Here is a 49,066-nt window from a genome sequence, read left to right as displayed (position 1 = left end):
GGAGAATGTCCAACCCGACCAAATCAACTTTAGCCTCATGGCACCGGGGACCATCTTTACTATGGCTGGGGAGCAGTACCGTTATCTGGAGAATCAAGGTGGTGGGAACCATTTGATTATTCGGAATCATGCGATTGTAAATGTTTCTTGGAATAATCAGAATACTCGTCTCAATCAGTGGTATGATACTCTTGACCCAGAAGTTCAAGCCATGGTACAGCCTGTGTCAGACAGCTTTGTGACAGGAGCAGTGCCAGATGCAGATGTTACATGGTCAGATCCTGCGCGTTGGGTGCCTAATAATCTAGATAACTTCCCAGAAATTGCTGCAGATGTGACTACAGTTGTTTCAACAGGTACGCCCCGTGCTTTTGCGCTTTCTTTAGCAGATGTAGCACGCCTATCAGGCCCTGGGACCGCTTTTACTGGACGTTTAGAGCGTCTAGCAGCTGATAATGCTTGGTGGTGGATTCGCACCCCTGGAGCTTCAGGTTATGCATGGCTTATAAATACACATGGCAGATTACTTGCGACGGAAGAAGTGGGACTTTCTCGCCTTAGTGGTGGTATTCGCCCTCCCCTGATTGTTCATTAGACAGTATAAGTTTTCTAAGTCAAAAATAAAGTCCCTTAGCCAAGTTATTCCTCTGTATCAAGGCTGAGTGATTTTTTGTTTTTCCCAATGCAAAGAGAAATATAGAAAATCGCTGCAGTCTCATTTTTCTCTATTTATGGTATAGGTCCAAATCCCTCAAAAAATCAGCCGTTTTTTTCTAAAAAATCCAGAATACAAGCGCATTCATCACTTATAACTAGAAAAACAGTTCACAAAATGCTATACTAAGACGGTAATAGAAAATATTCGGAGGAATTTGAAATGGGAATCGTTTCAGCAGAAAAATTCGTACAAGCCGCTCGTGACAATGGTTACGCGATTGGTGGTTTCAACACAAACAATCTTGAATGGACTCAAGCTATCTTGCGTGCAGCAGAAGCTAAAAAGACTCCAGTACTTATCCAAACTTCAATGGGTGCTGCAAAGTATATGGGAGGCTACAAACTCTGTAAGCTCCTCATTGAAACACTTGTGGAGTCAATGGGTATCACTGTACCAGTAGCTATTCACCTTGACCACGGTCACTTTGAAGATGCTTTGGAATGTATCGAAGTTGGTTACTCTTCATTGATGTTTGACGGTTCACACCTTCCAATTGAAGAAAACCTTAAACTCGCTGAAGAAGTTATCACAAAAGCACATGCTAAAGGCATCTCTGTTGAGTGTGAAGTTGGCTCTATCGGTGGTGAGGAAGATGGTATCATCGGTGAAGGTGAACTTGCTCCTATCGAAGATGCAGTAGCAATGGCTAAACTTGGCGTTGACTTCCTTGCAGCTGGTATCGGTAACATCCACGGCCCTTACCCAGAAAACTGGAAAGGTCTCCACATCGATCACTTGACTAAATTGAACGAAGCCCTTGTTGAAGCTATGGGTAAAAATGTTCCTATCGTATTGCACGGTGGTTCAGGTATCCCTGACGATCAAATCCGCGAAGCAATCGCTAACGGTGTAGCTAAAATCAACGTAAACACAGAGTGCCAACTTGCATTTGCAAAAGCAACTCGTGAATTTGCCGCTGAATTTGAAGCTAACGAAGCTGAATACATGAAGAAAAAACTCTTCGATCCACGTAAATTCTTGAAACCAGGTGTTGATGCAATCACTGCAGCAGTAGAAGAACGCATCGATGTTTTCGGTTCAGCAAACAAGGCTTAATTAGCTTTGTAAATATTATTAATTCAACGTTTGTCAGCAATGACAAGCGTTTTTATTTTTGTCACGTACATTTTTATCCATCAAAAAAGAAAAAGTCAATAGAACTCAAAATATCTAAAGAAAATGTTAAACTTAAGGAAGGAGCAAAAAGTTTCTTGATTGATATCTTAGAGAACACAGCAGGTGCGAGAAAAGAGAAGACACTTGAAATCAAACAAAATTAAGACAAATTTAAAAATCTATCTTAAATTTACTTTATTTTAAAGGAGAAAATATGGTAGGAATAACGAAATTTTCAACAAAGAAGAAAGGCTTGGGACTAACTCAAAAGCGGAATAGTGAAGAATTTTCAGAATTCTCAAATGTTCAAACAACCGACAGTGTCAAGAAAATAATAAGCCGTGATAAGCTCCAAAAGGTTCGTACAACGATTCACGGCGCTTCACTTACAGCTGCTGGGGTAGGTGCTTTGCCTCTGCCTATTGCAGATGCCTTAATCTTGGTTCCTATTCAGTTAAGAATGTTGCGAAAGATTTATAAAATATATGGTGAGAAATTTAATGATAAATTTGTGGTTAATTTTATAAGAGTAACCCTTATTCCGTATATTGGGAGATCGCTGTCTCGTTTAATCCCAGGAGTTGGAAATGTCATCAATGCTTCGATTGCTGCTGCGATTACAGAAGCTATAGGTTGGAGTGCGGCAGTATCACTAGAAAAAGGAATAGATATCACAAAGGACACTGAAAAATTTGAAGGTCTCGTGATGGTCATGCTAAAAAATATTACGAAGCGCACGAAATAAAATAAGTCATGTTAAAACTAAAAAATGTTTAAAGCAATGTTTGCCAGCGATGGCAGACATTTTTGTGTTAGAAAATAGGTCTTTAAAAACCTGTTTTTTAGAGAGTGAAAGTAACAAATTTGACATCTAATATCAATAAAAAATCAGAAAGCGCATACATATCGCTTGACAGTTTTTTTTGAATATTATATACTGAGTTTATCAATTAAGTCGTGACTATTAAATTAGGCGAAATCAAAAGTAAGCTTTTCATAGGGAAGTTCTTCTTTTGATTTCGTCTTTTTTTCTGTCAAAAATTTTTGGGTCTAAAAAAATGAAAATTAACAAAATACTTAACAATAATACGGTCTTAGTTATAGACGACCAAGGTCAAGAAAAAATTGCTATGGGGAAAGGAATTGCTTTTGGTAGAAAAGTTGGTGAGCTGTGTGAAAAAAGTCAGATTGAAAGGCTTTACACCTTAGAGAATAAAGGATCTGACCAACTGTTAGAAAGTATTCCTCAAGAAATCCTTTATGCAGCAGATTATATCGTTAGGATGGTGAAAGAAAAGCTTGAGACGGAAATCTCAGATGCACTTTTTGTCGCTATTGCAGACCATTTAAACGGGGCTGTGATTCGTTCTAAAGAAGGTGTATCCATGAAAAATTTCTTGCTATGGGATGTGAAAAATATCTTCAGGGAAGAATTTGAGATTTGTCGAGAGGCGATGACTAAAGTTTCCGAGGAGATGCACATTGATTTTACTGAAGATGAAGTAGGATTTATTGTTTTACATATTGTGAGTGCAAGTCTGTCTAACGAAAACTCTGCAGCAGAAGTTTTGCTTAAACTTATGGAAGAAATTTTAACGGTTATCAAGTACAGCTTGAAGACCAGCTTTGATGACGATGACATTTATTTTCAACGTTTCAAAACACACTTGAAGTTTTTCACAGAACGAATTTTAACGCACAAAAAGTTAGAAGGCGATTTGCATAATGGTCATGACAGCGAGATGTTTGAGATGATGAAAAACAAATATCCAGAAAGTTTTGAAACAGTCGAGAAAGTAAAGGATTTCATCAAAAAACAATACAATTACGAAATTTCACCAGATGAGCAATTTTACCTGATGGTTCATTTGAGCCGTATTATGAAAAAGAGTGAAGTAAATAAACGAGAAAAGGGAGTTTTATGAAGATTGTTGTTACCAAAGATTATGAGTCATTGAGTGAGATTGCTGCAGCTATGGTACTTGAAAAAATGATGTTGCCACAGCGTGTCAATTTATCTTTGACTGCAGGAGTAACCCCTTTAGGGATGTATAAAATTTTGATTGAACGCCGTAAAGCTTTGCGCATGGATCAATCAAACATTCATTATTACAATTTCGATGAGGTTCCTCTGCCTAAAGCTGAGTCTAACTTTACTATGGGGGATCTTAACCAAGCATTTTATAATCATACGGACATTGACAGAGCGAATATTCATCCACTGCCAGTGGATGGCATTCAAGATTATGAACGTGAATTGATGATGAATGGGGGCATTGATTTGATGGTGCTGGGTGTGGGTACCGATGGTCATTTTTGTGCCAACATGCCAGGCTTTACCAGCTTTGATAAAGGAATTTTTGAAATTCCTATCGCACCTGGGCATAAGTTGTATGAGCAACTTTTGACTTTGACACCGGAACTTCCAGGAGAAAAGATTGTTACATTTGGTCCACGTGCAGTATTGAAGAGCAAACAGTTGGTCGTCTTTGCATCAGGTGCAGGTAAGGCCGAAATCATGCAAAAAGTAATTTCTGGTCCAATCACCGAGGACATTCCTGCGAGCATCTTGCGTACACACCCAAATGTAACCTTTATTTTGGATGAGGCAGCAGCAGCTTTGATAGATGATGTCAATATTATTTAATAAACGCTATAAAAATATAACAAATAGGAGAAGATGATGGGTAAGTATGAAAAGCTTGCAAATGAAATTGTGAAGCAAGTTGGGGGCAAGGAAAATGTAGCCTCACTGACGAATTGTATCACGCGTTTGCGCTTTAAACTGAAAGATGAGAGCAAAGCGAATACAGATGTATTAAAAGAAACTGACGGCATTGTAACGGTTATTCAAGCAGGGGGGCAGTATCAAGTGGTTATCGGGAATCATGTCCCTGATGTACGTAGCGATGTAGATGCTGTACTTGGTGTGCTTGAAGAAACAGAAGAAGCACCAACAGGCAGTCTCTTTAACCGCTTTGTTGAGATGGTTTCAGGTATTTTTCAACCGATATTGCCAGCGCTTGCTGGTGCCGGTATGATTAAAGGTTTGGCAGCTATTTTCTCATTTGCTTTAGGGGCAAACTTCCAAGCTTCACCGACTTATGCCGTTTTGAATGCAATGGGTGATGGTTTGTTCATGTTCCTACCAATTTTTATTGGCTACACCGCCATGAAAAAATTTAGAGGCTCACCTTTCTTGGGGATGATGATTGCGACTGCTATTGTTTATCCTGGATTTTTAGACGGCAGTATTACGGCTAAGTTTGCAGAAGCAGGCGGCTTGAATTTCTTTGGAATTCCATTTTCTGTTCCAACAGCAGGCTATGCTTCATCTGTTATGCCGATTATTGCTATTGCTGCTTTCGCTGCCTTTTTGGAAAGACAGCTTAAGAAAATCATTCCTGATATGGTAAAACTCTTCTTGGTGCCATTTTTCACCGCTCTCATCGTTATCCCAATCGGCTTCTTGGTGGTTGGACCAGTGATGAATATTGCGGCGGACTTGCTGGGAGATGGCTTTATCGCACTTCAAGGCTTCAGTCCTTTGCTCTTTGGCTTACTCCTTGGCTTTTCTTGGCAGATTTTGGTTATGTTTGGCCTACATTGGGCGTTGATTCCATTTGCAATTATGGCGACAGCTCAAGGTGAACCTACAGCAATTTTGGCTGCTGCGGGTACAGCTTCATTTGCACAAACGGGAGCTGTTGGTGCGGTGATGTTGAAAACAAAAGATAAACGCTTGCGTGAGTTAGCTATCCCAGCCTTTATTTCAGGATGGTTTGGTGTAACGGAACCAGCTATTTATGGTATTTCCCTACCTAAAAAGCGTCCATTCTGGGTATCATGTGTCGTTGCCAGCTTGGGAGGGGGAATTAGTCTAGTATTAGGACAACAGGTTTATCAAATGGGTGGACTAGGTGTCTTTAGCTTCCCAGGTTACATTACTTATGAAGGCGATATTACTCCAGCAATTACTTTTGCATTGATTGCAGCTGCTACTGTAGTGGTGAGCTTTGTTGCCACTTGGCTTGTTGGTTTCGAAGACGGGAATGTTGAACAAGCCATGAGTCACGAAGAAGCCAAACAAGCAGCTCTTGGTAAGCAAGTGGTAAATACTCAAGACAGCTTAATTTCCGCGCCTTTGGAAGGAGAAGTAATTCCTTTAGTTGAGGCTGCAGATCCTGCCTTTTCTTCTGAAGCACTCGGAAAAGGAGCAGTGATTGATCCTTCTATAGGTGAAGTTTATGCACCATTTGATGGTGTGATTGAAACACTTTTCCCATCAAAGCATGCCATTGGTTTAAAGTCTAATCAAGGCGTAGAACTTTTAATTCATGTGGGTATTAACACGGTTGAATTAGAAGGCAAACATTTTGAAGCCTTTGTCTCCCAAGGACAAGAGGTTAAAAAGGGAGATTTGCTCCTTAAGTTTGACATAGATGCGATTAAAAATGTAGGCTATAATGTGCAGGTGCCAATAGTGGTAACCAATACTAAGAGCTATGGAAATGTACTGTCTACAGACACCAAGCGTGTAGGTAGGGAAGATGTACTGTTAACAGTTATAGCTGAGTAAGATATAAAACCGACTGCTTAGAAGTGATGAAAATTAGGAAAATTGCTGGTTCTGCTGTTAAGCAGGTTCGCATTTTTATCTATTTTCACTCACTTCATAGGAGGGTGAATTCAGTTAAAAGGAGTAGAGATGACATTTAAAGATAATTTTTTATGGGGCGGTGCGACAGCAGCCAATCAGTTAGAAGGTGCTTTTGATCTAGACGGTAAAGGGTTGAACGTAGCCGATATGAAAACAGTAGGTGGGCGTGGAAAGTCACGCGTTTTCACACCGACTTTGGATTTAGAAACCTATTATCCGTCTCACAAGGCGATTGATTTTTATCATCATTACAAAGAAGATATCGCCATGTTTGCAGAGATGGGCTTCAAAGTATTTCGTCTCAGTATCAACTGGTCCAGAATTTTCCCCCAAGGTGATGAACTGGAGCCTAATGAAGCCGGTTTAGCCTTCTATGACAAAGTGTTTGATGAATGTCTCAAATACGGGATTGAACCTCTAGTCACTTTGAGCCACTTTGAAATACCCTTAGGGCTTATGGAAAAATATAATGGTTTTCTTAGCCGTGAGACCATTGACCATTTTGTCCACTACGCAACCACTTGTTTTGAACGTTACAAAAACAAAGTCAAATATTGGATTACATTCAATGAATTAAACTTTGGAACAATGCCGCATGGTGAATTGACCGTTTTAGGCTTGCACCCTAAAGGAGCGTTTCCTTTAGATGAGATTCCCTCAAACGAACAGAATCGCTTCCAAGCATTGCATCATGCCATGGTGGCTAGCGCAAAGGCCATAATAAAAGCCAAAGAAATTAATCCAAACTTTGAAATAGGTTGTATGATGGCCCATATCACCATGTATCCTTTGACTTCAAGTCCTGAAGATGTCTTGCAGACAAAAGAATACGATTTGCTGGTTAACAAATTTGTTTCGGATGTTCAGGTGCGCGGGAAGTATCCTGCCTTGATTGAGGGCTATTTTAAAAATAAGAACATAGAACTTGATATACCTGAGGAAGACCTAGATATTTTGGCAAAAGGAACAGTTGACATGTATACCTTCAGTTACTACATGACAATATGTGTAACCCAACAACATGGGGCACCAGCTTCGATGGGCAACCTCGTTGGAGGAGCAGCCAATCCTTATCTTGAGTCAAGTGAGTACGGCTGGCAAATTGATCCGATCGGATTGGAGTATACCCTGATTGACCTTTATGATCGCTATGAGATTCCTCTCTTCATTGTTGAAAATGGTTTAGGAATGGAAGATGAAGTGGCAGCTGATGGTTCGATTAATGACGACTATCGTATCGCTTACTTTAAAGCTCATTTTGAAGCGATGAACCGTGCCATTGAAAAAGGAGTTGACCTTATAGGTTACACTTCATGGGGCTGCATTGACCTCATATCAGCAGGTACAGGAGAGATGCGTAAACGCTATGGCTTTATCTACGTTGATATGGATAATGACGGCAAAGGAACACTCAAGCGTTCTAAGAAAAAATCATTTGACTGGTATAAAGAAGTTATCGCTTCAAATGGTCAAAAGCTTTAAGTGAAGCTAGGATAAAAGTCCAAAATAAAGCAAAAACACTCGAGAAAGCATCGAATGCTCATCTTGAGTGTTTTTTCATTTTAAGAGATTAAGGTTGCTCCTAGAGTGTAATTTTTATCCCACTACCTCTGAAAAGGAATTATTCATAAACTCCTGCAAAAGCGGAAAATAACTAATCTACTGGATTGACTGCTCCCTCTAAAAAATCACAGACAAGTTTGCTGAAATTATTGGGGCGAAAATAAAAAGTCAGATGACTTCCCCAAGGAATGATAAGAAGCTGGCTGTGGGGAATATTTTTCGCAATCTCTCGTGCATGTGCGGTTTTGACCACATCAAATTGACTATTCAAGACAAGAGTAGGAGCTGTGATATTCTGGAGTTTGTGGATATTGGGGAGAGCATCATCTAAAAGAAGGTTGAAGGCTGGTGAATTTTTGTAGATAAGCTGTGAAAAAACAGGAAGTACTTTTATTGTGAGACGCACAGGGAGGTAAAGTCCTGAATAAGTGGTATTCCCTGAGTTGAGAATCAACTTATGGATACGTTGAGGATAACAGCTGGCCAGCAGCATTGCAATATTTGCACCATCACTAAAGCCGAGGAGATTGACCTGTTGAAGACTTTCGGCTTCCATAACCTCTAAAGCATCTTGCATTAGTCGGTCAAAACTGAGTTTCTTGCCATTAAAAATACTCTTACCGTGCCCACGTGTATCAATAGAAATACATCTATAATGCGTTTTTAACCTTTTAATGAGCCGTTTAAAGATACTGCTGCTTTGCGAATTACCATGCAGAAGAAGAAGGACAGGCCCCTCTCCCTCAATTTTATAGTAAATTTTCACACCATCACTTGTAGTCACATATTTTTCCATGATTTTATCCTTGATGTTAGTATAGCAGATTAAATTTAAAAAAGGACTTTGTAATGATAATGAAATAAAAGTAAAATGATTTCTCATATCGGTTGAGCAAAGAAGTATTTTTTGTTAGAATAAAGTGGAGAATTTATTTATTAAAAAAAGATGATAAAAATAGGTTTTCTATTTTTTGAGGAGAGAAAATTAACAATGGCTAGAACAAAATACAAACATATGAAGGTAAAGGAGCGTAAAGCCTTATCAAAAGTGACTCTAAGCGCAGCAGCAGTTTTAGGGATTACAGCTTTTGGTGCAAGCGCTCATGCAGATAGTTTAGTGTCTACTACAGATGTAAATTCTAATTTAGAGTTTGAAATTAAACCTTCTGACGATTTGGTGCTTGGAGAAGCAGACAGTGGTGATTTGAATCACGGCAATGGTTCTGGAGAAACAGTAGATCCAGAAACACCAGTGGACCCAGAAACTCCAGTAGATCCAACAGAACCAGTGGATCCGGAGAAACCAGTAGATCCGGAAAAGCCAGTAGACCCTGAGAAACCAGTGGATCCAGAAAAACCGGAGAAGCCAAAGCCTGAAAAACCGAAACCAGAGAAGCCAAAACCTTCTACACCAAAGCCTGAAAAACCTAAGCCTGTTCCGAGCACACCAGCGCCCGCTCCATCAGCACCTGTATACTATGCTCCTGCTTACACAGCTCAAGATGCAGTAACGACTTATAAGCAGGCAAATACAGATGGCGATATAAAGTTTAATAAAACGAATATTGCTGTACCACCTTTGACTAAGATAAATAACAAAACAGCCGAAGATTTTATTAAGAGTATTGCGCCACGTATTTCACAGCTTGCAGGGCAAAATAACCTTTATGCTTCACTCATCATTGCTCAAGCTATTTTAGAGTCTGGCTATGGACGTAGTAATGTTGCTTCAATCTATCATAACTTGTTCAACATTATCGGTGCTTTTAACGGGCAGTCGGTAACCATATCTTCAGGGACCTATCGTGCTTATAGTACTTATGATCAATCACTTGTAGATTATATTAATTTGATGCTACATGGGACAACATGGAACAGTAAAATTTATGCTGGGAGCTGGAAAACAAACAGTGATAATGTAGAAGACGCAGCCCGCTCTTTGCAAGGAATTTTCGCAACTGATCCGGAATATGCAGCGAAACTGATTCAAATTATTAAAGAATATAATTTGACACAATACGATGACATCGAGAATTTATCGGAAGACTTAAGAAATCTTGAAGCTCCTGCGAGCCCTTTACTTGAAGCTATGCCAAGTGGTCTGGAATTCCCAGAATATAATGGTGTTCAGTATTCAGGCGCGGCGAGTTACGCTTGGGGAAATTGTACACAATATGTATACAACCGTATCTTCCAACTGGGAGGTAAAATTGGGCAGTATATGGGCAATGGTGGCGATTGGGGAGCAAATGCTGTAGCTCAAGGCTACTATACAACAACTATCCCGCAGGTTGGTTATGCAGTGAGTTTCCCACCAGGAGTAGCAGGTGCTTCTGCGGAATATGGCCATGTTGCCTTTGTAGAAAAAGTAAACAAAGATGGCTCAATCCTTGTTTCAGAAATGAACGTTGAAGGCTTGAATGTGGTAAGCTATCGTACCATATCAGCTAGCGATGCTAGTCTATCCACATATATCCAACCTCAAAAATAAAACAACTGATTCGAGAGAATCAGTTTTTCTTATTGGAAAAGTAGAAATAAAAAATCAGTCCAAAGGCTGAGAGTATCTACAACGAAATATGAGATAATCTTAGTATAGAGGTTGACATGCCTCAGTTCTATAACAGGAGGAACAAAAAATGAATAAAAAAGATAGAATTATGGACTTGATGCGCCGAGGAATTATCTCGGAGGATGAGGCTTTAGAATTACTTGATAAATCCAGCCCCGTGACTGAAGAAGGGGCAGCAGAAAGTAAAGAAAAATTTAAATACACCGATAAAGATGGATTTGTTAACCATGAAGTTGACTTTATGGATTCTTTCAAAGGGATTATGGATCAAATCGTGTCCAAAGGAAAGGTCGTCTTCAAGGATGCTTCAAAAGCAATTGATGATAACATTGACTTTTCTAAAGGTTTTCCAAAAGTAAAATCTATAGTTAAGACTGTGGAAAAAGACATTGAAGGTGATTTTGACTCAATCAACTTAGCTATTAAGACAGGTAAGATTGCTGTTTATCCAGGGGAAAATGCTCATGTGAAAGCAGAGTATAAAATTTATGGAGCAGTTGCCCCAGAAAAAATTGATGAATATTTAGCAGAAAAAACTCAGCTAGAGGTAGTGGATGGAGTTTTAGAGATTACTGCATCAGACAGTTTACGTATTGCTCTTAATTTAGAACTTTATTTACCAGAAAAAACATATGAAACTTTTGATTTCAAGTTTGTACATGGCGACATTAAAGTCGAAAAGGTAGCTGCGGCTAAAGTAAAAATTGACCAAGTAAATGGAGATGTTGAACTTTCAGAAACACTGAATAAAGAGGTTGATGTTACACTTAAAAACGGTGAAATCAAGGTTCTGGATGGTTCAACAGATGTTCTCAAATTAAATTCAGCAAATGGTAATATTAGAGTGACTTCTGCCTTTGAAGATGGAAATGTGAACTTGGTAAATGGTAATATCTTGTTGACTCAGACTCAAGATAAAGCCCGCAAACTCATAGTGAAAAATGTAAATGGAGATGTTAAACTTTCCGTTCCTGAGTACCTTGGACTTGTTGGCCATGTCCGCACTGTTTTTGGTGGCTATAAAACACGTCTAAACTTGGACAACCCGTTTGAAGCAAGCCGTAATGGCGCTGCGGTTGTGCGCACTGGAGCAGAAACATTAACCTTTGAACTTGAGACAAAGTCAGGAACAATTTGGCTTAAAGATGCAGACTGAGTAAGCTTCATCTCAATTTTTTAGAAAGGAGAGAACATGACTCAGAAAAAATTAACAAAGTCATTAGACAATCGTATGCTGACGGGTACTATCGCTGGTTTAGGTGAGTATTTTGGTCTCGATCGTGATAAAATTACCCTGATGCGCATTTTATATGTGCTCTTCGCTCTAGGAAGTTTGGGAACGCTCGTCTTTGTCTACATCATAGCAAGCTGGATTATTCCCAGCTCTTATCAGTAATTTGAAAAACAGTTTCTAGAAAGGAGAAAACGTGTCTCAAAAACAATTAACAAAATCATCAAGTAACCGCATGCTAACAGGTACAATTGCAGGTATTTGCGAGTACTTTGGCTGGAGCCCTGATATCATTACCTTTGTACGTATCTTATATGTACTCTTAGCTTTTGGAAGCTGGGGAACTTTTATTCTTGTCTACTTTGTAGCCAGCTGGATTATCCCAAGTGCTGGGAGTAATACAAGAGGTCAAGATTATCGACAAGGCCGAGAAGAAAATTGGTCCAGCTACACGGAACGCTGGCAAAGTAAGTCTTCCTCTGGTCGTAAGATGAAAGAAGCAGAGCCCGTCGAAGATGATAAAAAAGACGATTGGTCAGACTTTTAAAAAAATAACAATTCCGAATATCATAAACTCCTAATAATATAAATAAAAAAATGGACGTCCATCACGTCCATTTTTTGAGTGAGATTTCTCCACTTGATAGGAGTTTATGTTGCCCATCTTCTAGCTGGACGATGAGCTTCCCATCAGGTGTTAAATCCATTGCTTTCCCTCTGTAGAGCGTTTTATTTTCTTCAAACTCTACTTTTTTTCCTAAGACGAGAGAACGAGATTTGTAAAAGCTGAAAAAGTCACGGTTAGACAGTCTGTAAAATTCGGACCATATTTCAGCGACCAGTTCAGAGCGTGTGATAGAAGGCTTTTCTGTAAATAATGAACCAGCCTTATGCGTGAGCTCTTCTGGGAATTTTTGAATATAAAAATTAATCCCGATACCTAAGGCAACCTGTAGGCTTCTATCTGCTTGAACCTGAGCTTCGGCTAAAATACCGACAATTTTTTTCCCATTCAAGTAGAGGTCATTTACCCATTTGATTTCTGGTTTTTTGCTTGTTAGGTTTTCGATGGCTGAGACAACGGCGGCCGCTGCGAGTAAAGTATAATTAGGCAAACTTTCTAGCGAGTCCATGGGTTTCAAGAGGAGGGTCATATAAATGCCACCTTCTGGACTAGCAAAATACTCCCGACCAAAGCGACCATAAATTCCTGTCTGCTTTTCAGACATATATAAAGTATTAGCCTGTCCATCACTTTTGGCATCAATCTGGGTTGAAACAGATTGCTCGAGAATTTTAACATCTTTCAGCCAAGGATTGGCTGCTAAAATAATTTTTTTATCTAAAGGATTTTTCATTTAGGCAAAGTATATCAAAAAATTCCAATTTGTGCTAAAATAAGGAAGTTACAATTTCCGATGGCGGGAGAGTAATCTCCAGGTGAGTAATCACTACCATTTAAGCCTGTAACCGAAAAATACTTAAGAAGTAGGGGAAATAAAAAATGTCAGAAAAACGTTTATTCACATCAGAGTCAGTTTCAGAGGGGCATCCAGATAAGGTGGCTGACCAAATTTCGGATGCTATTCTTGATGCTATTGTGGCACAAGATCCAGATGCACATGTGGCCTGCGAAACAGTAGTTTATACGGGCACAGTTAATGTATTTGGCGAAATATCAACCTCAGCTTATGTTGATATTGCTGGAGTGGTTCGTGAAACCATTAAAAATATAGGCTATACAGACAGTGAAAATGGCTTTGACTACAAGTCAGTAGGTGTCCATGTTTCACTTGTAGAGCAGTCACCTGATATTGCCCAAGGGGTAAATGAAGCAGAAGAAGTTCGAGGGAAAAAGGGAGAAAACATTGACCCACTTGACCTTATCGGTGCGGGTGATCAAGGGATGATGTTTGGCTATGCTACCAATGAAACGGAAGAATATATGCCACTGGCGATTTCACTCAGTCACAAATTAGTGAAAAAATTGGCAGATTTACGTAAATCTGGAGAGCTTACTTACCTGCGTCCAGATGCTAAATCACAAGTTACAGTGGAATACGATGAAACAGGGCAAGTAAAGCGTGTCGATACAGTCGTTATCTCAACCCAGCATGCAGCTGATGCGACAAATGAAGTGATTCATCAGGATGTACTTGAAAGAGTAATTAAGGAAGTTATCCCGGCAAACCTTCTTGATGAAGATACAAAATACTTTATCAATCCTACAGGTCGCTTTGTTATCGGGGGCCCACAAGGAGATTCGGGCTTAACAGGGCGTAAAATTATTGTGGACACTTATGGTGGCTATGCTCCACATGGTGGTGGTGCTTTCTCAGGTAAGGATGCAACAAAGGTTGACCGTTCAGCTTCCTATGCAGCACGTTATGTAGCTAAAAATATTGTGGCTGCTGGTTTAGCAGATAAGGCACAGGTACAACTGTCCTATGCGATTGGTGTCGCCACACCAACCTCTGTTAATATTGATACATTTGGTACAGGGAAGGTTTCAGATGATACTTTATTGGCAGCTATTCGTGAAAACTTTGATTTACGTCCAGCAGGAATCATAAAGATGCTTGACTTGCTTCGCCCGATTTATGGGCAAACTGCAGCTTATGGGCATTTTGGACGTACCGATGTCAATCTTCCATGGGAGCGCTTGGATAAGGTGGATGCCCTTAAAGAGTTACTCTAATGAGCAGAACTGTGTGTGAACACGGTTTTTTATTTTCCGCAAAAAGCACTGTTTTTACTGACATTGACATAATATTTTTAAAATCAAACTGTTAAAAATTTGAAAGCGGTAAAATACTTAATTGAAACATATCCCAAAAAATGATAAAATGTAAGGAGTGTTTCTATGGAAGCACATGTGAATTATAATCAAGCTATCTGTTCCATCGCACCGCGATAGAGCAGGTATGAATAAAAGGAGACAGATGAACGTCATATCACTCGTTCTGCTTGTCTTATTGATTGTATTGGTTATTGCCTTTATTTTTTACGCTCAAAATATTAAGAAAAACAAGCAGGATGCTGAAAGTCTTTTTATGCAAGCAGAAAGCAAGGCTAATGAGATAACGGCAACTGCACAGCGTGATGCTGCTCTTGTGAGAAAAGAAGCGGAAATCCTCAGGGATGAAGCAGAAGCTTTCAAGAAAGAAGCACGTTTTAATCTTCGTGAAGAAGAGCAAAAACAGCGCCGTGAAATCGAAGATGAATTTAAGCAAGAACGTAAGGAGTTAAGAGAAACAGAACAACGCCTAAAACAACGTGAAGAAGTTCTAGATCGTAAGGATGACAAACTTACGAATAAAGAACGTAGCTTAGACTCTAAAGAGGAAGCGCTCTCTAAAAAAACTGATACACTCAATAAGCGTGAGCAAGAGCTTTTAGAAATTGAAGAAAAGAAAGAAAAAGAATTAGAACGTATCGCTGCTTTGACTAAGGATGAGGCAAGAGAACTCATTCTTAGCGAGACACGTGATGGTCTAACTAAGGAGATGGCACAGCTTATTCGTGTGAGCGAGGAAAAAGCGCATGCTGAAGCGGATAAACGTGCGAAGAATATTGTTTCACTTGCTATCCAGCGTGTTTCTAGCGATTCGGTAGCCGAACAGACCGTGTCAGTAGTAACCTTACCTGATGATGGGATGAAAGGTCGAATTATCGGGCGTGAAGGTCGAAATATTCGGACCTTTGAAGCTTTAACGGGTATTGATGTTATTATTGACGATACGCCTGAAGCAGTTGTCTTGTCCGGCTTTGACCCGATTCGACGAGAAATTGCTCGCATGACATTGGAACAACTGGTCCAAGATGGTCGTATTCATCCTGCACGTATCGAGGAACTGGTTGAGAAAAACCGCAAGGCTCTAGACCATAAGATACGTGAGTATGGTGAGCAAGCGGCCTTTGAAGTTGGTGCGCATAACCTGCATCCAGATTTGATGAAGATTATGGGGCGATTACATTTCCGAACTTCTTATGGTCAAAATGTTCTTGACCATTCGATTGAAGTTGCTCATGTTGCAGGAAATCTTGCTGGTGAGATGGGGGAAAATGTGAGCCTTGCTAAACGTGCTGGCTTCTTACATGATATCGGTAAAGCACTGGATCATGAAGTTGAAGGAAGTCACGTTGAGATTGGGACAGAACTTGCACGTAAGTACAAGGAAAACCCGATTGTTATCAACGCAATTGCGAGTCACCATGGTGATACAGAGCCTAACAGTAACATTGCTACTTTGGTTGCTGCAGCTGATGCACTAAGCGCAGCACGTCCCGGAGCACGCCGAGAGTCGATTGAAAACTATATCAAACGTCTGCGTGACTTGGAAAACATCTCAACTAGCTTTGAAGGCGTTGAAAGTGCCTTCGCTTTACAGGCAGGACGTGAAGTTCGTGTCATGGTTAAACCAGAAAAACTTACAGATGACCAAATTGTCATTCTAGCACGGGATGTAAAAAATCGCATAGAAGACGAAATGGACTATCCGGGTAATATCAAAGTCACAGTCATTCGCGAAACACGTGCGATTGATTATGCAAAGTAGGAAAACAAAACATAAAACACACGCTATCACAAAGTCAAGAAGCTCCAACCGGGGCTTCTTTTCGCATGCCTAAAAGTCAAGCCCCCAGACAAACCACCCACCCTTTTCTCATCAAACACTCATTTCATTTGACCTTTTTTTTTTTTTTTATACTATAGACTCAGAAAGTAAACGTAACATTAGAAATACAAATGTAATGAAAATCTAAACCACAGGTTACGTCAAAGGAGGAGTTTATGACACCAGAAAAGAAAAACCAGCGGCGGCTGCGCAACCTCGCGCTCCTGTCCCTCTTATTGCTCTTGGTAGGCGGCACCTTTGCCTTCCAAGCCTTCAACCAGCGGGCCATCAATGACCGCATCCGAGAAAACATCCCCGGAGGCCGTGTCCACGACTACTACAACCGTGACACGGAAAACAAGGACGTCTTCGTGGAGAACTATGGCAATGTGCCCCTCATGGCCCGTATCCGCCTCTCCGAGTTCATGGAGAAACGCTCAGTAGGAGATACAGACTTCACCCCTATAGTGAACAATACCATCCGTGACCAAGTGGACACTTGGACGGTCATGCGTCCCTCAGAGAACAACTTGAACATCCGTGTAGATGACTCGGCAGCCTTCAACACCTACTCCAACCTGACCTTTGGTTGGAGCCGCTCCGGTCAAGATGCCCCATGGTTCATGCCTACCTTCAACCGGGACAACCAAGACCTGATGACAGCAGCGGCAGGACATGCCCGTGACTGGATCACAAGCACAGCCACAGACGGTGTCACAGACGGCGCCACGCATCCGGGAGTCGGTACAGATGCCTACTGGTCCTCTGGCGACAGCTTTGATAACAGCGGACCAGTTTGGCCGGGAGAAGAAGTCACCCATGATGCAGCTCAAAACCTGCAACAAGAGCGTGCCCCGATGACCATCAGCCAGTGGGCAGCCTTACCTAATAACCTGAAAGTCGGGAACTTCTGGGTCATCGACCACCAAACAGGCTGGGCTTACTGGGCCAATCAACTCCAAGCAGGAGAGACCACTTCTTACCTCTTGGATGCAGCACAGATGACCGCAGCAGCAAACAATATTCCGGGAGAATATTACTACGGTATCCATGTGGACGGGCAATTGATCAGTCCTGACCGTATCAATGACTTCTTAGCTGCAGATGGAAGCTTTACCCACCATGATGACTTGTCAGACTTCCTGACAGCCGTACAGAACGGTTCCATTGATAACAACTGGGGGAACCCGGGACCAGAGGAGAATGTCCAACCCGACCAAATCAACTTTAGCCTCATGGCACCGGGGACCATCTTTACTATGGCTAATGAGCGGTACCGTTATTTGGAGAATATGGGGAACAGTAACCATATGATTATCCGTGAAGATGCCATTCGTCATGCACGCTTTCATAATCAAGACACTTTCAATAACACATGGTATGGCAACCTTGATCCCGCAGTTCAAGCTATGGTTCAGCCTGTAGCAGATCACTTTGATACAGGAAGCGTTGCGCTTGAAGGCTTAACATGGTCAGACAACTCTGCTGTGAATATTCCAACTAACCTGCATGAGTTTCCAGCAGTTGATGAAGATATAACTCAGGTTGATCCGAGTGGAACGCCACGTGCATTTTCTCTGTCCATGGCAGATGTAATACGTATTTTTGCTGACAGAGGCTCCCGTACTATATCTGTGCCCAGAACAGCTTTTTGGATGCTTCGTACTCCTGCAGCACCAGGAAATGGTTGGCTTATTTCTATGGGAGGCTGGTTTACTGGGGATTTGGCTGATACATGGGGTGGTTCTGCTGGTGGCACACGCCCGGCCCTCATCGTCAGACAATAAAACTGATTAAATTCACCTAAAATTAAAAAATCACTAAACAGGACATATTTATATGCCAAGACAAGTGATTTTTTTGTTTCTCACATTTTAACATTTGTAAGGAAGAGGGACTATGGTGTAATGAGCTATGGTTTTCATAAATTCCATGTTAATTCTGCTTATGATATAATAAAAAACACAGTTTGACAATTGAAACAGCTGCTCTAAGATAGGGAGACGTAGACTTATCTGGAATTTATTTGAATTGGAAAGAGGGTTTCAAAATGAATGATTTAGAGGAAAAAAAGTTAATCAGAGAAGCAACGGTAGCGGATGCAAAGCATTTAAGAGATATTACTGCTGAGCAATTAGGTTATGAGGTTTCCGCTGAATTGCTAGCAAAACAGCTGGAAAAATTAACCGCAGATAAGGAAAACCACTTTATCAGGGTTTATGGAAGCGCAGTTCCAATGGGCTATATTCACGCTGAGTTGTACGAGAGTATTTATTCTGAACCCATGTTTAACATCTTAGGACTCGCAGTCGCTAAGGGACATGAAAATCAAGGCGTGGGCAAGGCCTTACTGTTGGAGCTGGAGAGAGAAGCTAAACGAAGAAACCTGTGGGGGATACGCTTAAATTCTTCAGATAAGCGTAGACAGGCACATGAATTTTATGCGCATCTGGGTTATCATTCAGATAAATCACAGAAAAGGTTTTTGAAGATGCTGTAGGATGTCTCGGGCCTTTTAGATACAGTGAAAAAGTTGGGCAGTGATAAAATAACTGCCAGAAGCTATTGATTTATCAATAGCTCGCAGTTTTATCGTGAGGTTAAGAGCTCTACTGAATGCTATGCAGTAAGTAAAAGTACAGCTAAACTAAAGATGAGTGCGCGAAAAGGGCGGACAAGTCGGACACCGCTCTATGAAACCAAAAAATTTTATTGCTGAGAGAAGTCGCAGACTTTGTCAATCAAGAGGAATGATCGCTGGGGATTCTTCGATAGAAAAATTTCAATCAAGAATTTAACTGCAGTTTAAAGCTGTACCTCTATACCTATAAAGCAGGAAAAGAAATGAAAAAAATATTAATCGTATTAACAAATGTAAATAAATTTCCTACAACTCATGAAGCTACAGGCTTATGGCTAGCTGAAGCAACGGAGTTTGTAAGTGAAGTACAAAAAGCAGGCTATCAAGTAGATTATGTTAGTCCACTAGGCGGATACGTGCCAATTGACCCAAGAAGTTTGAAATCCTTTTATGCGGATAGTGAAACATTTGAAGTCTACAGCTCAGTTGATTTTCAGAGGCGTGCCTTATCCCATTCACTTCATCCAGATCAGATTAAACCTGAGCAATATGCTGCGATCTATTATACTGGTGGACATGGTGTAATTTTTGACTTCCCAGATAATCAAGAACTCCAAAACATAGCAGAAAAAATTTATCAGAGCGGCGGTTATGTCACTTCAGTATGCCATGGTGTTTGCGGCTTGCTTAATTTGAAAACATCTAATGATGAATTTTTAATTGCACATAGAACACTTACAGGGTTTACGCAACTTGAAGAACTGTTGAGTGGAAAAAATAAGCGCGTACCATTTGGAACGGAGAGAGAAAGTAAAAAAAGAGGTGCTCATTTTGTTAAAAAGCGCCCATTTGCATCATTTGCAGTACAAGATGGACAGCTGATTACAGGTCAAAATCCGATGTCAGGTAGAGCGGTGGCTAAACTACTGCTGAAAAATCTAGAGTAGCTGTATTTTGATGGATGAATGTTGTATTTGACGTGTGCTGACTTTGAGTTAAACTGTAATCATAAGTTCTGCTGTGGTGTAACGAGTGAATCTAAAATTCTAACCCTATGGAGCGAGGCGACTGTGTAAGACTTACACAATCGCTTTTTTCTTTTATAATTTGAAAGTCCTATTGTGCTGTTTAAGGAATGGTGCTAGTGCTAACCCATGCAGCTTTTATAATTCAAAGTGATATGTTACAATTGAATTAATAAAAATTACATTTTGTTACACAAAGTGGATGTGGCGTCTAGACTTTGCTAGAATAGATTGTAAACAATAAGTGAGGTTAAAGAGATGCCTGAACGTGGTTTATTAATTGTCTTTTCTGGTCCTTCAGGAGTTGGAAAAGGTACTGTCCGTGCGAAAATTTTTGAAAATGAAAATAACTTTGATTACTCTGTCTCAATGACAACGCGTCCACAGCGACCTGGTGAAGTGGATGGAAAAGATTATTATTTCCGTACGCGCGAGGAGTTTGAAGAAATGATTCGTAAAGGGGAAATGCTAGAATATGCTGAATATGTAGGAAATTATTATGGCACACCCTTGACCTATGTCAATCAAACTTTAGACGAAGGCAAAGATGTTTTCCTTGAAATTGAGGTTCAAGGTGCGCTTCAAGTGAAGGAGAAGGTTCCAGATGGTGTATTTATTTTCTTGACTCCTCCAGACTTGGAAGAATTACGCGGCCGACTTGTTGGGCGTGGCACAGATAGCGCTGAAGTTATTAATAATCGGATGAAAAAAGCTAAAGAAGAAATTCGTTTAATGAGTGAGTATGATTATGCTGTAGTTAATGACAAAGTTGAACTTGCTGCTGAACGTGTCATTAAGATTATCGAGGCCGAACACTACCGTGTGGATCGTGTAATGGAGCGTTATGCGCATATGATTGATAAATTGGATGAAAACGTTTAGATAACCAATATAAGGGGTGTCAACTCACAGGAGTGCTTACTGGCATAATCTAAATAACCTATAAAAAGAGGAAAGAGGAAACTGATATGATGTTAGAACCTTCAATTGATAAATTGCTACAAAATGTAGATTCAAAATATTCACTTGTCGTTTTGGAAGCAAAACGTGCGCATGAGTTGCGTGACGGTGAACGTCCTACGATGGAATTCAAATCTGTTAAACGTACGTTACAGGCTTTGGAAGAAATTGCTGAAGGTAGAGTAACCATCCACCCTTCGCTAGATGCAAAGCGTGAAACATTGAAAGAAAAGCGTGAACTTGAACGTCTTCAACAAAAGATGGCTGAAAAGCTTATTCGCGAACAGATCGCTAAGGAAGAGGCTGAGGAAGAAGCAAAACAAAAAGGAAATCGTGCAGCCAAAGCTGCAGCTGCGGCAGCAGAATAACAGGTATAGAAAAAGCTTTCAAAGGTTTGGATTTAAAACTTTTGAAAGCTTTTTTCAACAATCTAAAGTTTACACGTGTTCTTATCTTTTTGTTATAATTTATATATTAGATTCGCGTAGAAAAGACAAAAGCAGAGGAGAAAAATGTTGAAAAAAACGGCTAAAATTATTGTAGATGTTCCTCTGATGCAGACAGATAAGCCATTTTCTTATGCAATTCCTAGAAACTTAGAAAATCTGATTGAAACAGGGATGCGTGTTCATGTTCCTTTTGGTACAGCGAACCGTTTGGTTCAAGGGATTGTTATTGATTTTTCAGAGGAAGAAGATTCAGAGCTTAAGGAAATTGCAGAGCTTTTAGATGTAGAACCGGTTTTGACAGCAGAACAACTGAGATTAGCGGATGAAATGCGACATACTGTTTTCTCATATAAAATCTCTTGTCTAAAAGCGATGCTGCCTAATCTCCTTAATTCAAGTTACGATAAAATCCTAACAGATTCAGAGGGAATTCAAAGGAAATGGAGCTTACTGAACGAAAGTCAAAAAATAGAGGCTTTGAAAGAAGTCAAGTCAGGACATTTGAAAGTAAGTTACTCTGCAAGGTCTAAAGAAAATAAAAAAATAGAAAAATACGTGAAAGCCAGTGCAAAATTGGCTGACTTTAAAATCGGTAAGGCAGCAAAAAAGCGCGCCGAATTGAAAAGCTATCTTTTGAATCAAGAAGAGATGATTCGTCAGAAAGACCTTCCTTTCTCCTCTGCTGTCATCAAGTATTTTGTGGATAATGAGCTTGTAGAGGTAACGCAAAAGGAAGTCTCTAGAACAGCAGCCATGTTTGAGGCTGTAACCCCTGATAAGTCCAAAGTTCTAAATGAAGAACAAGCGCTTGCCTTTAATGCCATCATTGAGTCTGCAGACAAACCATTTTTGCTTGAGGGTGTGACAGGCTCAGGGAAAACGGAGATTTATTTGCAGGTGATTGAGCATACACTAAGAGAGGGAAAGACAGCGATTATGCTGGTTCCGGAGATTGCGCTAACACCACAAATGTCCAACCGCTTCATTGCCCGTTTTGGGGAAAAAGTTGCCATCATGCATTCTGGCTTATCAGATGGGGAAAAATATGACGAGTGGCGCAAGATAAAGGAAGGCCATGCACAAGTTGTTGTGGGGGCACGTTCCGCAATTTTTGTTCCTTTGGAAAATATTGGAGTAATCATCATTGATGAGGAACATGAAACGAGTTATAAACAGGATTCTAACCCACGTTATCATGCAAGAGATGTTGCGCTGTTGCGTGCGAAATATCATCAAGCGCGTGTGATTCTGGGTTCTGCCACACCAAGCTTAGAAAGCCGAGCGCGTGCACAAAAAGGGGTTTATCACTTGTTAACGCTTAAACACCGTGCAAACGAACAAGCACTCTTGCCTGAGGTACAAATCGTAGATATGCGGAGCCACCTTAGCGATCAGTCAGCCAATTTTTCGGATATTCTTTTGGAAAAAATTCGGGAGAAGGTTGAGCGAAAAGAACAAGTTATTTTAATGCTCAATCGCCGAGGCTACAGTTCTTTTGTAATGTGTAGAGATTGTGGTTTTGTGGTTGGGTGCCCTAACTGTGACATTTCTTTAACTCTACATATGGATACAAAGACGTTAAATTGTCATTACTGTGGTCATCAAGAGGCGATTCCACAAGTTTGTCCCAACTGTAACGGTCGCAAAATTCGCTATTATGGTTCAGGGACTCAGAAGGTTCAGGAAGAACTAGAAAAGCTGCTTCCAGAACTACGTATTTTACGAATGGATGTGGACACAACAAAGACAAAGAATGCGCATGAAAAGATTTTAAGAAAGTTTGGAGAACATGCTGCTGATGTACTTCTAGGAACGCAGATGATTGCTAAAGGTTTGGACTTTCCTAATGTGACCTTGGTCGGAGTGATTAATGCGGATACAGGATTAAATTTGCCCGACTTTCGCGCCAGCGAACGAAGCTTTCAGCTGCTGATGCAAGTTGCGGGACGTGCAGGTCGTGCAAATAAAAAAGGAGAGGTTATCATTCAGACCTTTAATCCGGGACATTATGCGGTTAAATTAGTCGCAGCTCAGGATTACGAAGCTTTTTACCGTCAAGAAATGTATTACCGTCAACAGTTAGCTTATCCTCCCTATTATTTTACTGTACAGATTTTGGTGAGTCACAAGGATGAAGATATCGTAGCCAAAAAAGCTTATGAAATTGCAAGTTTGGTGAAAGGGAAGCTATCAGATAAGGCTAAGGTTTTAGGACCGACTCCCAAACCTATTGCGCGTACTCATAATCTGTATCATTATCAGATACTGGTGAAATATCGCTTTGAGGCTCAACTAGAAGAAGTCTTGAATCAGGTTCTTGATTTAACACAAAAACGAGAAAATAAAAATTTACGTGTTTTAATTGACAGTGAGCCTCAAAGCTTTGTGTAAAAAGGATAAATTATCTTAGCTGCACACTACAAAGTGAGGAGAAGAATCTATTTCAGTCAGTTTTCACAGCTGCCTTTCTAAATGAGGGAGGGTATCTGTTAGTGTGTTATAATAAAAACGCCTTAAAGCATGATATGGAGCATTTGTGCTTTGGGGCGTTTTTCAGATATTAATGCAAGAAAAAATTCGTTTGCTGGGTGGAGGTTGCATTTTTTCGATATGAATATTTTGATACAAAGGGGGAAATACAGGAAGGCAAAATGACAGTGATAGTATTAGCTGGAACGATTGGAGCTGGCAAAAGTTCACTTACCAAGATGCTGGCAGAAGAGTTGGGGACAGAAGCTTTTTATGAAAGTGTAGAGGACAATGAGGTTCTGCCTCTGTTCTATCGAGAGCCACAAAAGTATGCTTTTCTACTGCAAATTTATTTTTTGAACAAGAGATTTGAGTCAATAAAAAGCGCACTTCTGCATGACAATAATGTTTTGGATCGCTCTATTTATGAAGACAGTTTACTTTTTCATCTGAATGCAGATTTAGGTCGGGCTACAGCAATCGAAGTAGAGGTTTATGACTCTTTATTAAAACACATGTTAAAAGAAATCGAGAACCTAACTTTTAAGAAAGGTCCAGATCTTTTGGTTCATGTCAGTGTATCTTTTGAGAAGATGTTGGAACGGATACAAAAACGTGGGCGGGAATTTGAACAGTTAGACTATGATTCCTCACTGTATGAGTACTACAAAGAGCTGAATGTAAGATATGAAAAATGGTTTGCCTCCTTCAATAGTTGTCCTAAAATGCAAATTGATGGAGATAAATATGATTTTGTAGAAGATGAAGCTGCTAGAGCCTTTGTTATACAAGAAATTAAGAAGAAATTAGCAGAAATTGAGGATGAAAAGCACAAATGATTTTAGGCGAGGAATAGGAGCCCACTCTTTCTGTTCGATCTAGCTTGTTTATATTTTTATTCCCTATACTTTTTTGTGAATTAGGCATGTGAAAAGAAATAGAAGTTAAGAAAGTGTTATAATTAATGACAGACACTTTACTTAAAAAGTTATATGAGACGTAAAACAGGAGGATGAAAAGTACAGAAGCTCTATTTTTTCTTAGACGTCAGTTCAGGAGATTTAAAAGAAGACTGACAAGAAAGGATAGAGTTGCTGTGTAAAATGACACGATGAAAAAAACAAAAATAATTTTTATGGGAACTCCCCAGTTTTCACAAACCGTTTTGAAAGGTTTAATTGATAGCCAAAAGTATGAGATTTTAGCCGTTGTCACACAACCTGATCGTAAGGTGGGACGTAAGCAAGAATTGCGTCAAACTCCAGTGAAAGAGTTGGCGCTTCAAGCAGGCTTGAAAATTTTACAACCAGAAAAATTATCGGGCTCTCCCGAGATGGAAGAACTTATGGCCTTTGGCTCACAGGGCGCAGGGATTGTAACGGCAGCTTTTGGTCAATTTTTGCCTGGGAAATTGCTCGATGCCATGTCTTTTGCAGTCAATGTTCACGCCTCCCTGCTGCCTAAATACCGTGGTGGAGCTCCTATCCATTATGCAATTATGAACGGTGAGAAAGAAGCAGGTGTAACCATTATGGAAATGGTTAGAAAAATGGATGCAGGGGATATGGTCGCTAAAGCTTCTATTCCTATTTTAGAAGAAGATAACGTGGGCACAATGTTTGAAAAATTAGCCCTTGTAGGCCGTGACCTTCTCCTCGAAACGCTTCCCCTGTATGTTGCTGGCGAAATCAAACCGCAAGCGCAAGATGAAAGTCAAGCGACATTTTCGCCCAATATAAGTCCAGAAGAAGAAAAAATTGATTGGACAAAAAGCAACCGTCAAATCTTTAATCAAATTCGGGGGATGAATCCTTTCCCAGTAGCACACACAACATGGAACGAAGGACGTTTTAAAATTTACGATAGCCGGCCAGTCAACACGGACAAGCACGGACATCCTGGTGAAATCATTGATAAAACAAAAAAAACACTTTTGGTAGCAACAGGTTCAGGAGCTTTAGAGCTTCTTGAAGTACAGCCTGCCGGAAAACCGAAGATGGATATCGTAAGTTTTCTCAATGGTTTGGGACAGAAAGTAAGTATAGGTGATCAGTTTGGCAAATAATGCAAGACAAGTCGCACTTGATGTGCTCAATGACATTTTTGGAAATGATGCCTATGCCAATATTGCCTTAGATAGAACTTTACGTGAGGCAGATCTTTCGGACTTGGATCGTCATTTTGTAACAGCTTTGGTCTATGGTGTGGTTTCTAAAAAAGGACTGTTGGAATGGTATTTAGAGCCCTTCTTAAAAAAAGCACCAAAGCCTTGGGCTAAGATGCTTTTGATCATGACGATATACCAAATCCTTTTTATGGATAAGGTGCCGACCTCAGCAGCTGTTGATGAGGCGGTAAAAATTGCTAAACGTAAAGACGGACAGCAAGCAGGGAACTTTGTCAACGCTGTTCTGCGCCATTTTATGCGTTCAGAACGAAAAAATGAAGAACCCAAAACTTGGGAAATTAAATATTCAATGCCTAAACTTTTATTAGATAAAATGGTTAGACAGTTTGGAGGGAAACGCACAGGCCAGATTCTCGAAAGTTTAGAAAAGCCAAGCAAGGCAAGTCTCCGTATGATTGATCCAAATGTCATCCTTCCTGGTACCAGTGCTTCAAAGCTTTCTCCTGTTGGACGTGTTGCGGAGCATGGACATTTTTCACATACACCAGAATTCATGGAGGGGAAATTCACGATTCAGGATGAAACAAGTCAATTAGTAGCGCCCCAACTTGAACTAAGGGGGAGTGAGCGTGTGCTTGATGCTTGTGCTGCTCCTGGTGGAAAAACGACGCATATTGCACAATATCTGGATACGGGTCATGTTGTGGCCTGTGATTTGTATGACCATAAACTGAAACTTATCGAAGACAATGCAGAACGTCAAGGGGTTTGGGAGAAAATTACAACCGTTAAAGCAGATGCTACTCAAATCGCAGAACGTTTTGCAGATGATGCGGACTTTGACCGTATCTTGGTTGATGCACCCTGTTCTGGTATTGGCTTAATTCGCCGTAAACCTGACATTCGCTATCGTAAAGAAAGTTCGGATTTTCTTAATTTGCAGGAAATTCAATTAAAAATATTGGACAGTGCTTCGAAAAAGCTAAAGAAAAATGGTATAATGGTCTACAGTACCTGCACAATTTTTGATGAAGAGAACTTTGAGGTCGTTAAGAAATTCCTCGAAGCTCATCCAGAATTTGAACAGGTTGAGATCTCGCATGAAAAAGAAGACATCATCAAAGAAGGCTGTATTTTTATCACACCGGAGATGTACCATACAGATGGTTTCTTTATTGCGAAATTCAGAAAACTTTAATTCTTTTATAAGGAGCAAAAGTGGAATATAGTATTTTATCAGACATTGGTATGAAACGTACTGCCAATCAAGATTTTGCTGGTACTTATGTCAATCGTGCAGGTTATCGTCTGTTTCTTTTAGCAGACGGTATGGGCGGACATAAGGCAGGAAATGTCGCCAGTAAACTAACAGTTGAAGATTTAGGGAAACTGTGGGAAGAATCATTTTTTGATGATGGCACACCAGTGTCAACGCTGGAGACTTGGTTGCGCAACCAAATTCGCAATGAAAGCGAGAATATTGCAAACTTAGGAAAACTCGATGAGTATCAAGGGATGGGAACAACTCTTGAAGCTTTGGCAGTGCAAGAGGAAAAAATTATTTCAGCTCACGTTGGTGACAGCCGCACCTATTTGATTCGCGATGGCGAATTACAGAAAATAACGACAGATCACTCTTTGGTACAAGAGTTAGTAGATGCGGGTCAGATTACTGAGGAGGAGGCTGAAATGCATCCCAACAAAAATATCATTACGCGTTCTCTTGGTCAATCAGCAGAGGTTCAAGCAGATTTACAAGCTGTAGATGTTCAAGCTGGTGATTATCTTTTGATGAATTCTGACGGGCTGACAAACATGATTTCTCCAGAAGAGATTTTAGAGGTTGTTTACTCTGATGTCAGCATAGAAGAAAAGACAAGAACACTCGTTAACCTTGCAAATGAGGCAGGGGGCCACGACAATATCACAGTAATTTTGGTGAAAATTGATGCTCAACCAGCAATGGTGAATGAAGATGTGGAGGCCGGCTGATGATACAAATCGGAAAAATCTTCGCAGAACGCTATAAAATTATCAAAGAAGTTGGTCGCGGAGGAATGGCGAACGTTTATCAAGGGGAGGATATGTACCTTGATAATCGTCAAGTAGCCATTAAAGTTTTACGTTCAAACTTTGAGAATGATAACATTGCCATTGCACGTTTTCAAAGAGAAGCATTTGCAATGGCTGAGTTATCGCATCCTAATATTGTCAGTATATCTGATGTCGGAGAGTCGGAAAATCAACAATATATCGTTATGGAATATGTTGATGGCATGACACTGAAACAATACATCAATGAGCATGCACCATTATCAAATGCTGAAGCGATTAATATTACGTCAGAAATCCTTTCAGCTATGGAATGTGCGCACAATCATGGGATTATTCACCGCGATTTAAAACCACAAAATGTGTTGCTTTCACAGAGTGGTAATGTCAAAGTGACTGATTTTGGTATTGCTAAGGCTTTGACTGAAACAAGCCTAACTCAAACAAATACCATGTTTGGAAGTGTCCATTATCTATCTCCTGAGCAGGCGCGTGGGGCTAATGCTACATTACAATCAGACATCTATGCTATCGGTATCATCCTATTTGAACTTTTGACGGGACAGATTCCATTTGATGGAGATTCAGCTGTGGCTATTGCTTTGAAACATTTTCAAGAAAATGTGCCAAGTATTATCAACATCAACAAAAATGTACCGCAAGCATTAGAAAATGTGGTGATTAAAGCAACTGCTAAAGATATTCACAATCGCTATGCAAATGTTGAAGAAATGATGACTGATTTGGCTACTGCAACTAGTCTTGATCGAAAAGGAGAACCTAAACTCACTTTTGATCAAGACCTTGATGCAACAAAGGCCTTACCTAGTAAACTCATCAATCCGTATGATACGAAACCTTTAATTGATAACACTCAAGAAGAAAAAATCAATAAAGAGACTGAAAAAGAAAGAAAAACGGATCCTGAGGTACCAAAGAAGAAGAAATCACGAAAGGCTCTATTTGGCTGGCTTATCCTCGCTCTTGTACTTATCGGGGGAGGAATCGCAGCTTGGATGATCACAAGTCCGCAAAATGTATCTGTGCCTGATGTGACGAACATGACTCAAGCAGAGGCGGAAAGTAAGCTTAGAGAGAATCATCTTGAAGTTGGAAATGTCATTCAAGAGCTCAGTTCTACTGTTGAAAAAGATAAGGTTACACGTACAAATCCCACTGCTGGATCGAATGTTCGAAGAAGCAGTAGAGTAGATATTTACGTTTCTCAAGGTGCGACTGGTTTCAAGATGGACGACTATGTTGGTCAGAAATACGAGGATGTTGTTGATGATTTGGTGCTGAATAAAAATGTTAGCAAAAGTCAAATTAACATAAACTATGTCACAAGTTCGCAGCCATCGGGAACTATAGTGAAGCAAACACCGGCGAAGGGCAATTTCTTTGATCCAACAGGTGATGATCAAATTAGTTTTGACGTATCTGAGGGAGATACAGTGACAATGCCTGCAATTGATTATACCTCAGGAGGTTTAAGTTCAACCTCAGCAATCAGTTACCTTAACCAGTTGCAAAGTCTTGGTGTACCTACTTCTAACATTACTTTTGTGGATGCTAGTACAGCAAGCGCAGTTTCAAGTTCTAACTTGAATGGTTATTATGTCACACAAACAGCTCCTGCACCAGGCAGCAAGTTTAATCCTAAAAACACAAGGGTTACATTGACAATTGCTAAAGCAAGTACCAGCAACAATAACAATGATAATCAAACTTCAGAAACAACTAAAGAAACAACGGAATCTTCACCAGAACAAGAAAATGGTGGAGGCAAATCAGAAGCCTCTTCATCAGAGGACGGTAAAAATACAACCACTCAGTCGCCTTAAGATGGAAAAACGTTCAATGTTTGTAAGGCTATAGAAAAAGACAAAAGGAAAAAACGCTTAACCACAGCAATCTTAGGCATAGGTTAAGCGTTTTTTCATCTTAGAGATTTTGACATCTTCCCAAATAAAAAACTGCCCGAAGACAGTTTTAAAATCTTAACGACGAAGACCGAGTGAAGCGATGAGTTCACGGTAACGTTGAACATCTTTCTTACGAAGGTAAGCAAGAAGGTTACGACGATGACCGATTTTTTTCATCAATCCGCGATAAGTTGCGTGGTCTTTTTTGTGTGCTTTAATATGATCGTTAAGGTGGTTGATTTCCCAAGTCAAAACAGCGATTTGGACTTCTGGTGAACCAGTGTCGCCCTCAGTACGTGCATACTGCTTGATGATTTCTTGTTTCTTTTCTTTTGAAATTGCCATGAGTTTTTCTCCTTTTTATTTGTTGCTCATTCCGAGTAGAACGTAGGCAAAACGCAAAACCAAGAATGAGTTGTAAAAAACTACTCTTCTATCTTACACTATTTTTATAATTTTTACAAGTTTAGTTCGTGCAAAGACAAGACAAATGTATGGGAAAAATTAGGAAAAGCTCTCGTATCATTTTACCATAAAAAGCTGAGCACAAGTTCTGTTAAAATGGCCAACTTTCATCAAAAAGTGCGTTCGTGTACATGCCGGTATACAAAGATAGGGTTCAGTTTAAAGTATTCTCTTTTTCGACTGTTGCAGTTATTGCATCAATTACTGTAGCTACAAAACGATTTTGTTCCAAGGAAACAACACCTGCAACGGTTGTTCCTCCGGGGCTTGAGACCTTGTCGACCAACGTCCATGGTCCTTCAGCGGATTCAAGAATCATTTGAGCTGAAGCAGAAACAGTTTCCGCAACAATCTTTGTAGCTTGGTCCTTAGGGATGCCATGAAGCACTCCTGCACGGCTCAAAGCATCAACAAACATGTAAATATAAGCTGGGCTAGAACCAGCAATGGCCGTAAAGGCCGGGAAATCTTTTTCAGCGATTTCATGCACCGTACCAATCGAAGAGAAAATGTCTTGGGTTAATTGATAGATTTCTGAACTTACATATTCATTACGTACAATGGCGGTAGTTGACTTCTGAATCTGTGCATTGATATTAGGCATAACACGAATAATTGGAAAATCATACGTTTTAGACATATCTGAAAGTGCTTCTAGATCAACGCCGGCTGCGATAGAAATAAGTGTTTTATCTTTGGTAAAATGAGGGGAAATCTCTTCCATAACGTCAGGTAAAATTTGAGGTTTAACCGCCATAACGATGAGGTCAGATTGCTCTACAAGTTCACTGTGTGAGGGGCTAGCAAAGACACCTAATTTATCCGCTTGTTCTTGAGTTTTTCTCAAATCACGACCCGAAATAAGCACACGAACATTTGACTTATCAAGTCCAGCAATGATAGCAGATGCCATCTTACCGGCACCTATAAAACCAATTGTTTTCATCTTATCTCCATTTTCTTTATCGTAAAACTTCTCTTATTTTAGCATATTCAGAGGTGTAAAGACAATAATTAGAAATATTCTTAGAATATGATATAATTTATTGTGTATTAAATCAGAAATTTTACAGGTTTTGGAGGCCACATAAAATGGAAAAATTTGCAATTGTACTAGCAGCGGGCAAAGGCACGCGGATGAAATCATCTTTACCGAAAGTTCTTCACAATGTGGCTGGGAAAACAATGCTTGGTCATGTATTAAAAAATGTAAGCAAAGTTGATATGGAGAAACGTATCGTTATCGTTGGTCACGAAGCAGATAAAGTGATTGAAACTCTTCCTAAAGGCACAAGTTTTGTGAAACAAGATGAACAGTTAGGAACGGGTCATGCTGTACGTATTGCATCAGATTTACTTGAAAATGAAGAAGGAGCAACCTTGGTTATCGCGGGTGATACACCCCTCATCACAGGTGAAACTTTGGAGAAGTTGTTTGAGTATCATGTGACTCAAAAAGCAACAGCAACGATTTTAACGGCCATTGCCCCTGACCCAACAGGTTATGGGCGTATCGTCCGTAGTTCAGATGGCTCTGTTGAAAAGATTGTAGAGCAAAAAGATGCTTCGACAGTAGAACAAGCTATTCAAGAAATCAACACGGGAACCTACATTTTTGACAATAGAGCACTTTTCTCGGCTTTGAAAAATCTGACGACAGACAATGCCCAAGGTGAATACTATCTTACAGATGTCATTGAAATTTTCAAAAATCAAGGCAAGACAATTGCGGCCTATACACTAAAAGATTTTGATGAAAGTCTGGGAGTAAATGATCGTGTTGCTCTAGCCCAAGCTGAAAAAATTATGCGTCGCCGTATCAATCATCAGCACATGCTAAATGGTGTAACACTCATCGACCCAGAAACAACTTACATTGATGCGGATATCGAAATTGGTGAAGAGACCATCATTGAGCCTAATGTGCAAATCTTGGGTAATACGGTGATTGGTAAGAAGACCTTAATTACAAGTGGCAGTCGTATTGAAGACTCAGAAATTCATTCGCATTGCGAAGTGCGGTCATCATGGATAGAAAGCAGCAAGATGAATATTATGAGCAATGTTGGACCTTATGCTCATCTGCGTCCAGGTACTGTGTTGAGTGAGAATGTGCATGTGGGTAACTTTGTGGAGATCAAAGGATCAACGCTTGGCAAAGGAACAAAAGCGGGTCATCTTACGTACATTGGCAATGCAACGGTTGGGGAAAAAGTCAACTTTGGTGCAGGGACAATCACAGTAAATTATGATGGTCAAAATAAATACACTACAGAGATTGATGATTTTGCATTTATTGGTTCGAACTCAACATTGGTTGCTCCACTACGTGTTGGTAAAAACGCTTTGACTGCGGCAGGTTCAACAATTACCAAAGATGTTGCCCCTGAGAGTATTGCTCTTGGACGTTCACGTCAAGTTGAGAAGAGTGGAGCAGCACGACGCTTGCCGCATTTTCGTGGGGAGTAATTTAAGAAAAAATAAAGATAACGGAGATAAAAATGCGAGAGTTTGACGAGAAGAAGTTTGAAGAACCTACTTTGTCTCGTGAGCAAATTTTTCACGGACAAATCTTTCAAGTTGTGAAGGACTTAGTCAGTTTGCCCGATGATACGATGGGAACAAGGGAACTGGTTTTTCACAACGGTGGCGTTGCAGTCGCACCGATAATTGATGATAAATTGATATTGGTGGGACAGTACCGTAAAGCTTTTGAAAAATTTATTTTTGAAGTTCCTGCAGGAAAATTAGAAGATAATGAGTTGGATAATCCGAAAGCTGCAGCTTTACGTGAGCTAGAAGAGGAAACGGGATATACGGCAGAACAACTCGTAGAGATTAGCAGCTTTTATGGGACACCAGGATTTTCATCTGAAAAAACATATCTTTATTTTCCAAGTGGACTTACTAAGCTTGAAAATCCCCGTCCTAAAGATGAAGGGGAGTTTCTTGAAGTGGTTGAAGTCACATTAGATGAGGCAAAAATAATGATTGAAGAAGGGCAAATTTGTGATGTCAAAACAATCATGTCTGTGTGGTATTGGGAGCTTCAAAATCTGAAAACGCAAGGAGATTTAGATGCCTAAACCACTTTTGACAGATGATATCATTAAAGAGGCAGAGAGGAAAAGAAGACGTTTAGAGAGAAGTCTAAAGGAAGAATTAGAAAATGACAGAGAGCTTGCAGAAAAATATGACAAGCTTGAACGTGATTTATCTAAGAATTCTGTCTATAAAAGTCGTCGTATTGAAAATGCAAAGCAGAAAAAAAGAAGTAGCCGTGTAAATAAATGGCTTCTTATCACCTTACTTGTCGTCATTGGAATAGGTGTGCTATTTTTCTGGTACTACTTTTAAAATAAAACTTAAAACCTCACATTATATTGTGAGGTTTATTTTAAAATTTTGTACTATAATAGAAGTGTAGCTATACTTGATACTCAAGAAAATAAAAGGAGGGGTTTAGGATGAAATTAGGAATCATTTGTGCGATGGAAGAAGAACTACGTACACTTGTAGAAAGTTTGGACAAAGACAGCAAAATAACACGTCATGGCTATGTTTTTCATACAGGTTCGATTGGACGTCATGAGCTTGTTTTAATACAATCAGGCATTGGTAAGGTCATGTCAGCTATAGCAGTTACCTTACTTGTTGAGATTTTTGACGTAGATGCTATTGTCAACACTGGTTCCGCGGGGGCTGTGAATCACAGTTTGAAAATTGGTGATATTGTTGTCGCTGATAGATTGGCTTATCATGATGTAGATGTCACAGCTTTTGGCTATGCCTATGGTCAAATGGCTCAGCAACCCCTATATTTTGAAAGCAGTAAATACTTTGTATCAGAGTTAAGGAAAGTTATAGATTCTCCAATCGTGGGATTGATTACAAGTTCAGACAGCTTTATTGCTAGCGAAAGTCGTATTGCTGAAATCAAAAAACATTTTCCTGATGTTCTTGCCGTTGAAATGGAAGGGGCCTCAGTTGCGCAGGCAGCAACTGCTATGAAGAAGCCTTTCGTAATTATTCGCGCCATCTCAGATACGGCGAGTCATGATGCCAGTGTTAAATTTGATGAATTTATCATTGAAGCGGGGCGGAAGTCTGCTCAGACATTAATAAATTTTCTGAACAATCTAGAATAAGTTGCAATTAGCTGACTTTTTTGCTATAAAAAAGTTACAATAATAAAATTAATATGTAGAAATGGAGAGAAATTAAATGACACTTACGCAAGATTTTACACAAAAACTCTATGACAACTTTGCAGAAAATCCTAAATTTCGCGCTGTTGAAAATGCGATGACTAAGAACGGACTTCTAAATGCACTTGAGGTGCGCAGTTCACACGCAAATAATATTCCTGAGTTCTCAATTGACCTGACACAAGACAAGGTAACCGATCAGAAACAATCAGGTCGTTGCTGGATGTTTGCTGCCTTGAACACCTTCCGTCACAAAATGATTGGGCAGTACAAACTGGAAAATTTCGAACTGTCACAGGCCTACACTTTCTTTTGGGATAAATACGAAAAGTCAAATTGGTTTATGGAGCAAATTATCGATAATGTAGATATGGATGATCGCCGTTTGAAATTCTTGCTTCAAACACCTCAACAAGATGGGGGACAATGGGATATGGTTGTTGCTCTCTTTGAAAAATACGGTGTTGTTCCGAAAGAAATTTATCCTGAGTCAGTGGCTTCATCAAACTCACGTGCGTTGAATCAATACTTGGATAAGTTGCTGCGTCAAGATGCTCAACTATTGAGAGAAGCTTTGAAAAAAGGGCAAGATGTTCAGGCACTTAAAGAGGGAATGCTGCAAGAAATATTTAACTTTTTGGCTGCGACTCTTGGATTGCCGCCTCAAAACTTTGAGTATGCTTTCCGTGATAAAGAAAAGACATTGGAGAAATTTTCTGGCACTGCGCAAGAATTTTATGCCAAGTATGTAGACATTAAGCTTGACGATTATGTTTCTGTTATCAATGCTCCAACTGCTGATAAACCATACAATAAATCCTATACAGTGGAATTTCTGGGTAATGTGGTAGGCGCTCGGTCTGTTAGACATTTAAACCTCGACATGAAACGCTTTAAAAAATTAGCCATTGAACAAATGCAAGCAGGAGAAACGGTTTGGTTTGGCTGTGATGTAGGTCAGATGTCTAACACTAAAGATGGCTTGTTGACACTTGATGCTTATGATTTTGACACAGCACTTGACATTCAGTTTACACAGGATAAAGCTTCACGTCTAGATTATGCAGAATCTTTGATGACACATGCCATGGTCTTGACTGGAGTAGACTTGGATGAAAATGGTGAGCCTACAAAGTGGAAGGTAGAAAACTCTTGGGGCAAAGATGTGGGTAAGAAAGGTTACTTTATCGCTTCTGATGCCTGGATGGATGAGTACACTTATCAAATCGTTGTCCGTAAAGATTTACTCACTGCTGAGGAACTTGCAGCTTACAATGCAGAACCACAGGTATTGTTGCCATGGGACCCAATGGGAGCTTTGGCTTAAAAAATAAAAAATCCTGAAAATAAAAATAGAATCGTCTTAAGTGCGGTTCTATTTTTATTAATTTTGGATAAATCGGACTTTTACAGAAGAGACAGTCCCGAATAGGCAGTTTTTTGTTGCAGTGTTAGAAAGCATCAATTCTCTGTTTGAGATTATACTTTTATTTACAATTATAAATAGGCGGACTTTAAAAGAGTTTGATATTAGTAATGACTGTGTGGTACAAAGTGTGGAATAATGTCAGTATAGGATACCAAACGAGTTATAAATGCTTAATACAGAGATATTTTCCAGTGATTTCAGTTAATATCATAATAAATCTGTACGATTATGATATAATAATCAGCAAGATTATTTAGGAGTTATTAAATTTTATGGAGAAAACCATTATTCCAAAAGGCTATAAATCCATACTGGATGTCTATGATACACAGACAGCTATTGGATTTATTAAACGTTGTTTTGAAGAAGCGCTCACAGGAAGTTTAAAATTAAAAAGAGTATCTGCACCGCTTTTTGTTGATGAGCAGTCAGGATTAAATGATAATCTAAGCGGAAGCGAACGACCTGTAAAGTTTGATGTTCCAGCTCTAAATAATAATGGAGAAATTGTACACTCTTTAGCTAAATGGAAAAGAGTTGCCTTAAAACAATATGACTTTCATGTAGGAAACGGTCTTTACGCAGATATGAATGCGATTAGACGTGATGAAGAATTAGATAATCTTCACTCTATTTATGTGGATCAATGGGACTGGGAACGCGTGATTTCAAAAGAGCAACGAACCATTGACTACTTAAAGGAAACAGTTCAAGATTTAGTTAATGCTATCGCTGAAACATCGAGTCGTTTGCATACAAAATATCCTAAAGTAGAAACAGTAATAGATACAAAGATTTCTTTCATTACAAGTCAAGAATTAGCAGATCTTTATCCTGATTTAACATCAAAAGAAAGAGAAAATGCTTATGTTAAAGAACATCCGACGACCTTTATCTTACAAATTGGTGACTTATTAAATTATGGGGAACCACATGACAAGCGAGCACCAGACTATGATGATTGGACTTTAAATGGAGATTTGCTCTTCTGGCATGAGCCTTTAGGGTGTGCCATAGAATTATCGAGTATGGGAATTCGTGTGGATGACAAAGCGCTGATTACTCAATTAGAGAAAGCTAACGCGAAGAGTCGTCTAGAGTATCCTTTTCACCAGCAAGTGCTTAATAATGAGTTGCCATTAACAATTGGTGGTGGTATTGGACAAAGTCGTATGTGTATGTTACTACTTGGTAAAGCACATATTGGCGAAGTTCAAGTTTCTTTATGGGATGAAGAAACAATTGATGCTTGTAAAGATAAAATTTTCTTACTTTGAAAAACTAAGGATTAAGATATTAGGATAATGTCAATAAATTACATATTCCGTGGTGTTTAGAATGCCACGTTTTAGTATGTTTTAATAAAAATCTGATTAGCAAAAACAGACTTATTTTATGTCAAGTGTTTCTAATAAGATGAATTTTCTCTTTGCTATCTTTAGGGAGTCTTTCTGCTTGTCTATTTCTAAGATTTATGACAATTCCAAAGCCCTCAACTATTGCAAGTAGTTGAGGACTTTTTTGTTGTTCTGACTAAGTTGGGTGACGAAGAAGAGAACGAAAGTAATAGAAAATCATCGCTGCTCACAAACTTTATTGTGTATGGAAAGGGGACTATTGAAGAGAATGTTACAGATTTATATAGCCCATGGATGGCAAACATTTTTGAGTGCAAGCTAAAGACAGTACAAACCTAGATTGGCCAGATGAGAAGAAATTCAGAATATAATAAATATGGCGCTGGACCGAGAAGGCATATCATGGTAAGTTATGCAGGATTTTATGATTATTGGGTAAGCAGAGGAGAAAAGTGGTAAGAAATGTTATAATAAGGTTTGTAACATTTCTCCTGCTTGTTAAACGAGAGGACGATGTTTTATAAAAAATTAGACAATGGAAAGAATCGCTGTTTTGAAAAATTTGGGAGGGGGAAAATCTCAGAGAGTGAGGGAAAGGCAATTCAACAATTCATATCAGTCTTGGGTTTAGCTCTAACAACCTGAGTGTTAAGACGGATTTATTATAATCTTCTGTTCACCTACACTCAAAAAGTTGGCTAGATAAAACATAATCCTGCGTCACAGGTGGTTTTGCCCGAGGGGGAATGTGGCTCATTTTTGGTTACATCTATCGCCTTCCCGAATGTTACAGGAAAACAGAAATTTTAGAATTTATGTTTTTGACGGGTTTACGTATACATATGTTAAGGCATTTCCATATCTCCTTATTGGTTGAGATGAATAGACTGATTAAGGCGATTACGGAGGGTGTAGGGCATTCGGATGAAAAAATGATTGTGCAGGTATGCAGTCCCGTAACCCCAAATATGCAACATGATTTGAACTCCAAACTGAATGAACTTAACTTTTGAGGGTAACCACTGCTCAGCAAAAGCATTGGAAAAAGGAGGAAAAGTAGGGGAAATAGAAACGTGAAACCTTCTGTCAAATAGCTGTCATAGTGCTTGTTTACAGAGGGGATCATGATATTTTTTCTAAAATATTATTATGGAAAATACAGATGTCGTCTATGGCTTACATGCTGTGACAGAATCGCTCAATGCAGGAGTGGTAAATAAACTCTATGTCGAGGAAAAATTACGTGGAAAGAACGTTGAAAAAATCAAGGAACTGGCACGTGAAAAAAAAGTGAACATTTCTTGGACCCCAAAAACTGAATTAAATAAAATTTCAGAAAATGGAGTGCATCAAGGTTTTGTCGCACGTGTCGCCGAATTTTCTTATGCCGATTTGGAAACGCTTTTAGCAGAAGTTGCAGACAAAGAAGAAGTGACATTTTTAGTTTTAGATGAATTGACAGATCCTCATAATCTTGGCTCAATTGCTCGAACGGCTGATGCTACGGGAGTAGATGCGATTATCATTCCTAAGCACCGATCGGTTGGTATCACTCCTACTGCTGTTAAGGCGAGTACAGGAGCGCTTCAGCATATACCTGTCGTGCGTGTAACTAATCTTTCGCGTACCTTAAACAAATTGAAGGAAGTGGGTTTCTGGACTTTTGGTACAGATATGGATGGCACAATTTATTCTCAATGGAATACTTCTGGAAAAATTGCTTTAGTTATTGGAAATGAAGGAAAAGGTATAGGGCAAAACCTCAAAAAACAGGTGGACGAAATGATTACTATTCCAATGGTTGGGCATGTACAAAGTTTGAATGCAAGTGTTGCAGCCAGTGTATTGATGTACGAAATTTTTAGAAACAGAATGTAAGGGGAGAAAGATGACTTTTCGAATTATTACAGATTCAACAGCAGATTTGAGTGAAGACTATTTGCAAAAAAATGATATAGCAGTTCTGGGGATGACAGTTACTATTGGAGATGAAAACTATCCAACAGTAGGTGAAAATGCCTTGGATAACGACCATCTCTTAAGTGAAATTAAGTTAGGGAAAGCTGTTCAAACATCCCAAATCAATTCTGGGCAATTTACAGAACTGTTTAAAAATTATGTAAAGAAAAATCCAGAACAGGAAATTGTTTATCTGGCCTTTTCATCTGGCCTCTCAGGGACATATCAGTCGGCAGTTATTGCTCGCGATATGGTATTAGAAGAATATCCTGAGGCGAAAATCACTGTAGTGGATACCTTAGCCGCAGCTTCAGGCGAAGGTTTCCTAGTCCAAGAAATGGTGAAACTGCGTGATTCTGGAAAAAGTTTGCCAGAAGCACTGGATGTTTTGGGAGACCTTATCTTACGTTTGAACAGTCTATTTATGGTGGATGATTTAAACCATCTGGCGCGTGGTGGTCGAATTCCTAAAGCAGTAGCTATGGTGGGAACTATGGCAAATATCAAGCCCTTACTCACTGTTGACACTCAAGGAAAGTTGACACAGTTGTCCAAAGTACGTGGGAAAAAGAAGGCTATAAAAGCCTTAGTTGATATGACTCTTGAAGAAATTGATTTGTCTTATCCACGTATAACAGTTGCTTACTCTGGAAGTGATGCAACAGCTCAAGAAGTTAAAAATATGGTTCTGGCGCGTGATCTTGTTGACACTGTTGACATTCGCCCTTTGAGCCCAACAATTGTCACCCATACAGGGGCTGGAACTCTGGCGATTTTTTCAATTGCGAAAAAAAATAGGAAATAATGTAAAAAAATCACAGTTGAACTCTTGTTTTACTGTGATTTTGTGTTAAAATATAAGATGAGTGTAAACTCAATAAATTGAAAATATGAATTGTGATATGTGAGGAAAGGGGTCGCTTTTATGCTAAAAAGTGGACTTTATACAGGCGTTGACATTGGTACAAATACTATAAAAGTGCTGGTTGCAGAATACGTCTCAGATGAAATGAATATAATTGGTGTCGGAAATGCGAAATCTGACGGTCTGAAAAATGGAATCATTGTAGATATTGAAAAGGTCGCGACAGCGTTACGTAAAGCTGTCAACGCTGCAGAAGAACGTGCGGGAATTACGATTGACAGGATTAATGTTAGTATTCCTGCAAATCAACTCGAAATGGAAAACTGCCAAGGCATGGTTCCTATTATCGGAAACTCAAAAGAAATTACAGAGGACGACGTTATGCAAACCGTGCAAAATGCATTGATGCGTGGTGTCGTTCCAGAACGTGAAATCATTTCGGTGGAAACAACAGAGTTTACAGTTGATGATTTTACAGGGATTTCTGATCCTCGTGGAATGTTTGGTGTACGTCTGGGCATGCGTGGTATTATTTACACAGGTCCAAAAACATTAGTGCATAACATTCGTAAAGTTGTTGAGCGTGCAGGGTTGATTGTAGACAATCTTGTTATTGCTCCCCTTGCTATGGCACATTATGTTCTTTCGGAAGGAGAGCGTGAGTTTGGCACGGTTATGATTGATCTTGGTGCTGGACAAACCACAGTTTCAGCAGTTCGTGATCAACAGCTGAAATTTGCACATACAAGTCCAGAAGGTGGCGACTATGTAACACGTGATATTTCAACTGTCTTGAACACTTCCTTGAGTGAAGCAGAAGACTTAAAACTTAACTATGGGGAGGCCAGTACGGAACGGGCGAGTCAAGAAGAATATTTCCCAGTTGACGTGGTCGGTCAAACAGATCCAGAAGAAATTACAGAATACTATCTTTCACAAATTATTGAAGCACGTTTGACACAAATTTTTAGCCGTGTTAAATCAGATTTGGAAAACACGCGTTCCTTGGATTATCCCGGTGGAATTGTGCTGCTTGGTGGCGCTGCAGCCATGCCTGGAACAGTTAATCTGGCGACAAAAGTTATTGGTATGAATGCACGTCTGTTTGTTCCAAGCGAAATGGGTTTGCGTAATCCAGCGTTTGCGCAAGTGATTAGTGTTGTGAACTATGTTGGTGAACGTACAGATATTGATCGACTTGTGTTACAAGCCATTACTTCTGACGGTACATATGTTGCACCTGCTGCTCAATACGAAGAATCTGTTCTTCAACCCGCAGATTCGATGAACTATGAAGAAGCGAATGACTTCTATCAAACAGAAGTTCTAACGCGTCCAGCTACACAAGCAGCAGCTGAACCTGAGGAAGAAAAAGAAGGTGTTGTAGATCGTATGCGCAACATGTTCTCAAACCTTTTTGACTAAAATGACTTAATAACGGAGAAATAAAACATGGAATTTTCATTTGATACAGAAATTGCTCAAGGCGCTGTAATTAAAGTTATCGGTGTTGGTGGCGGTGGCGGAAACGCGGTTAACCGCATGATTGAAGAAGGCGTGTCTGGCGTTGACTTTATCGTAGCTAATACAGATGTACAAGCCTTGCGCAGTTCAAAAGCTGATACAGTAATCCAGCTCGGACCTAAATTGACACGCGGACTTGGAGCAGGTGCCCAACCTGAGGTTGGACGTCGCGCAGCTGAGGAGTCAGCAGAGACAATCGCACAAGCTTTTGAAGGTGCAGATATGGTCTTCATTACGGCTGGTATGGGTGGAGGTACTGGTACAGGTGCTGCACCAGTAATAGCTCAGATTGCTAAAGAAATTGGAGCCCTGACAGTAGCAGTTGTTACACGTCCATTTGGTTTTGAAGGCTCAAAACGTAGTTATTTTGCAACTGAAGGTATTGAAGACCTTCGTACAAATGTGGATACGCTGCTTATTATTTCAAACAACAACTTGTTAGAAATTGTTGACAAGAAAACACCATTGACAGAAGCTTTACGTGAAGCGGACAATGTTTTACGTCAGGGCGTGCAAGGGGTAACAGACTTAATCACAAATCCAGGAATGATTAACCTTGACTTTGCCGATGTGAAAACAGTTATGGCAAATAAGGGAGATGCCCTTATGGGTATCGGTGTTGCGACAGGTGAAGATCGTGTCATTGAGGCAACACGTAAAGCTATCTACTCTCCTTTACTTGAAACAACAATTGAAGGTGCTGAAAATGTTCTCCTGAACGTTACAGGTGGTATGGACATGAGCCTTATCGAAGCACAAGATGCTTCTGAAATTGTTATTCAAGCAGCTGGCAATGATGTGAATATTTTATTGGGGACATCTATTGACGATTCACTCAGCGATGAAATTCGTGTTACTGTTGTGGCAACAGGAGTTTCACGAGATGCTTCTGATGAGTATCTAGGTGCATCATCAGCTCCAGCGGCAGAAGAACCACGTCGTCAACCTAGCTTCCAACATAATTCGATGAATCAAGCAGCAAGCTCAACGTCACGTCAAGCTCAAACTTCACAGTTTACACATGGACAACAAGCGTCAGCTCAAAGTTCAGGTTCAGCTTTTGGTGATTGGGATCTTCGACGTGATGTATCACAGCGTCAGAATGGAAACCAAAATCGTGAAAGCGCATCAAGTGTAACAAGTTTCTCAGGTATCCCATCCGCAGATGAAGATATTGATACACCACCATTTTTCCGTAAATAATGAGTATAGCAGAAAATGTTAAAGATATTTTGAATAAGGTAGATGTGGCAAAAGCTACATCTGCTTATTCAAATCAAGAAGTTCAGGTAATTGCTGTTACCAAGTATGTTGATGTTGTAAAAGCAGCTCAAGTTGTTGAGGCAGGAATTCATCACTTAGCAGAAAATCGTACAGATTTATTTCTTGAAAAATATGAGGCCTTAGAAGATAAAAATATTACATGGCATTTCATCGGTAACTTACAACGTCGTAAAGTAAAAGATGTCATTAATAGAGTAGATTATTTTCATGCTTTAGATTCTATAAAGCTTGCTAAAGAAATTGAAAAACGAGCAACACACATCATAAAATGTTTCTTAGAGGTCAATATTTCTGGTGAAACAACCAAACATGGCTTTTCGCCCAAAGATATAGATGACGTTTTAGCAGAAATTTCACAGCTAAATAATGTGGAAATTGTTGGCTTAATGACTATGGCACCGATAAGTGCTGATGATGAACAGTTGGATAACATCTTCGCTTCGATGAGGCAATTGCAAACTGAAATTGCGGCTAAGGGGATTCCTAATATTCCATGTACGGAGTTGAGTATGGGAATGAGCCGTGATTATACAAGAGCCATTCAGCAGGGAGCAACCTTTGTTCGAATCGGTACGGCATTTTTTGAATGAAACTTGTGTGAAATCTAAGCGTTGATAACGGAGGGAAGTATGGCCTTAAAAGACCAATTTGATAAATTAAAGAAATTTTTCGAAGAGGACGATGATGAGTATGATGAGCCTGCTGTAGCAGCTCAAAAACCGCAAGCACAACCGCAAAAGTCTTCGGCAGTAAATACAGAAAAGAAAATGACAGGAACGAATCGTCCGGTTCAATCACAGGAAAGAACTCAAGCTAAACCACTTTCTAAGCGTCCTGTATCTTTTTCTTCAGCAACAAATAACAATAAAACAACAGAGAAAAAAGTTCAAAAACCTATGATGAATCAAGCCACAACAAGTGCAGGACAAGTTATTGCAATCAAAGAACCACGTGCCTATTCTGATATTATGGAAGCAGCGCGTATCGTCAAAAATGGAGAGTCTGTTTTGGTTAACTTCAAGTTTATGCCAGACAATCAGGCACGCCGTTCAATTGACTTCTTGACTGGAGTAGTTTTCACACTTGATGGTGATATTCAAAATGTTGGCGGACAGATTTTCTTATTAACACCGGCGAATATCACAGTTGATGCTTCCCGAGAACTCAGTATCTTGGCAGGACAAAACTTTGAAAACTTCGATATTTGATAAACTATGATTATATATATTTTAATTCGACTGATTGGTCTCTATACATGGGTTTTGGTAGCTTATGCTTTAATGAGTTGGGTACCAAGCCTTTATGATACAGCTATAGGACGCTTTATCATCAAAATTTCAAGACCTTACTTAAGCCTGTTTGAAGGCATTCCATTACGTTTCGCAGGATTGGATTTCACCATTGTACTTGGTGTAATTGCCTTGCAGGTCATTCAACAAATACTCTTGCGCTTATTATGAGTCAAGAAAGTATATATCAGCATTTTCATCCTGATGAAAAACAATTTATTGATCGTGTCTTAGACTGGATTGATCGTGCGGAAAACAATTATTCTGTAGTTACAACTTATTTCCTAAATCCAAGAGAGGTCAAAATCCTTGAATCTTTAGCAAATAAGCGGGAACTTCAGATTTTTTCTACTCAAGAAATTGCAAAAACAGAACTTACAAAAATAATTTTAGCTCCAGAATTTTACAATTTAAATCTGGAGGACTTTGATTTAGCCTTATTAGAAATTTCTTACGCAAATAAGTTCCATCAGCTGAAGCATTCACAAATTTTAGGGAGTTTTTTAGGACAAACAGGTGTACGTCGGTCAGAACTTGGAGATATTATCCTAAATGATGAACGCGCTCAAATCTTTGTTTCTAAACATCTTCTTGAAATCTTTCAGAAGAATATTGCTAAAATAGGATCAGTTCCGGTTCAGTTTGTTGAAAAGCCTTTTGCAGAGCTTATTCAAACAGAATCTTCTTCGATTATAAAAACTGTCTTGGTTTCAAGTTTACGTATTGATAAAATCATTGCAAGCACTTTCGAAATTTCTCGCAATCTTGCCGTAAATATGTTACAATCAAGAAAGGTAAAGTTAAATTACCTTGAAATTGAAAAAAAAGATTTTCCCGTTGGGCAAGGTGATTTAATCAGTGTCCGCGGCCTTGGGCGCATTAAAATTTTGAGATTTTTAGGCGAAACCAAAAAAGGCAAACAGAAAGTCGAATGTGAAATTACTAAGAATCATAAGAAAAAATAGAGTCTCTTAAGAGGTTGGAGGTACTTATGGCATTAAATAGTTTAGATGTTCAAAATAAAACATTTAATACACAAATGCGTGGTTATAACAAACAGGAAATTGAAGAATTTTTAGATATCATCGTACGTGATTATGATGAGTTTGCACAAAAAATTAAAGAGCAAGATCGGGAACTTAAGGCTTTGCGCGAACGTGTAAAATACTTTGATGACATGAAGGATTCTTTGAATAAGTCAATTGTCGTTGCACAAGATGCGGCGGATAATTTGCGGGTTCAAGCTCAAAGTGAGGCAAATAGTATTATTGCTGAGGCAAGCCAAAAAGGTCAGCTCATCATCGAGTCAGCTAAGAAAGAAGCGGGAACAATTCTTAACCAAGCATCGGACGATGCCCGCCGTTTGGTACGCGATACAGATGATTTAAAACGGAAAATGCGCCTTTATCATCAACGTATGACCTCCATTATTGAGGCACAGTTAGCAAGTATTCATTCTGAAGACTGGCAAGATACTCTGGAAACTACCTCTTCACATGTCACAAATCCAGAAGAAAAACTTCAAGAAATTGTGGATACACACTTGAGCAATACTTCATTGCAGGGGAATACAGTTCGCCAAGAAATTGCAGATGCAGAGAAACCTGCAGGAAGCGAAAACCTTGAGATGCCTAAAGTGGAGGAAGTTGAAACCGCACAAACTGTTGAAGAAATTGTAGCTCCAGTTCATGAAACAGGGCCTCTTTCTATGCCTCCAGTGGGCGAAATGCTGGACACGATTGGTGAAACAAAGCCTTATCCAGTTTTTCCAGAATTACAGACAGATGCTCCTAAAGTCGAGTCATCTGAAATTAAATAAAAAATTTAGGACAAGAAAAGAAAAACATATTTACAGCAAGTGAGCGTTGATGAGAGGCTCATATTCCCTGTTTTTCGGCTCATCACCTAAATTATTCTAAACCCAATTAAAGTAAGTTTAGACGCTGTACACGTTACGTACATAAAGAGTTTTCACGAGTTTCTAGTGAAAAAAATTAAGGTGGTACCACGGTCTTTCGTCCTTTTTCGAAAGACCGTTTTTTATTTTCATTCTCACTTGTTTGCTAAAGCAAAAGGAATGGAAATAAAAATGATTCACAGTACATTGTGAGTCTCCCCATTTAGCTGTAAGTAAAATTATTAAAAGAAAGGTGTAAAATATGAAAATCAAAGACACATTGAACTTAGGAAAAACTGCTTTCCCGATGCGTGCAGGATTACCGAATAAGGAGTCAGGCTGGCAAAAGGGATGGGCAGAGGCCAAACTTTATGAAGCACGTCAAGAACTTAATGAAGGAAAGCCCTCTTTTATGCTCCATGACGGCCCTCCTTATGCAAATGGTAATATTCATGTTGGGCATGCCTTGAATAAAATCTCAAAAGATATTATTGTGCGCTATAAGTCAATGTCTGGTTTCCGTGCACCTTATGTCCCTGGTTGGGATACACACGGACTGCCAATTGAGCAACAACTTTCAAAAGCTGGCGTAAATCGGAAAGAGATGGATGTGCTGGATTATCTTGAAGAATGTCGCAAATATGCTCTTAAACAAGTAGATATGCAGAGAGAAGACTTTAAGTCTTTGGGCGTTTTGGCAGAGTGGGAGAATCCATATCTGACACTTTCACCAGAATATGAAGCTGCTCAAATTCGTGTCTTTGGTAAAATGGCTGAAAAAGGCTATATTTATAAAGGACAAAAACCAATCTACTGGTCTCCTTCATCCGAAAGTTCATTGGCTGAAGCAGAAATTGAGTATCAAGATGTACGCTCACCTTCTATCTTCGTTGCTTTCAAGGCTAAAGATGTTAAAGGATTACTGCCAGAAGATGCAGAGTTTGTTATTTGGACAACAACTCCTTGGACACTTCCTGCAAATATGGGAATTTTTGTTCATCCTGACTATGAATATTCAGTAGTTGAAGTTGGGGCACGAAAGTTTGTTGTTGCTTCAGAAATGCTCAAACAGGTCTCAGAAACATTGGAATGGGAAAATCCAAAGCTTCTTCAAACACTCAAAGGCTTAGAAATGGATAGAATGACTGCTCAGCATCCGTTTTATGATCGTGAATCATTGGTGATGAATGGAGATTATGTCACTCTTACCTCTGGTACAGGCCTCGTCCATAGTGCACCAGGTCATGGTGAAGATGACTATTTCTACAGCCGCAAGTACAAACTTGACGTACTTTCACCTGTAGACAACCGTGGCTATTATACAGATGAAGCTCCAGGTCTGGAAGGAGTTTTCTATGATGATGGAAATAAAATCGTATGCAAATGGTTGGAAGAAAAAGATGCTTTACTTAAACTAGATTTCTTCACCCACAGTTATCCTCATGACTGGCGGACAAAAAAACCAGTTATTTTCCGGGCTACACCACAGTGGTTTGCTTCTATCGAAGATTTCCGTGAAAATATCCTCAGTGAGATTGAAAAAGTAAAATGGATTATTCCTTGGGGGAAAACACGTCTCTACAATATGGTACGTGATCGTGGGGATTGGGTTATTTCTCGTCAACGTGCATGGGGAGTACCACTTCCTATCTTTTATGCAGAAAATGGGGAAGCCATCATTACACCAGAAACTACGGAACATGTTGCTCGCCTTTTTGCTGAGTATGGCTCAAAAATTTGGTTTGAACGTGAGGCCAAAGAACTCTTACCAGAAGGATTCACACATCCTGGTTCACCAAATGGTGAGTTTACAAAAGAAAAGGATATCATGGATGTCTGGTTTGACTCTGGTTCATCATGGAATGGAGTTCTCAATGTGCGTGATGATCTGTCTTACCCAGCGGATTTGTATCTTGAAGGTTCAGATCAGTATCGTGGCTGGTTTAATTCCTCAATCACGACATCTGTCGCTGTCAATGGTGTATCTCCATACAAGTCGGTACTTTCACAGGGCTTTGTACTTGATGGAAAAGGGCGCAAGATGTCCAAATCTCTCGGCAATACCATCCTACCTTCAGATGTGACCAAAAAACTTGGGGCGGATATCCTTCGCCTATGGGTAGCATCTGTTGATACAGAAGCAGACGTACGTGTTTCTATGGAGATTCTTAATCAAGTTTCTGAGGTTTATCGGAAAATTCGTAATACCATGCGCTTTTTGATTGCGAATACCTATGACTTTGACAGGAATACAAACGGTCTTTCTTATGAAAACTTGCGCAGTGTTGATAAATATATGCTTGTGAAGTTCAATGAATTGGTGAAATCAATTCGTGCAGCCTATGACTCTTATGACTTTATGAGTGTCTACAAACAGGTAATTAATTTCTTGACCAATGATTTGTCAGCTTTCTATCTTGATTTTGCTAAAGATGTTGTTTACATTGAAGCAGCAGATGCAGCAGATCGTCGTTCAATGCAAACCGTCATGTACACAATGCTTGCAGATTTGACAAAACTTTTGGTTCCAATTCTTCCACATACGGCGGAAGAAATCTGGTCATATCTTGAAGCTGAAAAAGAGGATTTTGCATATCTCGCAGAAATGCCTGAGTATAAAGAATTTACTGATTCAGAAGAACTTCTGGGAGAGTGGGAAGCATTCCTTGCCTTCCGGGCGAAAGTTCTCAAAGCGCTCGAGGAGGCACGTGAAGCAAAAC

43 protein-coding genes and 2 pseudogenes (1 of these 45 running past the window's edge) are annotated in these 49,066 nt (G+C 39.7%); 41 read left to right on the top strand and 4 right to left on the bottom strand.

Going from position 1 to position 49,066, the window contains the following annotated elements:
- From ACGHCK_RS07415 to ACGHCK_RS07385, 7 genes and pseudogenes are all read left to right on the top strand, one after another.
- A pseudogene (locus tag ACGHCK_RS07415) lies at positions 1-595 on the top strand (hypothetical protein); the annotation flags it as partial.
- 282 nt (positions 596-877) lie between these two features.
- Complete coding sequence (locus tag ACGHCK_RS07410) at positions 878-1,774, top strand: class II fructose-bisphosphate aldolase (protein WP_251423200.1); 897 nt, start codon at positions 878-880, stop codon at positions 1,772-1,774.
- A gap of 274 nt (positions 1,775-2,048) precedes the next feature.
- Positions 2,049-2,579: a YcjF family protein gene (locus ACGHCK_RS07405; RefSeq protein ID WP_251423198.1), complete on the top strand. Its 531-nt coding sequence runs from the start codon at positions 2,049-2,051 to the stop codon at positions 2,577-2,579.
- A gap of 313 nt (positions 2,580-2,892) precedes the next feature.
- Positions 2,893-3,759, top strand: coding sequence for a PRD domain-containing protein (locus tag ACGHCK_RS07400; protein ID WP_251423195.1), 867 nt, complete (start codon positions 2,893-2,895; stop codon positions 3,757-3,759).
- Positions 3,756-4,481, top strand: a complete 726-nt coding sequence (locus tag ACGHCK_RS07395; RefSeq protein WP_251423192.1) for a glucosamine-6-phosphate deaminase — start codon at positions 3,756-3,758, stop codon at positions 4,479-4,481. Before ACGHCK_RS07400 ends, ACGHCK_RS07395 begins: the two co-directional genes overlap by 4 nt.
- Before the next feature lie 36 nt (positions 4,482-4,517).
- Positions 4,518-6,413, top strand: a complete 1,896-nt coding sequence (locus tag ACGHCK_RS07390) for a beta-glucoside-specific PTS transporter subunit IIABC (protein ID WP_251423189.1) — start codon at positions 4,518-4,520, stop codon at positions 6,411-6,413.
- Positions 6,414-6,542: 129 nt separating this feature from the next.
- Positions 6,543-7,976, top strand: coding sequence for a glycoside hydrolase family 1 protein (locus tag ACGHCK_RS07385; RefSeq protein ID WP_202231437.1), 1,434 nt, complete (start codon positions 6,543-6,545; stop codon positions 7,974-7,976).
- Positions 7,977-8,148: 172 nt separating this feature from the next.
- Here the strand turns inward: ACGHCK_RS07385 and ACGHCK_RS07380 are convergent, their stop codons facing one another.
- Positions 8,149-8,853, bottom strand: coding sequence for an alpha/beta fold hydrolase (locus tag ACGHCK_RS07380; protein ID WP_251423186.1), 705 nt, complete (start codon positions 8,851-8,853; stop codon positions 8,149-8,151).
- A gap of 195 nt (positions 8,854-9,048) precedes the next feature.
- Here ACGHCK_RS07380 and ACGHCK_RS07375 point away from each other — a divergent pair, with 195 nt between their 5' ends.
- The 4 genes from ACGHCK_RS07375 (at position 9,049) to ACGHCK_RS07360 (ending at position 12,407) form a co-directional block, all read left to right on the top strand.
- The gene (locus ACGHCK_RS07375; RefSeq protein WP_251423184.1) at positions 9,049-10,548 is read left to right on the top strand and encodes a glucosaminidase domain-containing protein; all 1,500 of its coding nucleotides are present in this window, start codon (positions 9,049-9,051) and stop codon (positions 10,546-10,548) included.
- A 148-nt stretch (positions 10,549-10,696) separates the two neighbouring features.
- Positions 10,697-11,785, top strand: coding sequence for a DUF4097 family beta strand repeat-containing protein (locus tag ACGHCK_RS07370; protein WP_251423182.1), 1,089 nt, complete (start codon positions 10,697-10,699; stop codon positions 11,783-11,785).
- A 36-nt stretch (positions 11,786-11,821) separates the two neighbouring features.
- A complete protein-coding gene (locus ACGHCK_RS07365; RefSeq protein ID WP_202231441.1) occupies positions 11,822-12,025 on the top strand; it encodes a PspC domain-containing protein in 204 nt (67 codons plus the stop codon).
- Between the two features lie 31 nt (positions 12,026-12,056).
- Positions 12,057-12,407 carry a PspC domain-containing protein gene (locus tag ACGHCK_RS07360; RefSeq protein ID WP_251423179.1) on the top strand — a complete coding sequence of 117 codons (351 nt, stop codon included), beginning with the start codon at positions 12,057-12,059 and terminating at the stop codon, positions 12,405-12,407.
- Between the two features lie 61 nt (positions 12,408-12,468).
- Here the strand turns inward: ACGHCK_RS07360 and ACGHCK_RS07355 are convergent, their stop codons facing one another.
- Positions 12,469-13,218 (bottom strand): biotin--[acetyl-CoA-carboxylase] ligase, encoded by a 750-nt coding sequence (locus ACGHCK_RS07355; protein WP_251423176.1) that lies wholly within the window; start codon positions 13,216-13,218, stop codon positions 12,469-12,471.
- A 146-nt stretch (positions 13,219-13,364) separates the two neighbouring features.
- Between ACGHCK_RS07355 and metK the strand changes: the two genes are divergently transcribed.
- The 13 genes from metK to pknB all read left to right on the top strand — a co-directional run bounded on the left by metK (position 13,365) and on the right by pknB (position 29,987).
- Positions 13,365-14,558 carry a methionine adenosyltransferase gene (gene metK, locus ACGHCK_RS07350; protein WP_251423173.1) on the top strand — a complete coding sequence of 398 codons (1,194 nt, stop codon included), beginning with the start codon at positions 13,365-13,367 and terminating at the stop codon, positions 14,556-14,558.
- A 244-nt stretch (positions 14,559-14,802) separates the two neighbouring features.
- The gene (rny, locus tag ACGHCK_RS07345) at positions 14,803-16,419 is read left to right on the top strand and encodes a ribonuclease Y (RefSeq protein WP_251423171.1); all 1,617 of its coding nucleotides are present in this window, start codon (positions 14,803-14,805) and stop codon (positions 16,417-16,419) included.
- Between the two features lie 236 nt (positions 16,420-16,655).
- The gene (locus ACGHCK_RS07340; RefSeq protein WP_394304520.1) at positions 16,656-18,266 is read left to right on the top strand and encodes a hypothetical protein; all 1,611 of its coding nucleotides are present in this window, start codon (positions 16,656-16,658) and stop codon (positions 18,264-18,266) included.
- Between the two features lie 263 nt (positions 18,267-18,529).
- Positions 18,530-18,979, top strand: coding sequence for a GNAT family N-acetyltransferase (locus tag ACGHCK_RS07335; protein WP_251420737.1), 450 nt, complete (start codon positions 18,530-18,532; stop codon positions 18,977-18,979).
- A gap of 344 nt (positions 18,980-19,323) precedes the next feature.
- Complete coding sequence (locus tag ACGHCK_RS07330; RefSeq protein ID WP_251420735.1) at positions 19,324-20,007, top strand: type 1 glutamine amidotransferase domain-containing protein; 684 nt, start codon at positions 19,324-19,326, stop codon at positions 20,005-20,007.
- A gap of 336 nt (positions 20,008-20,343) precedes the next feature.
- Positions 20,344-20,967: a guanylate kinase gene (gmk, locus tag ACGHCK_RS07325; protein ID WP_202231424.1), complete on the top strand. Its 624-nt coding sequence runs from the start codon at positions 20,344-20,346 to the stop codon at positions 20,965-20,967.
- An 86-nt stretch (positions 20,968-21,053) separates the two neighbouring features.
- Positions 21,054-21,413 (top strand): DNA-directed RNA polymerase subunit omega, encoded by a 360-nt coding sequence (gene rpoZ, locus ACGHCK_RS07320; protein WP_271328011.1) that lies wholly within the window; start codon positions 21,054-21,056, stop codon positions 21,411-21,413.
- A 144-nt stretch (positions 21,414-21,557) separates the two neighbouring features.
- Entirely contained in the window at positions 21,558-23,885 is a 2,328-nt protein-coding gene (locus tag ACGHCK_RS07315) for a primosomal protein N' (RefSeq protein WP_202231426.1), read from the top strand.
- 260 nt (positions 23,886-24,145) lie between these two features.
- Positions 24,146-24,802: a deoxynucleoside kinase gene (locus ACGHCK_RS07310; RefSeq protein ID WP_251420739.1), complete on the top strand. Its 657-nt coding sequence runs from the start codon at positions 24,146-24,148 to the stop codon at positions 24,800-24,802.
- Positions 24,803-25,074: 272 nt separating this feature from the next.
- Positions 25,075-26,028 carry a methionyl-tRNA formyltransferase gene (fmt, locus tag ACGHCK_RS07305; RefSeq protein ID WP_251420733.1) on the top strand — a complete coding sequence of 318 codons (954 nt, stop codon included), beginning with the start codon at positions 25,075-25,077 and terminating at the stop codon, positions 26,026-26,028.
- Positions 26,018-27,289 carry a 16S rRNA (cytosine(967)-C(5))-methyltransferase RsmB gene (gene rsmB, locus ACGHCK_RS07300; protein ID WP_251420730.1) on the top strand — a complete coding sequence of 424 codons (1,272 nt, stop codon included), beginning with the start codon at positions 26,018-26,020 and terminating at the stop codon, positions 27,287-27,289. The genes fmt and rsmB overlap by 11 nt, the downstream gene beginning before the upstream one ends.
- A gap of 20 nt (positions 27,290-27,309) precedes the next feature.
- A complete protein-coding gene (locus tag ACGHCK_RS07295) occupies positions 27,310-28,083 on the top strand; it encodes a Stp1/IreP family PP2C-type Ser/Thr phosphatase (protein ID WP_251420728.1) in 774 nt (257 codons plus the stop codon).
- Entirely contained in the window at positions 28,083-29,987 is a 1,905-nt protein-coding gene (gene pknB / locus ACGHCK_RS07290) for a Stk1 family PASTA domain-containing Ser/Thr kinase (protein WP_251420726.1), read from the top strand. Before ACGHCK_RS07295 ends, pknB begins: the two co-directional genes overlap by 1 nt.
- Before the next feature lie 156 nt (positions 29,988-30,143).
- On the opposite strand, the gene rpsO is transcribed toward pknB, so the two are convergent.
- On the bottom strand, positions 30,144-30,413 hold the full coding sequence (gene rpsO, locus ACGHCK_RS07285; RefSeq protein ID WP_202231280.1) for a 30S ribosomal protein S15: 270 nt from the start codon (positions 30,411-30,413) through the stop codon (positions 30,144-30,146).
- Between the two features lie 274 nt (positions 30,414-30,687).
- Positions 30,688-31,479 (bottom strand): pyrroline-5-carboxylate reductase, encoded by a 792-nt coding sequence (gene proC, locus ACGHCK_RS07280; protein ID WP_202231281.1) that lies wholly within the window; start codon positions 31,477-31,479, stop codon positions 30,688-30,690.
- Between the two features lie 146 nt (positions 31,480-31,625).
- On the opposite strand from proC, the gene glmU reads away from it, so the two are divergent.
- The 17 genes and pseudogenes from glmU to ileS all read left to right on the top strand — a co-directional run.
- Entirely contained in the window at positions 31,626-33,002 is a 1,377-nt protein-coding gene (glmU, locus tag ACGHCK_RS07275; RefSeq protein WP_202231282.1) for a bifunctional UDP-N-acetylglucosamine diphosphorylase/glucosamine-1-phosphate N-acetyltransferase GlmU, read from the top strand.
- A 32-nt stretch (positions 33,003-33,034) separates the two neighbouring features.
- Positions 33,035-33,619 carry an NUDIX hydrolase gene (locus ACGHCK_RS07270; RefSeq protein ID WP_271328010.1) on the top strand — a complete coding sequence of 195 codons (585 nt, stop codon included), beginning with the start codon at positions 33,035-33,037 and terminating at the stop codon, positions 33,617-33,619.
- On the top strand, positions 33,612-33,890 hold the full coding sequence (gene macP, locus ACGHCK_RS07265; protein WP_251420724.1) for a cell wall synthase accessory phosphoprotein MacP: 279 nt from the start codon (positions 33,612-33,614) through the stop codon (positions 33,888-33,890). Before ACGHCK_RS07270 ends, macP begins: the two co-directional genes overlap by 8 nt.
- A 110-nt stretch (positions 33,891-34,000) precedes the next feature.
- Positions 34,001-34,681 carry a 5'-methylthioadenosine/adenosylhomocysteine nucleosidase gene (locus tag ACGHCK_RS07260; RefSeq protein WP_251420721.1) on the top strand — a complete coding sequence of 227 codons (681 nt, stop codon included), beginning with the start codon at positions 34,001-34,003 and terminating at the stop codon, positions 34,679-34,681.
- Between the two features lie 76 nt (positions 34,682-34,757).
- On the top strand, positions 34,758-36,068 hold the full coding sequence (gene pepC, locus ACGHCK_RS07255) for an aminopeptidase C (RefSeq protein WP_251420719.1): 1,311 nt from the start codon (positions 34,758-34,760) through the stop codon (positions 36,066-36,068).
- 374 nt (positions 36,069-36,442) lie between these two features.
- Positions 36,443-37,447: an aspartate--ammonia ligase gene (asnA, locus tag ACGHCK_RS07250; RefSeq protein WP_251420717.1), complete on the top strand. Its 1,005-nt coding sequence runs from the start codon at positions 36,443-36,445 to the stop codon at positions 37,445-37,447.
- 827 nt (positions 37,448-38,274) lie between these two features.
- Positions 38,275-38,541 carry a site-specific integrase gene (locus tag ACGHCK_RS07245; protein ID WP_237460006.1) on the top strand — a complete coding sequence of 89 codons (267 nt, stop codon included), beginning with the start codon at positions 38,275-38,277 and terminating at the stop codon, positions 38,539-38,541.
- A 136-nt stretch (positions 38,542-38,677) separates the two neighbouring features.
- Positions 38,678-39,406 (top strand): 23S rRNA (guanosine(2251)-2'-O)-methyltransferase RlmB, encoded by a 729-nt coding sequence (gene rlmB, locus ACGHCK_RS07240; RefSeq protein WP_202231288.1) that lies wholly within the window; start codon positions 38,678-38,680, stop codon positions 39,404-39,406.
- A gap of 10 nt (positions 39,407-39,416) precedes the next feature.
- Positions 39,417-40,292, top strand: a complete 876-nt coding sequence (locus tag ACGHCK_RS07235; protein WP_251420716.1) for a DegV family protein — start codon at positions 39,417-39,419, stop codon at positions 40,290-40,292.
- Positions 40,293-40,412: 120 nt separating this feature from the next.
- On the top strand, positions 40,413-41,777 hold the full coding sequence (gene ftsA, locus ACGHCK_RS07230) for a cell division protein FtsA (RefSeq protein ID WP_251420714.1): 1,365 nt from the start codon (positions 40,413-40,415) through the stop codon (positions 41,775-41,777).
- Positions 41,778-41,804: 27 nt separating this feature from the next.
- Positions 41,805-42,804: pseudogene (gene ftsZ / locus ACGHCK_RS07225) on the top strand (cell division protein FtsZ); the annotation flags it as partial.
- A 274-nt stretch (positions 42,805-43,078) separates the two neighbouring features.
- Positions 43,079-43,750: a YggS family pyridoxal phosphate-dependent enzyme gene (locus ACGHCK_RS07220; protein WP_202231292.1), complete on the top strand. Its 672-nt coding sequence runs from the start codon at positions 43,079-43,081 to the stop codon at positions 43,748-43,750.
- A 39-nt stretch (positions 43,751-43,789) separates the two neighbouring features.
- On the top strand, positions 43,790-44,368 hold the full coding sequence (locus ACGHCK_RS07215) for a cell division protein SepF (protein ID WP_202231293.1): 579 nt from the start codon (positions 43,790-43,792) through the stop codon (positions 44,366-44,368).
- Positions 44,369-44,374: 6 nt separating this feature from the next.
- A complete protein-coding gene (locus ACGHCK_RS07210; protein ID WP_202231294.1) occupies positions 44,375-44,620 on the top strand; it encodes a YggT family protein in 246 nt (81 codons plus the stop codon).
- Positions 44,617-45,414, top strand: coding sequence for a YlmH family RNA-binding protein (locus ACGHCK_RS07205; RefSeq protein WP_202231295.1), 798 nt, complete (start codon positions 44,617-44,619; stop codon positions 45,412-45,414). Before ACGHCK_RS07210 ends, ACGHCK_RS07205 begins: the two co-directional genes overlap by 4 nt.
- A gap of 26 nt (positions 45,415-45,440) precedes the next feature.
- Positions 45,441-46,268, top strand: a complete 828-nt coding sequence (locus tag ACGHCK_RS07200) for a DivIVA domain-containing protein (RefSeq protein WP_202231296.1) — start codon at positions 45,441-45,443, stop codon at positions 46,266-46,268.
- A gap of 340 nt (positions 46,269-46,608) precedes the next feature.
- Positions 46,609-49,066, top strand: partial view of an isoleucine--tRNA ligase gene (gene ileS / locus ACGHCK_RS07195; RefSeq protein WP_251420710.1) — the 5' portion only. The gene runs 329 nt beyond the window's last position; 2,458 of the gene's 2,787 nt are visible here — the first part of the coding sequence; the start codon lies at positions 46,609-46,611; the stop codon falls past the right edge of the window.

It is taken from the genome of Lactococcus muris (assembly GCF_042849115.1).
Classification (GTDB): Bacteria; Bacillota; Bacilli; order Lactobacillales; family Streptococcaceae; genus Lactococcus; species Lactococcus muris.
This window is presented reverse-complemented; position numbering and strand designations above follow the sequence as displayed.

Coding starts and splice junctions, on each gene's coding strand:
- ACGHCK_RS07400 (WP_251423195.1), top strand. CDS start 2,893: ATGAAAATTAACAAAATACTTAACAATAATACGGTCTTAGTTATAGAC.
- rny (WP_251423171.1), top strand. CDS start 14,803: ATGAACGTCATATCACTCGTTCTGCTTGTCTTATTGATTGTATTGGTT.
- ACGHCK_RS07395 (WP_251423192.1), top strand. CDS start 3,756: ATGAAGATTGTTGTTACCAAAGATTATGAGTCATTGAGTGAGATTGCT.
- ACGHCK_RS07315 (WP_202231426.1), top strand. CDS start 21,558: ATGTTGAAAAAAACGGCTAAAATTATTGTAGATGTTCCTCTGATGCAG.
- metK (WP_251423173.1), top strand. CDS start 13,365: ATGTCAGAAAAACGTTTATTCACATCAGAGTCAGTTTCAGAGGGGCAT.
- ACGHCK_RS07380 (WP_251423186.1), bottom strand. CDS start 8,853: ATGGAAAAATATGTGACTACAAGTGATGGTGTGAAAATTTACTATAAA.
- ACGHCK_RS07215 (WP_202231293.1), top strand. CDS start 43,790: ATGGCCTTAAAAGACCAATTTGATAAATTAAAGAAATTTTTCGAAGAG.
- ACGHCK_RS07310 (WP_251420739.1), top strand. CDS start 24,146: ATGACAGTGATAGTATTAGCTGGAACGATTGGAGCTGGCAAAAGTTCA.
- ACGHCK_RS07200 (WP_202231296.1), top strand. CDS start 45,441: ATGGCATTAAATAGTTTAGATGTTCAAAATAAAACATTTAATACACAA.
- gmk (WP_202231424.1), top strand. CDS start 20,344: ATGCCTGAACGTGGTTTATTAATTGTCTTTTCTGGTCCTTCAGGAGTT.
- ACGHCK_RS07205 (WP_202231295.1), top strand. CDS start 44,617: ATGAGTCAAGAAAGTATATATCAGCATTTTCATCCTGATGAAAAACAA.
- ACGHCK_RS07390 (WP_251423189.1), top strand. CDS start 4,518: ATGGGTAAGTATGAAAAGCTTGCAAATGAAATTGTGAAGCAAGTTGGG.
- ACGHCK_RS07245 (WP_237460006.1), top strand. CDS start 38,275: ATGTGGCTCATTTTTGGTTACATCTATCGCCTTCCCGAATGTTACAGG.
- ACGHCK_RS07355 (WP_251423176.1), bottom strand. CDS start 13,218: ATGAAAAATCCTTTAGATAAAAAAATTATTTTAGCAGCCAATCCTTGG.
- asnA (WP_251420717.1), top strand. CDS start 36,443: ATGGAGAAAACCATTATTCCAAAAGGCTATAAATCCATACTGGATGTC.
- ACGHCK_RS07365 (WP_202231441.1), top strand. CDS start 11,822: ATGACTCAGAAAAAATTAACAAAGTCATTAGACAATCGTATGCTGACG.
- ACGHCK_RS07270 (WP_271328010.1), top strand. CDS start 33,035: ATGCGAGAGTTTGACGAGAAGAAGTTTGAAGAACCTACTTTGTCTCGT.
- ACGHCK_RS07220 (WP_202231292.1), top strand. CDS start 43,079: ATGAGTATAGCAGAAAATGTTAAAGATATTTTGAATAAGGTAGATGTG.
- ACGHCK_RS07335 (WP_251420737.1), top strand. CDS start 18,530: ATGAATGATTTAGAGGAAAAAAAGTTAATCAGAGAAGCAACGGTAGCG.
- macP (WP_251420724.1), top strand. CDS start 33,612: ATGCCTAAACCACTTTTGACAGATGATATCATTAAAGAGGCAGAGAGG.
- ACGHCK_RS07405 (WP_251423198.1), top strand. CDS start 2,049: ATGGTAGGAATAACGAAATTTTCAACAAAGAAGAAAGGCTTGGGACTA.
- ACGHCK_RS07210 (WP_202231294.1), top strand. CDS start 44,375: ATGATTATATATATTTTAATTCGACTGATTGGTCTCTATACATGGGTT.
- ACGHCK_RS07375 (WP_251423184.1), top strand. CDS start 9,049: ATGGCTAGAACAAAATACAAACATATGAAGGTAAAGGAGCGTAAAGCC.
- proC (WP_202231281.1), bottom strand. CDS start 31,479: ATGAAAACAATTGGTTTTATAGGTGCCGGTAAGATGGCATCTGCTATC.
- ftsA (WP_251420714.1), top strand. CDS start 40,413: ATGCTAAAAAGTGGACTTTATACAGGCGTTGACATTGGTACAAATACT.
- rpoZ (WP_271328011.1), top strand. CDS start 21,054: ATGATGTTAGAACCTTCAATTGATAAATTGCTACAAAATGTAGATTCA.
- ACGHCK_RS07260 (WP_251420721.1), top strand. CDS start 34,001: ATGAAATTAGGAATCATTTGTGCGATGGAAGAAGAACTACGTACACTT.
- fmt (WP_251420733.1), top strand. CDS start 25,075: ATGAAAAAAACAAAAATAATTTTTATGGGAACTCCCCAGTTTTCACAA.
- ACGHCK_RS07410 (WP_251423200.1), top strand. CDS start 878: ATGGGAATCGTTTCAGCAGAAAAATTCGTACAAGCCGCTCGTGACAAT.
- ACGHCK_RS07235 (WP_251420716.1), top strand. CDS start 39,417: ATGACTTTTCGAATTATTACAGATTCAACAGCAGATTTGAGTGAAGAC.
- rpsO (WP_202231280.1), bottom strand. CDS start 30,413: ATGGCAATTTCAAAAGAAAAGAAACAAGAAATCATCAAGCAGTATGCA.
- ACGHCK_RS07340 (WP_394304520.1), top strand. CDS start 16,656: ATGACACCAGAAAAGAAAAACCAGCGGCGGCTGCGCAACCTCGCGCTC.
- ACGHCK_RS07370 (WP_251423182.1), top strand. CDS start 10,697: ATGAATAAAAAAGATAGAATTATGGACTTGATGCGCCGAGGAATTATC.
- pknB (WP_251420726.1), top strand. CDS start 28,083: ATGATACAAATCGGAAAAATCTTCGCAGAACGCTATAAAATTATCAAA.
- pepC (WP_251420719.1), top strand. CDS start 34,758: ATGACACTTACGCAAGATTTTACACAAAAACTCTATGACAACTTTGCA.
- ACGHCK_RS07385 (WP_202231437.1), top strand. CDS start 6,543: ATGACATTTAAAGATAATTTTTTATGGGGCGGTGCGACAGCAGCCAAT.
- glmU (WP_202231282.1), top strand. CDS start 31,626: ATGGAAAAATTTGCAATTGTACTAGCAGCGGGCAAAGGCACGCGGATG.
- rlmB (WP_202231288.1), top strand. CDS start 38,678: ATGGAAAATACAGATGTCGTCTATGGCTTACATGCTGTGACAGAATCG.
- ACGHCK_RS07330 (WP_251420735.1), top strand. CDS start 19,324: ATGAAAAAAATATTAATCGTATTAACAAATGTAAATAAATTTCCTACA.